A 56,968-nucleotide genomic window follows, 5' to 3' on the forward strand; every position below is an offset into this window, starting at 1 on the left:
GCCGAGGGTGTACATGCAGGTGTCCAGGTCCGGGCAGATCCGCAACCCGTGCATCCACACATCGTCACCGACATTGACCACCGCCGTGATCCGATGCGCAGAATCCGAACCCGAACCCGCGCCGTCCGGTGCATCAACGCCGAGAAGCCGCCGCACCCCTTGCAGGAACCGGGCCCCACCGACCCCGCCAACCAATACAGTCACGTTCACTCAGACCTCGGCTGGAGTGCTTGCCGTAACGGTGGTCTGGTCGTTTTCGGTCTTGCGCGCCGCCAACGCGACGCAGCAGAGCAGTGCGGCGAACACCCCGATCCCCGAGAGAACGGAGAAGATGACGATCGACGGTCGGCCCGCCAGAAGGCCGCCCAGGATCGGTCCACAGACACCACCGATCCGGCCCACTCCGCCAACGAATCCGAGCACGCTGGTGCGGATATCGACGGGGAAGTAGGTGGCCACGTAGCCGAAGACGATCGGTTGTGTTCCGCCCGTCCCCGCCCCGGCGAGGAACAGGAAGACGTAGAGAACGGGCGACGGCAGGTGTACCGCGAGGGTCATGACCGCGACCGCGCCGACCGTGAATGCGGCGAGAACTGCGCGACGTTCTCCGAACTTGTCCGCAATCCAAGAGCCTCCGGACGCACCGGTGGCGGCTCCGAGGCTGAAGATCACCAGAAAGACCAATGCGGATCCGAGGGAGTAACCGCTGGCTTTCATGATCTGCGGCAACCAGGTGAGCAGTCCGTACCACTGGATCTGGCCACAGAAGGTCAGCGCGGTGAACACTGCCAGCGCTCCCCATCCGGTGGGTCCGAGATTCTTGAAGGCGACGCGCAAGGTGGGGCGGGTGGCCTCGCCGTCCGAACGCAGAGCGTTCGGCGTGGGCACCCACCGCTTCAGCTTCACCGCGGCGATCGGGACCACGGTCAGCAGGGGGAAAGCGCCCCCAACGAAGAAGACGCCGCGCCAGCCCAGCACGTCGAGGAAGGCCAGGGCGGTGAGAGCGGCAAGGACGCCACCAATGGGTATGCCGGCCAGGATCACACCGTTGAGGAAGTTCTTCCGGTCTGCCGGTGCGACGCTCATCGTCACCGCGACCGCGGTGGGCACGACCCCGCCGAGGCCGAACCCTGCGAAGAACCGGGCGGCACCCAGCAGTTCGGCGGTGGGTGCCAGGGCGCACAGCATCATGCCGACGGAGAACCAGCTGACGCAGAGCAGGAACAACCGCCGCACACCGTATCGGTCGGCGAGCACTCCGGCGGCGATGGATCCGATGCCCATCCCCAGGATCGCCGCACTGGCGATCACTCCGACCTGCGCGGTCGTCAGACCCCAATCTGCGTAGTGGAGCAGGTTCGGCGTCGCGGCACCGAAGATGGCGAGGTCGTAGCCGTCAGCGGCTATCGCGAGAAATGCCAGGGCGGCGACGCCCACATATGCAGGAAAGCTGAGCCGATTGTTCATGTGTCTCCTCGAAGAAAGTAAGGGAGCCGCTCTGAATACTGTTGGAGAATCGACCATCGAGCACAATCCCACTCAGGCCGACCGAGAACACAGCGAGACACGCGATCGATGCTCGCGAGGCCTCGCTGGAGAAGAATGAAAATCAGTGCGCCGAAACGAAAGTCAGGACGCCACCGAGGACGAGTCGAATTGCTGCCGGGCCGACACCTGATCGAACGGCTGACCCAGACTGCGGAGCACGGAGCCCAGCGCAGCACCGGGATGTCCCAGAGCGGCGTCCAGTAGGTCGTCGAGATCGTCGACGTCCCGCCGCAGGGACTCGATGTTCGGGTCGAGCGTCTCCGCCGCCCCCGAGCCCAGGTGCGCCAGCCGCGAGCGCTCCCCGAATCTCGGATCGAGGTCGACACCCTCGGAGGCCGTCAGAAGACTTGTTCCCTCGCGTCTTCGGTCCGCCACGAATGTGCGCTCGTGCCGTCCGGCCACTTTCAGCGCGACGTCCAGGTCCTCGCTGCGCAGGCTCGGAAGGTCGGCAGGCAGCCCCGCCAGCCGGCAGCGCGGCCACCACTCGCGGGCTAGGCGCCCACCTTCGCGCAGGGCGGCGTTCATGCCCGGCGTGCCCGGCAGCACGAGTGGGATGACACCCGGTGACCGCACGTGGGCCGCGTCCTGAATCCGGTCGACGACAACGAGCACCGTGTCCACCTGCGAGGCAGCCCGAACCGCGGACACGGTGTCTCGGAACATTGCGCGCACCACCGCCTGCCGGGCCTCCGGCCGGAGCAGGAGCCGCGATTTCGCGGACGTGATGTTCCGCTGGGGAATCACGGCCACCCACGGCCCGCGCGGGCCTCGACTCCGCGTTCCACCGCTCACTGGCCGACCATCCCGACGGCGAGCGGCAGCACGGACCTCGCCTTGTCGTCGAACCGTTCGGCGGCCGCGGTTCGCTCGGCGTCGACGGCTTCGTATGTGGTGGTGCGTTGCCGGGCCGGCCTGCCTGCCGCCGCGGCCATGTTCGTGATGTCGGCGATGGTCTTCATCGATCCGTTCGTCGAACCGGCCATCCTGCTGATGGTTTCCTCCATCAGGGTGCCGCCGAGGTCGTTGACGCCACCGCGAAGCAGTTCCACGCATTCGTCCGGACCGAGCTTGACCCACGAACACTGGATGTTGTCGATCTGACCGTGCAACATCAACCGCGCCAATGCGTGTACCGCACGGTTGTCCCGGCGGGTCGGGCCCGGCCTCGCCAGACCGGCGAGGTAGATGGGCGAGCTCTGGTGCACGAACGGCAGCGGAACGAATTCCGTGAAGCCGCCCGTCTCCCGCTGGATGTCCAGCAGGACGCGGAGGTGGCCGACCCAGTGCCGGGGCTCGTCCACGTGACCGTACATCATCGTCGAGGTGGTGCGGATCCCCAATTCGTGTGCGGTCTTGACCACCCGAATCCACTCGGATGCCGGCAGTTTGCCCTTGGTGAGCACCCACCGGATCTCGTCGTCGAGGATCTCGGCGGCGGTGCCCGGCACGGAATCGAGCCCGGCGTTGCGCGCCTCGGTCAGCCACTCGGCCACCGAGATGCCCATGCGCGACGCCCCGCTCACGATCTCCATCGGCGAGAACGCATGGAGGTGGATCTCCGGGGCCCGGCGTTTCGTCTCGGCTGCCAGATCCAGATGGATGGTGCTGGGGAGACCGGGATCGATCCCGCCCTGCATGCAGATCTCGGTGGCGCCGACGTCCCAGGCCTGGGCGATCCGGTCCCCCACCTCGGAGACGGAGAGCCGGTACGAATCGGCGTCGCTCGCGCGCTGCGCGAACGCGCAGAAACGACAGCCCGTGTAGCAGACGTTGCTGAAGTTCACGTTCCGGTTGACGACATAGGTCACCGCGTCGCCCACCGTCGACTGCCGGACCTGATCCGCCAAGGCGCACAGGGCATCCAGATCGGCACCGTCGCAGTGGATGAGCGCCAGGGCCTCGTCGTCGCTGAGGCCCGCGGGGTCACGCTCGGCCGTGCGCAAGGCGGCGAGCACCTCACCGCCCAGGCGAGGATGCGCGCCGGCCGCCGCGCGTGCGTTCATCTCCTCACCGAGCACCGTCCAGTCACCGAACGCGTTTGCGAAGTCACTGCGGGTATCGGTACGACGCCCTTCCGCGTCGATCTCGAGGTGCAGATCGGTTCGGCCACTGGACTCTACGGGCGCAGCATCCTGCCACGGCCTGCCCTCCGGCAGCACGTCCGCGGCCAGACCGGTCTCCGGGTCGGCGAGCGCCAGCAGGTGCGGCCGGACCCGGGCGTCGATCCACGGATCTCCCGCGAGGACGTACTGCGGTTGGACGGCGAGGCGTTCCCGGAGTTCGAAACCGGCGGCAGCACTCAGTTCGCGGAGTCTGTCGATCTCCGGCCAGGGCCGTTCGGGGTTCACGTGGTCGGGGGTCAGCGGGGACACTCCGCCCCAGTCGTCGATGCCCGCGGCCAACAGCCGGCGCAGCTCGCCGGGCTCCGACAGGTTGGGTGGGGCCTGGAGACGCATCGAAGGCCCGAGCAGGATGCGGGCCACTGCGATCGTGGCCAGGTACTCCTCGTGGTCTGCATCGTCGGCGGACCGCATCGCGGTGTCGGGCTTGGCACGGAAGTTCTGGACGATCACTTCCTGGATCGAGCCGTACTGCTTTGCGATCCGGCGGATCTGGAGGATGGACTCCACCCGGTCGGCGTACGACTCGCCGATCCCCACGAGGATCCCGGTCGTGAAGGGGATGTTGGTGCGGGACGCGTCCTCGATGCAGGCCAGGCGAACGGCGGGATCCTTGTCCGGGGAGCCGTAGTGGCAGCCTCCGGGCTCGGCCCACAGCGAGCGGGCGGTGGTCTCGAGCATCAGTCCCATGGAGCCGGCGACCGGCTTGAGGCGCTGAAGTTCGGCCCAGCTCATGACTCCGGGGTTCAGATGGGGCACCAGGCCGGTCTCCTCGAGTACCAGCACGGCCATGGCCCGCACGTAGGACAGCGTGTCGGCGTAGCCCCGCGATTCGAGCCAGTCGCGGGCGGCGTCCCACCGATCCTCGGGCCGGTCACCCAGCGTGAAAAGCGCTTCCTTGCAGCCCATCCGGGCGCCCGCGCGCGCGATCTCGAGGACCTGGTCCGGAGAGAGGAAGGGGTCGTCGACCCGTCCGGGTGTCGTCGCGAAGGTGCAGTAGTGGCAGCGGTCCCGGCACAGGCGGGTCAGCGGTATGAACACTTTCCGGCTGTAGGTCACCACCCCCGGGCGGCCGGCGTCGAACAGGCCCGCCGACCGGACGGCCGCCGCGGCCTCGCACAGTCGGTCGAGGTCGGCACCGCGGGCGCCCAGGAGGGCCTCGGCTTCACCGGCGTCGATCGTCTTGGCGGAGCTCACCCGCGCGAGTGCGCGGCTCACACTCGTCATTTGTTCACTCCGATTCCTAAGCCCATGGAGCGGGCGATGAAGTCGAGCTGCACCGAGGGCGGCCCGGCGACGACACGGGCGATGATCCCGTCGGAGTGGTGCATCGGGAGGGCGTGGTCGCGCACGTAACCGTAGGCACCCTGGATCTGCATCGCCAGCGCGGAGGCCTCTGCGTAGAGCTGACCGGAGAGGAACTTCGCCATGGTGCTCTCCACCTCGCACGGGAGGCCCGCGTCGAAGAGGTCGGCCGAACGGCGCACGGCACACCGGGCCGCGTCGAGCCTGACGAACATCTCGGCGAGGGGCAGCGTCACGCCCTGGTAGCTCGACAGCGCCTTGCCGAACTGTTCGCGATCGTTGGCGTAGAGAACGGTCATGTCGAGCACCGCGGCCACACTGCCGAGGAAGCCGGAGCTGATCATGATCCGCTCGAGCACCAGGCGTTCCTTCAGGATCTGCCATCCCTCACCGGGCTCGCCGAGCACCGCCGTCGCCGGGAGCGCGACGTCGCGCAGGAAGACCTCGTAGATGCCGCTGATGTTGCGTCCCAGCGCGGGCATGCGGCGGACCTCGACACCCGGATGGTCGACCGGGACGAGAAATACGCCGAGCTGGTCGCGCTTACGGCCACCGCCGCCCACTCTGGCGACGAGTTCCATCACCGCGCCGGGCAGGCCCGCGCCTTCGCAGTAGGTCTTCTGGCCGTTGAGAACCCAACCGTCCCCGACCTTCTCGGCACGCGTGGCAACGCTCGCCGCGTCGGAGCCCACGTCGGGTTCGCTGACCGCGATCGACAGGCGCGCGTCGCCCGCCAGCACCGGCGCGCCGTACGTCTCCTGCTGTTCGGGAGTGCCCCAGCGGTGGATGTCGCGCAGCCCGCTGAGGTTCAGGTTGAACAGGGCCACGAGGTCGGAGCTGGCCCGGCCGATCTCCTCGCAGAGCGTGATCAGCAGACCGGCCGTCCCCTCGACGGCCTCGGAGCCGGCCACCACGTCGTACCAGCCGAGGCGGGCGATCTCGCGGTACAGCTGCTCGGGATACGAGCCCGCCTCGTCCCAGATTCGCACGTCGTGCGCGGGAGCGTGCCGGGCCAGGAATGCCCGGGCCGTGGTGCGCAGGTGCGCCTGCTCTTCGCTCTGAATGTGGATGCTGGTGGTCATGACTGCCTTTCGAGGGTGTTCGGTAGAGAGGTCCGCTTCCAGGCGGACAGGCCTGCTTTGAGATCGCGCAACAGCTCGGGCGGAAGTGCCGCGAGTCGGGCGGCCGTCTCGCGCGCCTTCTCGTCGAGCGAGGTCTCGGGAACGACGTCGACCAGACCGAGCCCGGCGAGGTCGTCGGCGGCGAAGCGCTCCCCCAGCGCCAGGAGCCGCAGCGCCCGCGCCGGACCGACCGCGGCCTCCAGCCTGCGCACCGTGCTGTCGGGTGGGGGGAAACCGAGTGGGAGCTCGGGGAATCGGAACGACGCGGCAGGCGAGGCCAGGACGATGTCCGCGGCCGCGGCGACGGCCCATCCGGCACCGACCGCGGCGCCCTGGACCGCGACCACCGCCGCCGGGTAGCCGCCCAGCAGGTCGAGACTTTCCTCGATCAGGCGACGCCGGAGACCCGGGTGGCCGCTCGCGGTGCCGTCGTCCGACCGCACGTCGGCTCCCGCGCAGAACGCGGACCCTTCGGCCCGCACGAGAACGACACCGGCACCCGCGCGTATCCCCGCGGCGAGTCCGGCGACGAACGCCTGCAGCAGCGGCACGTCGAGGGCGTTGCGTGCCTCGGGACGGTTGAGCGTCAGGACGACCAGACCGTCGAGGTGCTCGGCCGGGCACAGATCCCGCGTCTCTTCCACGTGCGCGCTCATCCGAGTTCCGGCAGGACCTGGGAGGTGAGCAGTTCGACTGCCTCGCGGGGGTCGGGGCCGACCGGGGCGCCGATGTAGGCCTCGGTGAATCCGGCGTCTTCCGCGTATTCGAGCAACTCGGCCAGCGCCTCGATGCAGTCGCCGGGCGTGCCCGAGACGACGAGCTGGTCCGCGACTTCCTGCGGGAGGAGGTCGGCGGCGGCGTCGACGCCGTCGCCGGCCTTGAGTGCCGCCCGGGTGGCGGCGTAGTCGGAGGGCTCGAAGCCCACCTGGTGGAGGTTCTCCGGGGGCTGCTGGCTGACGATCAGGGTGGCCTGTCGTCGTGCGGCCGCGCAGGCGCTGTCCCGGTCGGCGGACACGGACAGGTTCACGCCGTAGATCCGGGTGAATTCCCCCCGCAGGCTGCGCTTGCGGCCCCGGTCGATCGCGTCGAGGTTGCTCACCGCGTCGAACTGGCCGCTGCGGAAGGCCGCGAGGCTGTGGGCCGGGAAATTGCTGGCGCAGATGACGCCGTCGGCAAGCTCGCCTGCCATCTCCAGCACGCGGGGCCCGGCGCCGGCGACCAACACGCGCACGTCGGCTTTGCTCGTCCAGGAGACGACGCCCGGGCGTCCTCACGCAATCCGAGGGCTGCACAGGTCCGCGGGTAGTCCCCCATGCGGATCGCGTCGCCCTCCCAGAGAATCCGGCACATCGTGATGAACTCGGCCACGTATTCCGTCGGATTCTGCCGCGACATGAGCGCACTCACCAGCCCACCGCCGGTACCGATTCCCATGCTGACCCGACGTCCTTCGGGCATGAACTCCGCGAGGGTCGCCATGCTGGACGCCATCTCGAGGGGGTTGCGTCCGAAGGGGAACGTGACCGCCGTGCCGACGCCCGCGCCGGTGCGCGCAGCGATGGCGCCGAGGAGAACCGCAACGCCTCGCGACTGGAGTTGGTCGCTGAGCCAGACGGTCTCGAAACTCCGGGCAGCGATCTCTGCCACTTCCACCATCTGTGGCCCGTCAGCCCAGCCGTGAAGCTGGATTCCTTTGATCATGGTGCTTCTTTTCATGATATTGAACTCGAATCACTATATGGAACAGATTAGGGGCAGAGTGCGGCGACGGTCAAGAGTCGGGCCCAACCTCTTCGGGCGCCGCTCAGGGCCGGGCGTACGCCGGAGTGACCAGGAACGTGCTTCGAATCTCCGAGATGAGCGGCCCGTCGCTCTCCGTGCGCGCCTTCACCGCGAGCCACCGAGGATCGGTCTGGAACCGCGCCCAGTGCGCGTCCGCAGCCTCGGCGTCGGGGAAGGCCACCAGGTACACGATCCGGCCGCGGTTGCCCGCCTCGTGCCAGAAGCCGTCGACCTGCAGCCCGAATTCCGCGAACAGAGCCAGGGTCTCGTCGGCGAACCTGCGATGCAGGTCGTCGGCGCGGCCCGGTAGAGCGATGTACTCACGCAGCTCGTGGATCATGAACAACCCCGTTCACAGCGAGACCGGAGTGCGTCTTGTAGCGCTTGTTGACGTTGATGAGGACGGCGGTCAACGGTTCGAGCTGCCGCGCCACCCGCAGTACCCCACCGTCGATGCCGGGCCGACCGGTGATCGCGACTGCGAGCCGCGCCACCTCGTCCTTGGCGGTCCGATCGTCGCCGCACACGAGCACATCCTCTTGGACGAGGCCTTCGTGCTCCCAGAGCGTGACCGCCGACAGGTGGTGGAACGCAGCCACCACGGTGGCGTCGGGCACCAGGTCCCGCAACTGCTCGGCAGCACTGCCCTCCTCGACGTCCAGACCGTAGGCCCCAGCCTTGTCGAAGCCGAGCGGGTTCACACAGCTGACCAGGAGCTTGCCCGCGAAGAAGGGTGCCAATTCGGAGACCAGCTCACGATGGCCCTTGTACGGGACGGCCAGCAGGACGATGGGACAGTCGGCGGCGGCCGACGCGTTGTCGGCGGCGCTGACTCGGGCGCCGTCACCGGCGCGCCTGCGCACCTCGGCTGCCGCCTCCTCGGCGCGTTCGATCGAACGCGATCCGATCACGACGTGCCTGCCGGCCGCTGCGAAGCGGTACGCCAGCCCCTTTCCCTGGGGCCCGGTGCCGCCGACGACGGCGATCTTGTTGCTGGTCATCTATGTCTCCTACGAACAGTGGGACGGGGATACCTCGGGCGCGTGGCGCCGGAGGTGGGCAGCCGACCATCGAGGGTCGACTCGGAGCGGCAGGCCCCGGGTGGGGTCGCCGCATGAAGAAAAGTGCGGGTCGGTCAGCCGCGTCCGGCGTCGAGGTCGGGCGCCCCGGCGGGCGTCGGGTAGTCCTCGGGGATGTGTCCGCCGATGCGCGAGCTGATCTCCCGTGACGCCGTGACGAGGTAGTCGGCGATTCCGGCCACGCTTTCGGCCGTCAGGTCGTCACCAATGCCGAGCAGGGCGATGAACAGGCACGGCCCGCCGTCCCGGTCGAATACCGGGACCCCCAGGACATTGAGTTCGGGGCGATACTCGCCGTAGATCACGCCGTAGCCCTGCGCCCGGAGCTGCTTCAGTTCGGCGTCGGGATACTCGATCGGCTTCGGGCGTCCCCGCCCCGGCCATGCTGCCGCCAAGCGGCTGATCAACGGGGCAGTGCGGTCGAAGCGCGAACCGACCTCGATGGTGACCTTGACGGCTTTGCGGCTCTCGATCTTCGCGATCGCCGTGAAGTGACCGTCCGGCATCGGCTGGATGGCCAGGCAGGCCAGCTCGGTCCGCTCGGCCAACCACTCCATGTACGTCCGCGACGCGGCGACCGCCGACGTTCGCGCGATCGCCGCGACCCCGAATTCCACGAGCAACGGGCCGAGGTTGTACCGGCGCGTCTCCTGGTCGTACACGACGAGACCCTCGACCACCATGGTCCGGAGCAGGACCGACGCCGTGCTCTTCGCCAGGGCGCAGCGCTTGGCCAGCTCGGTGAGCGTGGCACCGGCAGACTGCTGGACCAGTGTCTCGAGCACGCGGGTGGCGCGCGAGACAGCGGGGACCAACTGTTCTCCGGTTTGCTCGCCCCGCTCGTCGGTCGTGCCGCTTCCCGGGACTTCTGCCTTGGTCAAGGTTCCTACCTTCGTCGTGCGAATGCTGTCAGCCGACCGTAGCGGCCTGCCCCAGCAGTTCGGCGAAATGGAACAGCGTGCCGTCGGGATCGCGGGCGAAAAGCAGCCGCCAGCCGTTGACTCCGTCCGGACCCATGATGGTCTGTGGCGAGTGCAGGAACTCGACACCGTCGTCCGTCAGCCGTGCGTATTCGGCGTCGATGTCGTCGGTGAGGATCGAGAATCGGCACAGGCCCGGGTGCACGAGGTCGCTCTGCGCCCGCCCCTCGGAGCGTGCATCCCGCCACTCGATGAGGTCGAGCATGGCCTCGTCCGGGGAGTCGTTCAGGCGCATGTGCGCGAAGCGGAGCTTGCTGGCCCCTTCGACCATGAATGCTCGCGCGAGGTTGCTGTCGTCGATCTCTTTGTCCTGCGCTACCTGGAAGCCGATTCGCTGATAGAAGTCGATCGATTTGTCCATGCCGGTCACGTTGATGCCGACGTGCCAGAATTTTCGCATTGCTTCGTCCTTCGTGTTCGTCTAGCTCGGTCGATGAATGGCGCTCCGCGGGTCCGCGGGTTTCGCCGGGTGCTCAGGCCGGGGGCCGCACCAACTCGCGGCGCCGGACCTTTCCGGTCTCGGTGCGCGGCAACGCTGCGACCGCCTCGATCTCACGGGGCCGGGCGTGCGGACCCACCGCCGCCGTGACGAGTTCGCGGAGCTGTGCCGCGATCTCCTCGGTGAGTTCTCCGCCGGCGAGGTGCACGAACGCCTTGACCTGTTGCCCCATCTCCCGGTCGGGCAGCCCCACCGCTGCCGCGTCCAGGACCTGCGGATGACGCTTCAGGGCCTCTTCGATCTCGGCCGGGCCGATGCGGTAGCCGCGACTCTTGATCACGTCGTCGGCGCGGCCGAGGTACTCCAGCCGGCGCCCGTGTGCGAGCCGCGCCAGATCGCCCGTCCGGTGCCAGCCCCCCGCAGGGGGGACCGCCCGAGCCGAAGTCGAGTCCCAATAGCCGAGGAGTGCAACCGGATCCGGCAGTTCGAGCGCGATCTCACCGACCTCACCGGGTGCGACGCGGGCGCCGTCGTCGTCCAGAATTGCGATGCGGTGCCCGGGATACGGGGCGCCCATGGTTGCGTCGTCGACCGATCCGAGGACCGCGGAGTCGCCGATGAGGGCGTTGGCCTCGGTCTGGCCGTAAGCCTTGTTGACGCAGTCGCTGAGGTGGCTGCGGGCCCAGCCGAGTTCCGCCGCACCGGCGGGCTCTCCCCCGGTCACGACCGCGCGGAGGCGTTGCCGGGCCGATTCCCCGTGCTCGGCGAACATTCGCAGCACCGACGCGGGCAGGAAGGCGGTCGTCACGCCGAAGCGGGCCATCATGTCCAGAGTGGCGGCGGCGTCGAAACGCTGTGGCCGATGAGCCACGACGGGGACGCCGAACGACCACGGGACCAGCAGCCCGAGCATCAGCCCGCCGATCCAGCCCCAGTCCGCGGTGCCGAAATACACGTCCCCGGGCCTGAACAGCTCGAAGGCGTAGTCGACCCCCGCGTGCCCGAGCAGGGCACGGTGGGCGTGGACGATGCCTTTCGGAGGACCGCTGGTGCCCGACGTGTACATCAGTAGCGCAGGGTCCGAGGCCCGTCCGGGCACCGGGGCCAGCGGGTCGACCCGGCCGGCGAGGTCCCCGAGCCGCGGACCACGCGCACCGTCCACCGTAAGTACGTCGACGTCGTGCAGCGAGCACCCCGTCGACTCGAGCCGGTCGACGCCAGGACCGTCCGTGACCAGCACAGTCGCACCCGAGTCGGCGAGCCGGTGCGCCACCGAGTTACCGGTGAGCAGTCGCGGGACGGGCACGAGGACGGCCCCGGCGACCAGCACCCCGAACACCACCTCGGCGGCCTCGACCGACGGGTCGAGGTACAGAACCACACGGTCACCGGGCTCGACCCCGCGGGAGCGGAGAACACCCGCGATGCGTCCGGCGGCGCGCTGCACCTGACCGAACGTCACCTCCTCGGGCGCGTGGGTCCCCTCGCGCAGCACGGCCACGGCGTCGGGATCGCGGGAGAAGAGGGCGTCCTCGGTGATCGTGTAGTCCGCCGCCGGCTCCCAGTCCTGAACATGGCGGGCGTCGATGAGCCGTCCCACGATCTGTGGCCGGGACGACCCGGAGGTCAATCCAGGCGTGCCCATATGCTCTTCTCCTTGGTGAAGCTCTCGATCGCGGCCTGGCCGAGGTCGCTGCCGTAGCCGCTCTGTCCGAAGCCGCGGTACGGCGACGCGGGGTTGAGCACTCCCCAGGTGTTGATCCACACGTTGCCGGCGTCGAGGGTCTGCGCGAACCTCAGTGCGCGGCCGACGTCACGGGTGAAGACGCCCGCGGCCAGCCCGTAGATGGTGTCGTTGGCGAGGGTGATCGCCTCGTCCTCGCCCTCGAACGGCAGCACCGACAGCACGGGTCCGAAAATCTCCTCCCGGGCGATGCGCATGTCCGCGGTGACGCCGGCGAACATCGTCGGACGGTAGTAGAAGCCCTGCTCCGCGGCTCCGTCCGGCGACTGGCCGCCGCCGCAGATCAGCTTGGCACCCTCCTCGGTTCCGGCGACGACGTACGAGTGGACCGATTCCCGTTGCGCGGCACTGACCAACGGGCCGATCTCGGTTTCGGGGTCGAGGGGGTCGCCCACCCGGGCGGCCTCGACCCGTTTCTGGACGAGTTCGATCACCTCGTCATAGATGGGCCGCTCGACGAGCAACCGGCTCGCAGCCGTGCACGTCTCGCCCTGGTTGCCGTACATCGCCTGGAAGACCACGCCGGCGACTGCCTTCGGGGACGAGTCGCCGAACGCCACGAGCGCCGACTTGCCGCCGAGCTCGAGCGACGTCGTGATGAGGCGGTCGGCCGCCATCCGGCCGATCTGCTGCCCGACCTCGGTCGAGCCCGTGAACGTCACCTTGCCGACCAGTGGGTGCTGCACCAATGCGTTACCCGCCACCGAGCCACGCCCGGGCAGGACGTTGACCAGCCCGGGCGGCAACCCGGCCTGCAGGGCCAGCTCGCCGAGTGCCACGGGGACGAGCGGGGCGAGCTGCGCAGGCTTCAGCACGATGGCGTTACCCATCGCGAGGGCCGGTGCGATCTTCCAGACCGCCTGCACCGCAGGGAAATTCCACGGTGTGATGGCACCCACCACGCCGATCGGCTCACGCAAGGTGTAGTTGAGGAACCGGCCGGGAGCCGGCGTCGTGCGACCCTCGATCTTCGTCACGAGGCCCGCGAAGTACTCGAGGGTCTCGATCATGATCGGAAGGTCGACGCCCAACGACTCTCGGATGGGCTTGCCCATGTCCCGGCTCTGCAGCTGGGCGAGCTCGATCTTGTGTTCCTCGATCAGCGCGGCGTAGCGGAACATGAGTCGGGTCCGCTGAGCGGGACGCATGCGCTGCCACGCCTTGGCCGCGACCTTCGCGGACTCGACGGCGCGAGCGACGTCCTGAACCGTCGCCTCGGCCACGGTGGCCAGGTGCGACCCGTCGGCCGGGTTGATCGAGTCGAAGGTCGCCCCGGTCGACGACGGGCTCAGTTGGTCGCCGATGACGAGGGGAACTGTCGAGGTGAGTGCCTGCACAATTCTCGTCCTTTCTTCCGCCGGGCCCTCAGGCCAGGTTGTGTGCGGTGGGGAGGACGGCGTCAGCGAGTTCCGCGAGCTCCTCCATGGTTGCTTCGAGCGTGTCGTGTTCGAACGACGTGTCGCAGATGAAATGGGTGACGCCGAGGTCGCCGTACGCTTCGATCGTCTCGGCGTTGTACGGCGCCGTCCGCAAAGGCCTTGCGGTGAGCGTGATTTCACTCATGTCGCGGCCAGCCTCCTCCACGTACTGCTGCAGGGTAGCCAGGTAGCCGGCGTACTCGTCCGGCGCGATCGCAAGGGGGTGCCAGCCGTCGCCGATGGCAGCGATGCGGCGCAGCGAGGCAGTGCTGTATCCCGCGAACCAGACGGGGATCGTGCCACGCACCGGCTTCGGGTACATCTTGAAGTCGTGGAGCTGATAGAAGTCGCCGTCGAAGTCGACCTCGTCTTCCTTCCACATGTGCCGCATCGCGTTGACCATCTCCGTGGTCCGCTTGCCGCGGTCCTTGAAGGGCGCTCCCAGCAGTTCGAACTGCTCCTTCATCCAGCCCACTCCGATGGCGACCGAAAGCCGGCCGCGCGACATCACGTCGATGCTCACCAGTGTCTTCGCCGTCTGGACGAGGGGACGCCACGGCAGGATCAGACAGGACGTGCCGAGCTCGATCCGCTCGGTGGCCGCCGCCGCCCACGTCAACGACGTGAGGCAGTCGAGGTACGGCGTGGCGGGATCCCACAGGAACTTGCCGTCCGCGGTGTACGGGTACGGCGTATCGACTCGGGTCGGCAGCGCGACGTGATCAGTCATCCAGAGGGAGTCGAAGCCGATCTTCTCCGCGTACCGCGACACCTCGGTGATCGCCTCGGGCCCTGCCCACGGTCCCGCTCCCGGGATCCTGATTCCGACCTTCATTGATGCTTCCTTTCGCCGTGTTCGGTGATCATCGGACGACCATGTCGGCCCGGAGGGCCGCGATCCGGTCGTCCTGGTAGCCGAGATCCCTGAGAATCTCGGTGGTGTGCTCGCCCAGCGATGTCGGTGGGCGACGCACGTGGCCCGGGGTGCCCGAGAGCTTGACCGGGAGGCCCGGGACCCGCATCGGTCCGAGTTCGTCGTGGTCGATGTCGACAACGAGGTCCAGGGCCTGGATCTGGGGATGGGTGACGGCCTCGTCGTACGCGAGGACCGGGGCGCAGATGATGTCGTGGGCGGAGAGCAACTCGACCACGTCGTCACGATCGCGGGCGGCGAACCAGGGCGCGAAGGCGGAGTCGAGAGCCTCGCGGTGCTCCAAGCGGGACGCGGCGTCCGCGAAGCGCGGATCGTCGACGAGGGCCTCGACACCCATCGCCCGGGTCAGCTTGACGAAGTGGCGGTCGTTGAAAGCGACCAGGTGAACGGCGCCACCGCCACGGGTCGCATAGGCGTTGTACGGCGCGTAGAAATTGCTGCCGTTGCCTACCTTGCCCTGAATGTAGTCGGCGAGGAGGTACTGCCCCAGCCACGGAGTCTGCAGATGGAACAACGCCCCGACCAGGGACACCGAGCCGGTCTGCCCCTCCCCCGTGCGCTGTTTCGCGAAGAGTGCGACGAGGGCGGCGATCGCGACCAGGTAGCCCGCGGCGCTGTCGGCGACGGGCGGACCGGCCTTGAGCGGCTTCCCGGAGCGTTCACCGGTGGCCTCCATGAGGCCGGTGAGCGCCTGTGCGACCGGGTCCATGGCGGGACGGCCCGCGAGGGGACCGCTGTCGCCGTACCCGCTGACATTGAGGCAGATCAGGTGCGGGTGCCGTTCGCGAAGCTCGTCGGCGGTCAGCCCGAATCGCTCACGCACCCCGGGCAGCATGTTCTCGATGAGAACGTCCGCCGTCGAGCAGAGTTCGTGGAACAGCTCGAGACCTGCGGCCGTACGAAGGTCGAGCGCGACAGCGCGCTTGTTCCGGTTGACGCCCGAGTAGACGCCGCTCATGCCGTCCCGTCCCGGTCCGAACGTCCGCGACTCGTCACCACCGATCGGCTCGACCTTGATGACGTCGGCGCCGAAGTCGGCGAGCAGCGACGCGCCCAACGGGCCGGCCACCATCGTCGCGGCGTCGATCACTTTGATGCCCGACAACGCTCCGCTATTTCCGGTGAACCCCATCATAAGCTCCGTTCATTATCCTGAACTCACATCATTATTTGGAACTCCACGGACGTTACGAGCACCGTCACCCGCTGTCAAGAGGGGATTTGCCGCCGATCGGCGGGCCGAGGGCGCGACTCGGCCCCACCACGGCACCACCACGGCACCACTGGAAGAACCCGGATGCCGCGAGAGGCGGCCGGTCAGTCGCCGGTCTGCTCCACGACCCAGGCCGCGACCTGTGCGCGCGAGGTGAAGCCCAGTTTCGCCAGGATGTGCTCTACGTGACCCTGCGCGGTGCGCGGCGAGATCACCAGGCGGTCGGCGATGGCCTGATTGGTCAGGCCTTCGGCGATGAGGTCGGCGACCTGGCGTTCCCGCTTGGTCAGACGCGTCGACGGGCCGGTGCCGTGCGCGGACGTGCCTGCCGGCTGTTCGCGGAGCGCGTAGGCGATCGCCGCGTCGAAGCCGAGTTGCTCACCTCTACGGTGGGCGGCACCGAATGCCTTGTCCCCGAGCTTTTTCCGGCCACTTTTCGTGCATTCTTCATGGTAGACAAGCAAATCGGAATAGATCACCACTGCGCTTCCCACCGATCGCGCCAGCCCCTCCGCGGCTCCGAGCAGCACGGCGGCCCTCGGTTCGTCGTGGAGTCCGCAGGCGATCCAGGCGAGGGCCTCGAGACCTGACGCGGCGACGCGTGGGCCGCGCACCTGCCGGGTCAGCTCCAGCGACTGCTCGAGCACTCGGACGGCGCGATCGTCATCGCCCTGTCGCCACACGGCAATCCCCAACGCCCACAGCGAATGTGATCGATACATCTTCTCGCCGTGGAGCTCCGTGATCGCAAGGACACGCTCGAGGTAGTCGATCGCCGGGTCCGTCAAGTCGCGGAGCCCGTACGCCAGCCCCAACGGGTACAGGACGGCGACTTCGAGCGTGCGATCGCCGCGTTCGGCGAACACCGCGAGAGCGGTTTCCAGGTGCGAGGACGCAGATTCCAGTTCGCCGCTGTAGAGGGCCAGCATGCCCTCGGCATAGGCAGCGAGAGAGCGCATCATGGGGTCGCTGGTGTGCGCGGTGAGAGTCCGCGCCTTCGCCACGAGTGCGGCGCCGGCCTGCAGGTCGCCCTGCACATTGGCCATCATGCCGGCGCGCTGGAGTGCCTTGACCCACTCGACCGTCGGCGGACCACTCTGCCGGGCGAGCAATTGCGCGAACCAGCGCCGCCCCTCGCCGTACAGACCCTGGGAGCCCCAGAACAAGAACACTGCCGATGCGGTGCGCAATGCTGCGACGGGATCGTCGTCGGCACCGAATTCGAGGGCCTCCCGCAGGTTCGGTTGCTCACGTTTCAACCTGCGGATCCACTCCAGCTGATGAGCACTGACCCACTCGGCCTCCGCCGCGAGCGCCAACGCCTCGTACCAATCCCGGTGACGGCGACGCAAAGTCACGGTCTCACCGGTCTGCTCGAGCTTCTCGCAACCGTATTCGCGGAGCGTCTCGAGCATCCGGAACCGCACCACCGACCCGTGCCCCTCCCGGATCAGAATCGACTTCTCCACCAGCGAGGTCAGCGTGTCCAGCAATTCGTCCGGGCCCAGTCCGTCGCCACACACCTGCTCCGCCGCATCGAGTTCGAAGCTCCCCGCGAAGACCGACAGCCGTCCCCACACCAATTGCTCACCGGCAGTGCATAGTTCGAAACTCCAGTCGATCGACAACCGCAGGGTCTGCTGCCGCGTCGGCGCACCCCGGCTGCCGCGCGACAGCAACGAATAGCGGTCGGTCAACCGCTGCAGGATCTGCTCGGGCGACATCGCCCGCAACCGGGCCGCGGCCAGNTCGATCGGCAACGGCAACCCGTCGAGNCGATTACAGATCCCCGCCACCGCCGCCGCGTTGTCCTCCGTCAGCTCGAACCCGGGAACCGCGGCCGCGCCGCGTTCGACGAACAACGACACCGCCTCGTATTTGCGCACACTCCGTAGGGACGGCTTCCGGTCGGGCTCCGGCACGGCCAGCGGCGGCACCCGCAACACCGCCTCCCCGCCGATGACCAGGGGTTCGCGGCTGGTGGCCAGAATTCGCAGCCCCGGGCACACTCGCAACAGCGTCTCGGTCAGCTCGGCCACGGCGTCCACCAGGTGCTCGCAGTTGTCGAGGACCAGCAGCAATTCTCTGGAGGCGAGGAACTCGATCAGCACCTCGCGGAGCGGCCGCGCCGAATGGTCCCGCACACCCACGGCCGCGGCCACCGCGTCGACCAGCGAAGACGCCTCACGCACCTCGCCCAACTCGACCAGCCGCACCCCGTCGCCGTACTCGCGTCGCACCGCCGCGGCGACCCGCATGGCCAGCCGGGTCTTGCCGACTCCGCCGATTCCGGTCAATGTCACCAGCCGCGACCCGGCGAGCAGATTCTTCGCCTCGGTGAGCTCATTCCGGCGGCCGACGAAACTGGTCAGTTCCAGGGGAAGATTNCGCCCGCCATTCCGCGCGGACGTCGCGGAAGTGCCCGTGGATCGAAACCGGCCGGACACCGGCTGTCCGTCGTTCCCCTGCGCATCGGATTCCATGCGGAGTGCCATGTCGTCGACCGGAAAACCGTGATCGGCTTGGATCTGGCGCAGTTCCTCCCCGAAGTCGGCGGCCGTCGCCGGACGCTCGCCGGGGCTTCGGGACATCGCCCGGGNGATCGCGTCGGACACGTCGTCGGGGATCCCGTGCTCACGAAGGTCGGGCACCGGCTGCGTGGTGATCCGCAGGAACTGCGCGACCACCTGCTCCCCACTGCCGCGTTCGAACGCTGCATGGCCGGTGAGGGCACTGAACAGGGTGGCCCCGAGACCGTAGACGTCGGCGGCCGGGCTCGGCGGATCGCCCTCGAGCACCTCCGGTGCCGTATAGGCCGGCGAGCCNGTGACGACACCCGTCGCGGTCTCGAAACCGCCGGAGATGTGCGCGATGCCGAAATCGGTCAANGCCGGCTCGCCGTAATCGGTGAGCAGAATGTTCGCGGGTTTGACGTCGCGGTGCAGGATCCCGAGCCGGTGCGCGGTCTCCACCGCACCGGCCATCTTCACCCCCAGCCGCAANACTCTGTCCAATTCGAGAGGGCCGTCCCGACGAACCCGGACCTCCAGCGAATCCTGCGGGTGATACGGCATCACGATGTACGGAAGGTCGCTGTCGGTGGCCCCGACCTGCAATACGCCCACGATGTTCGGGTGACCGGTCAGCCGGCCCATCGCCCGCTGCTCCCGGAAGAACCTGGCCCGGTTCTCCTCGTCGAGATCGACGGTCAGCACCTTCACCGCCACCGTGCGATCGAGGTCCGCCTGAATGCATCGGTACACCACGCCGAAGCCGCCGCGCCCGATCTCCCGGGCGTCGTCGAAACCCNCCGCACTCAGCTCCGACGCCACGACGGGAACGACCTGCCGCTGCGTGTCGAGCGGATCGGCTTCACCCATCGGACGGTCTACTCACCCCGTCGGCTGATGGTCCCGAACACTGGTCCCGACGGCACGACCAGCGCAAAAACGATCGTGGGCTCACCTCTCGATAGCGTGCACTCCAGGATATAGCCGCAGACCCTGCGCGCGGGAGCATGTGAACGCCCTCGGATGCGCCGGTCCTTCGCGGATCACAGTGCGCCCACACACCCCGCGACGACGGTCGCACACGACTCGGGTCGGCCACCTGATTTCACGAGCACGCTGAGTCCGATCACCGACGCGAGCAATTGACGAGCCGCAAGGTCAGCAGGCCGGTCCGCTCCGAACTCCCCGGACCGCTGTCCCTGCTCGATCGCGGCCCTGAAGATGCCTTCGATCCGGGTGAACAGCTCGTCCGCGATGCGGTTCACCTCGTCGTCGACGGTGCCGAGTTCGGCCGCGGCATTGACCATGACACACCCTCGCCGGTGCTCCCCGACCCCTGCGAGTACCGCCATCGCCGTCTCGAGGCGGGGCCCCACCGGGCCGGGCGCGGCGAACAGATCGTCGAGGTACGCGAGCCGCATCTCGGTGTAACGCCGAAGCGCTTGCAGGAACAAGTCGTGCTTACTTCCGAATGTGTTGTACAGGCTGCCTTTGCCGATCCCCATCTGACCGGCGAGCTCCTGGGGCGTCGTCGCGGCGTACCCCTGAAGCCAGAACAGGTCCATCGCCTTGTCGATCGCCGCATCCGCCTCGAAGAGCCTTGGTCTAGCCACCGAAGTAGGTTACTCGCGATTGCTATTTGACCTCAAGGTCAAATAGCAATACGGTAACTCTCGCCCATATTGGACCTATAGGTCAATAACGGGGTACGCCGTCTCAGGAAGGAAGGCATTTTCCTTGTCCAATCACCGCCCGAGCACTGCCCGTGAGTCCCGCGTCCGCGCCCACCGACCGTTGAACCTGTTCGCGATCCCCCCGGGTCTGGCCGGACTGGCCCAGGCCTGGTCGGTCGCCACGACCGCGCTCGGCACCCCGTTCGCGCTGACCCAGGCGTTCTGGCTGGTCGCAGCGTTCGCCTGGATCTGGACCGCCACCGCACACACGCATCGCGCCAGGCGCGCCGAGCACGGGATTTCACAACAGCTCACACACTTCATCCACGGCCCACTCGCGGCCCTACTTCCGATCTCGGCGATGCTGCTCGGAGCAAACCTGCACCGCACGTTCCCGATCGCCGGCACGGCCCTGACCCTGCTCGCCATCACGGCCGGCGCGGTGTTCGGGGCATGGATGCTGAGCTTCTGGATGAGCGGAGAGATGGCGCTCGAATCCGTACACGGCGGCTACTACCTCCCCCTCAGCGCGGCCGGCCTCGTCGGGGCGCTTGCCGCAGCCCAGATCGGTCTCGACTGGCTCGCCGTCGGAAGCTTCGCGGTCGGCCTGTTCTTCTGGGTGATCATTTCCGTGTTCCTGTTCCTCAGGCTCGCGCTGCGCCCCACCATGCCCGCGCCCCTGACCCCGACACTCGCGATCATGATCGCGCCGCCGGCAGTCGGCTCGGCAGCATGGCTGACCATCTCGCACGGGCGACCCGACGCCCTGTTCGTGGCGCTCACCGCCGTCACGGCGTTCATGGTCATGGTCCAGGCGCCGCTGCTGACGCGCTACCGCGCCCTGTCGTTCTCGCACGGCTTCTGGTCGTTCACCTTCCCGGCGGCGAGTGTCGTCGCCCTCACCATCACGTGGCTTCACCTCGTACGGCCCCTTGCCTGGCAGCCCCTCACGGCCGGACTGCTCGGCGCCGCGACGCTCCTCGTGGTGACGATCGCGACGAAATCGATCCTGTTGACCTACAAGAGTGCTCAGAAGATTCGATGAGGGGTGCTTGACAGCTTCCGCCCCGGATCACTATGTTCAGCTTGTTCCAAATATCGAATTGGCTTCAGCATAGTGAACACAATGGCTGACCGGACTCGCCGAGTAAGGAACGGGAATGATTCTGCTGGGGTATCGCGATCACAACGTCCACGAATTGGTGTGCCACGAGATCGCCGCACGAGCGGGCTACTACGACCGTCTGGGCATCGACGTGAAAGCGGTGTCCGGCGCGGACCATCCAGAAGCAGCACTGTCTGCGGGGCTCGGCGGCTCGCTGGTCGAAACCCTTCGGGGGCAACGCCGATGGAAAGTTGCGCTCGTCCACACCCTCCACCCGTTGTTCTGGATCTGGACACGAAAAGGGAGCACACGATCAACCGGGCCGTCCGTCGTGGCCGGCCACCCGGAGGGATCGATCGTGTGCGCTTTCACCCAGCGGATGCTGAGTTATCGCTGGGCGGGCCGCGACGCCCCGTCGATGCTGCGCTTCCCCGCCGGAAGCACGGGCGATCGGCAGCGACTGGAGGCACTGAGATCCGGGGAAGCCGACGCCGCCGTTCTGGGGTCCGCCTTCGCTCCCGGCACCCTGTCACGGCTCGGGCTCGCCGAATCATTGTTCTTCGGTGTCGCCCAGAGGTTCCCCACCGCAGGTGTCGCAGTCGACGTCGACAAGACCGAGATCGACCATCCGTCGGTACGAAAGGTCGTCGCCGCACAGACGGCAGCGATCGCCAAGGTCAGAAGCAGAGATCCCGTGGCGCTCGACGCCGTGGCGTCGCTGCTCCACGACAACGTCGGGACAGATGCGCAGCGCTTGCTGGCCGACTACCTGTCCCCTCAGTACGGCCCCGATCCACGGGACGTCCGCACCGCTGGCGCAGATGCGATCGAATGGCTTGCAGGCGTGTTGAATACAGGCGGCAACACCGCCGCGGACTTCTACGAGGCGGTTCAATGAGCACTTCCCGACGCGAGCAACTGGTCGTGCACGCGCTGTCCGGGCCCCACGGCACGTCGGTCACCGCGCGGACGCACGAGGTGACGATCGACGAAACCACGCGGTACGGCGGACACGATGCCGGCGCAAACCCGGTGGAGCACATGCTCGCCGGCATCGCAGCCGCCTCACTCGTGGTGCTTCGACTCCTCGGCGAGGTCGTGATAGCCGAGTCCGCCGCGCTCACCGTGTCCGCGACCTTGAACGTCGATCGCGTCATGGGAGCCGACGACGGCGCCGTCATCGAGCTGATCCGCCTGGACTGGGAAGTGGCGAACGCAGCACACGCCGAGCGCCTGTGCGCCGCGCTTCCCGACCTCGCGAGGCGCCGCCCCGGGCAAGCACTGATCGACGCCGCAGCCGCCGTCGCGGAAGAGGTGTCCGTCCGCGAATCGGCGACCGCGGGGGTGTGATCGTCCATCGGTTACAGGTGCTCGGTGGTGCGTTTACCGATGGTCGTGCTGAGCGCGTCGAGTTCGGCGAGCACGTTGGTGGCGGCCCATATCTGATTACGCCTGCTCTCGGACAGGACCTCGAGCACTCCCGCCGCGGTGAGCCGTCCCAGAGCGCGGTATGTGCTGGCGCCGGTGGTGCCGGTGATCTGCTGGGCGGTATCGGCATTCAGGATCGGGACGTCCAACAGCGCGTCGATGATCTTCTCGTCGGCGGAGTTGCTGCGCGGCTTGGCCACCTGCCGCCAGTGGTCCGGGAGTTCGGCCAGAGCGCGGGCGGAGTCCTGCGCGGCCTCGCTGGAAACGATCGCGGCACTCGCGACGTACGCGACGAACTCGTCGGCCTCACCCGCACGGTAGCGGGCCAGCTGGTCGAAGTAGCGGCGGGTGTCCGCGAGCATCACCGACGCCAACGGGACGGTGACGCGGCGCGTCAGGCCGCGGCGCCGAAGAATCGCGCTGATCAGGGCTCGGCCGATGCGGCCGTTGCCGTCGATGAACGGATGGATGGACTCGAACTGAGCGTGCGCGATCGCCGCTTGCGCGAGAATCGGCAGATCGGTGCGGTTCGCGAATTCCACTAGATCCGCCATCAGATCGTCAACCAGTTCCGGTGGCGGCGGCACGTACAGCGCGTCGATCGGGGTGTAATCGCTGCCACCGATCCAATTCTGCACATCGCGGACCTTGCCGGAGTCGCGAGCGGTGTAGTAGTCCGGTGCCATCAACAGCCGGTGCGCACTCAGCAGAGTCTCAAGCGTGATCGGGCCACCGCCGGCGGCGTCGACCATCGCAATCAATGCCTTGACCGCGGCGAGCTGAGACTTGGCCTCGTCATTCGCCTTACCACCGGCCAGCGCCTTGCCGAACGCCCGCCAGCCCGCGTCGATGTGCTCGATCTTCGACGACGCTACCGACTCGCTGCGCAGCAGAAAATCCGACAGCGGCACCAGGTGCTCGCCGAAACCCGCTTCGAGGCGGGCAACGGAGATGACCGCCTCCTCGTGCACGCGAGCGACAGCACCGACCAGGTCGCAGTGGAGGGAACCGATCATCGGCGGAATCGAAACGTCGACCGACTCCAGAGTGCGGTCGGCGCGCGAACCCTGCCGATGACGCGGGTTCCACTCTCGGGACTCTCTGCGATGCGGCGGCCAGATCACAACCATCTCCTCGCTCGAGGACAAAAGTAAGACAACGGCGACCTTAACTTACTTTTAGCATCTCAAACGTAGTTATAGGCGTCGTTAGTGTATCGAGCACCCTCAAAAGCCGGATGATGCCGCACCCAACAGCTCCGCCAGTTCGTCGAGCGACCACGGCGGCTCGGCCTCGTGGTCGCGGTAGGCCAGCAGTGCCGGAGTCGGGCGGTCGAATCTGCCGACGAAGCAACCTGATCCGGCGAAGATTCCCCCGGTGATGCCTGGGGCGAGGTCGCTGGCGAGGAAGACGTACAGCTGGGCGACGTAGTCGGCGGGTGCGGGATGCAGCGAGCCGTATCGCGTTGCGTACGCACGCCAGACCCCGGCACCGAAACGGGCCTTGCCCCACCCTCCGCGAATCGTTCACGCCTGGTCCGTGTCGATGGCGGTTGAGAGGGGACCAGCAGCCACCTTCGGCAGAGGAACCTACGGTGACCTCGCCTAGTCTGCCAGTACGCGAGCCTCGCAGGACAGTTCGGCTTGCGCGACTCGACACACCAAGCTCCTATATACCATTCTATATAGGTTGATCGATAACTAATATTGGACGTGATGTGAGGCTCAGGGTTACAAATGAGACGCACACCACCTAGCTGAACAGAACGGCTGTCTTCCACAGCTCCCCCTTGGCCCTGGCGGCACCCCTGTCCAGGATTTGCCTAAGGCAGTCAGCTTCAGTCATCAGAATGGAGAGATCGGCCTCATGACAACAGTCGACTCAACGAAACCACGTGGACCCGGCAGGACTCGAATGCTGGTTGGGGCGGGGTTCGGCAACTTCATCGAATGGTACGACTTTGCTGCATACGGATTCGTTGCGGTGTTCATCGGCAAGGCGTTCTTCCCCAACGCGAGTGAGGCTGCGCAGCTCCTCAGCAGTTTCGCCGTGTTCGGTGTGAGCTTCTTCGTTCGCCCCCTCGGCGGGGTCTTCTTCGGCCCCCTTTGCGACCGCGTCGGCCGTAAGCGCGTCCTTGTGCTGGTGCTCTCCATCATGGCCGTGACGACTTTCTGCATCGGCATCCTGCCCAGCTACGCTCGAATCGGCATCCTCGCGCCGATCCTGTTGGTACTACTCAGGTGCATCCAGGGCTTTTCTGCCGGCGGTGAGTTCGGGACCAACACCACATTCATCGCAGAGCATGCTTCGCCGAAGCGCCGAGGATTGAGCGCCAGCCTTGTGCCGGCGTCTGCAACACTCGGAGTGCTCGTGGGCGGTGTCGTCGTGTTCGCCTTGGAATCGTTCCTCGGGTCGACGGCTATGCAGGATTGGGGGTGGCGAATTCCCTTCCTCATCGCAGGGCCACTTGGCCTGATCGGTCTCTACATTCGGCTCGCGCTGGAGGACACCCCCGCCTTCAAGGCGCTCGAGGCCAGCAGTGAGGTCGAGAGCAAACCACTGGTAGCGGTCCTGGCTTACAAGCGAGGCCTGAGTATCACTGCCGCCGTGACCGTGCTGTACGGCGTCAGCTACTACTTCCTCATGACCTACATGGCCACCTTCCTGTCAAAGGTTGTGGGCTTCAGCTCCACCACCGCACTGCTCGCGGTCCTGTTGGGTGGAGCGGTCGCACTCGTCGTACTCCCGATTGCTGGAGCGCTTTCCGACCGCTACGGGCGAAAAGCCGTGCTCGTGACCTCGGCAGTGGCACACATCCTTCTCGCGGTCCCGATCTTCATGCTCCTCGGCACTGGAAGCCTTGCGGCCGCTATTCTCGGCACAGCCCTCATGGCGGTGATCATGGCTCCCTTCGTCGCCGTTTCAGTTGCTCTGATGGCCGAGCTTTTCCCGGACTCGGTGCGCGCCACCGGCGTTTCACTCGGATTCAACCTTCCCATCGCGATCTTCGGCGGGATGGCACCCTTCATTGCAACGTTCCTGATCAACCGCACCGGCATCAACTTCATGCCCTCGATCTATCTTGTTGCCGTGTCGGTTGTCGCACTGATCGGTGTGCTGTTCCTGCGTCCGGCCGACCTACACGGAGTAACCGCTCCCCCAAAAGCGCCTTCTGAGACGAAGCCCGAGCCATCGGCACCTGTTGGGTCTTAGCGCACCGCAATGCGCTCGTCCTGATCGAGTGCGCGGAGGGTGGATCGGAAGAGATATCGTGACCGAGAGTCACATCGTCTCCTCCGGTCCACCCTCGCTGCTTTCATTCTGGTTTCCGGTCGCCGGTGATACGCCCGATGCCAGCATGGCCTGCTCCAGGCGATCTATGAACCTCATCGCCACCGGTGAAAGGTGCCGAGTCGCCAACCGCGCCAGACACAGCTTCTGAAAGACGGTTGGTTCCGTGAGTCCGCGAGTTTCGACCCCGCTGAATTCGAGCATCGGGACAGCCTGTGACGGCAAAACCGATACACCGAGCCCCGCCGAGACCAGGCCCGCGATCGACTGGATGCTGCTTGCTTCGACGTAGGAGGTAACGTGGGCGTCGATGAGGGTGAAGGCTCGGTCCAACAACGGTTGCACCCCGCCGTGCCTGATGGTCACCAACGGCTCGGCGGCGAGCTGACGCCACGTCACTCGATCGAGTTTGGTCAACGCATGGTTGGGCGGCAGTACCGCGACCAACGGGTTGGATACCAATTCGCGGATCTGAACCTCACTTGGGATACCCCCGATCGAAGTGATCCCGAGGTCAGCCTCCCCTGAAAGCAGATCTGCAATCACATCGCTGGCGATCCGGTCCCGCAGCTGGATCTGGACGCCCCGGTTCTCGTCCAAGAACTCCGAGACAATCGGAGGGAGCGTCACGGCCGATACCGACGGAAGAGCCGAGATGATCAGCTCGCCGGTGTCCCCGGCGAGAAAACTGTCGAAGTCGCGTGCCGCACTGGCCTGCGCATCGAGAATCGACCGGGCCAGAGCCTGAAAGCGCGCGCCGGCCGGTGTCAACGCCACATTGCGTGTGTCTCGGTCGAGAAGGCCTACACCCAAACGCTTTTCGATGTCCCGGACGGTGACACTGACCGCTGACTGCGCAGTGTGGAGATCCGCGGCCGCCTTGGTGAAACTCAAATGCTCGGCGACCGCGACGTAGGTGGTCAGTTGGCGGTATGTCAAAGCTTCTATACCCATAACTATATTAGTTTATCGCAAATCAATATTGGACGCATTACAAATTTAGCGGGATGCTGAGAACAGCATCACAACGATCGAAGTAGAAGACGGCCCCGCAGCCGCCGATCGATCCTCGAACACACCGATCGGCCCGTTGGCCCAACTTCTCCCGTCAGACAGGAGTTTTCGCATGTCGACCGAGTCCACCGAACGCACCGGCCCGCTCACCGGGGTCAAGATCGTCGAGTTCGCACAGGTAATCGCGGGCCCGCTGGCCGGGACGCTGATGGCCGACCTCGGCGCCGACGTCGTCCATGTCGAATCACCGATCGGCGGTGACAGCGCTCGCTACATGGGACCGGAGAAGGACGGTCACCACCTCTGGTGGAAGGTGCTCGGCCGCAACAAGCGTTCTGTCACTTTGGATCTTCGGGTCGACGACGGTAAGGCGCTTGCTCATCGGCTGGTGCAATGGGCGGATGTCGTCATCGTGACCTTCCGGGCGGACACCGTGGTCAAGTACGGCCTCGACTGGGACAGCATCCAGAAGATCAACCCCTCGGCGACGCTCCTGCAGATCTCCGGTTACGGCGCGCGATCGAGCAAGAAGAACTCGCCCGGTTTCGGAAAGATGGGTGAAGCCCGCAGCGGTGTCGTCAACCTGACCGGATTCGAGGACGGCCCGCCGGTGCACACGGGATTCTCGCACGGCGACGCCATCTCGGGCCTCATGGGTGCATTCGCCGTCACCGCGGCCTTGAACAAGCGTGAGCGCGATCCTCAGCGCCGCGGCGAATGGATCGACCTCGCGCTCTCGGACACGTTGCTGCGCTTGATCGAGTGGCAGATCATCCTCCGGGACCAGCTCGACATCATTCCCGAGCGCGCAGGCAACCAACTCGCTGTGGCGCCGGCGGCCGTCGTCAACGTCTACCGTGCTGCCGACGGCGGCTGGATCACCGTCACGTCCGGCACTCCCCGCTCGGTGATGAACATCGCCACACTTCTCGGGTTCGACGCGCAGGAATTCGCCACCAATGCGGCTCAGATCGCCGGCAGGCAGAAGCTCGACGACGGCCTTCGCGAATGGATGTCCCGGCACGATACGGCAGAGTGCCTCGCGCAGATGGAGGCCACCGGCGTCGTGGGCTCGAAGGTCTTCAACGTCGACGACATCCTCGCCGACCCGATCTTCAAGGAACGTGAGCTGATCGCCACAGTTCCCGATGCCGACCTCGGTGAGGTGCGCATGCAGGGAGTCATTCCCCAGATCGTGACCAATCCGGGAACGGTGTGGCGGACCGGACCAGAGCTTGGTGCCGACAACGCACTGGTTTACGGACAGTGGCTCGGTCTCGACGAGGCCGCGCTTGCCGATCTCACCGAGGCGAAGGTGATCTGAGGTGACGACGACTGCGGTGCGAGGCGGCGAACTGGCCCAGATGGTCGAAGCCGCAATCGGCCCCTCGCCCTGGTTCACCGTGGAGCAGATCCGGGTCGACACATTCGCTGACGCCACCGACGACTGGCAGTGGATCCACACCGACTCCGCCCGCGCCGTGAACGGACCCTACGGGGCCACCATCGCTCACGGATACCTGACTATGGCGCTCGTCCCCCGGCTTCTCGCCCAGACCATGGCCATCACCGACGAGGCGCGGGGAACGAACTACGGCGTCGACCGAGCCCGGTTCACAAACCCGGTCCGGGTGGGCGACGAGATCCGCCTCCGCGGAACTCTGTCGAGCGTCTCCGTCCGTCCCGACGGCGGTGTCAAATACTCCGTGGACGCCACCATCGACATCCGCGGCTGCGACCGGCCGGCGCTGGTCGGAACCTTTACCTACCTGACTTACCCGGGAGACCGTGATGAGTGACGTCGACGGCGCAGTTGCCCACCGCTGGGACACGCCCGACGACCCCGCCCGCACGATGTTGGACGTGTGGCTCGCGACTGCACTGCGCTGCGCGGACCAGCCTGCGGTGATCTTCGGTGACCGGACGATCTCCTTCGCTGAGATCGACCGGCTCTCCGACGTCCTGGCCGTCGGGCTGCAGGCACAGGGTATGGCCGTCGGGGACTCGCTCGGTGTGTATTTGCAGAACGATCCCCAGTGGGTGGTAGCGCTCGTCGCCGCCTGGAAGATCGGTGCTGTCACGGTAGCGATCAACCCGATGTACCGCGAACGGGAACTCGAACACATCCTCGAGGATTCACGGGCGAAGGTACTGATCTGCCTGAACGAACTCGTCGATGTCGTCGAACAGGTCCGCGACCGGACGTGCCTCCGACGCGTCATCACGACCCATCCGGGCGACATTTCGCCGTCGCTCGGCGACGACGCGATATCAGATGACCGCGCCGAGAGGCGACGGCGAGCCGATCATTTGGCCTGGACCGACCTTCTCGCCTTGTACGAAGGACACACTCCCGCTCCGTTCGTGGCTTCGCCCGAGCACGTTGCGGTACTGACCTATACGTCCGGCACCACCGGTGCGTCCAAAGGCGCGATGAACCTGCACCGGAACATGGTGCACAGCGCGTGGGTCTACTCGTCCTGGTTCGATCTCGACGACTCGGACGTGGTGCTCGGGATGGCACCGCTGTTCCACATCACGGGCATGGTGGCCGGAGTCGCGGTCATGATGCACTCCGGAGTCCCGCTGGTTCTCCTGCACAGATTCTCGGCACTGGCGGCGCTGTCGGCGATCGCACGCACGAAGGCGACGTTCGCCGTCGGCACCAGCACCGCCTTCATCGCGATGATCGACGCCCATGACGGCCAAGGTGATCTCTCCAGCTTCCGGAAAGTGGCATCGGGTGGTGCGCCGCTGAGCCCGGCACTGGTGGCACGCGCCCAGGATGAGTTGGGACTGAACATATCCGGGGTATATGGGCTGACCGAGACCACCTCGCCCACGCACCTCACGCCACGGGAGGCGAATCCGCCGATCGACCCGACAAGCGGCGCACTCGCGGTCGGAGTCCCGGTGCCCGGCGCCGAAGTACGCATCGTCGGCGACAACGGAGCCGAAACACCGACCGGCGAACCGGGGGAAATCCTGCTCCGCGGGCCCATGGTCGTCCCCGGCTATTGGAACCTCCCCGACGAGACCGCTCGGACGATCGACGAGAACGGATGGTTCCGCAGCGGCGATATCGGATTCGTCGACGTCAGCGGCTGGCTGTTCGTGGTGGACCGGAAAAAGGACCTGATCAACGCCGGCGGATACAAGGTCTGGCCTCGCGAGGTCGAGGACACCCTGTATGAGCACCCGGCGGTATCCGAAGCCGCGGTGATCGGAATTCCGGATGAGTACCGCGGGGAAACGGTCAAGGCCTTCGTCTCCCTGCGGCCAGGGTCCGCAGTGGACGCCGCGGCTCTTGTGGACCACTGCCGATCGCGATTGGCGGCCTACAAATACCCCCGGCACATCGACATCCTCGACGAACTCCCGAAGAACGCTGCGGGGAAGATCCTGCGACGAGAGCTGCGCCATGCCGAACCGTGAAACCACCCTCGCCGGGCACCGCGCGCTGATCGTGGGTGTCGGCGGCGGCCTCGGGCGCATCATCGCTCACGCATTCGCGGTCCGCGGTGCCGAGGTCATCTTGTCGGCGCGGTCCCTCGACACGGCCGAGTCCGTGCGCGATGAACTGCGCGCACTCGGCTACGACGGTCATCCGATCGCCATCGACGCGCGCGACGAACAGTCCGTCGCCACCGGAGTACGCGACGCCGCCTCCCCCACCGGTACAGCACCGGACATCCTCGTGTGCTGCGCCGGCATCGCCGGGCCGACCGCCCGCTTGGTGGACACCTCCCACGAGGAGTGGTCCACGGCGATCGACGTCAACATCGGTGGAACCGTGCGAGTGATCCGTGCGGTCCTTCCGTCGATGATCGAGCGGCGACGCGGCAGCATCGTGGTGATCGGATCGATGACGGGTAAACGGGCGTTGGCCAATCGGACCGCGTACGCGACCAGCAAAATGGGACTGGTCGGACTCGTACGCTCACTCGCCGCCGAGGTGGGGCCGGACGGAGTGCGCGTCAATCTCGTCTCGCCAGGACCGGTCGCCGGGTCCCGGCTGCAGGAAGTGATCCAGGCGCAGGCGACTGCGCGGTCGACCTCGTACGAGCAAGCAGAGAAGGTCCTGCTCGCCGACTCCATGTTGGGCGGAGCGGTCCCGGCCGCGGATGTCGCCGACACCGTCGCCTTCCTCGCCTCTGATCACGCCGCGAGCATCACCGGTGAGGACATCAACGTCTCGCGCGGGCTCGTCTGTTATTGAACGGAGCATTCCATGAAAACACTTGCACTGAAAAGCTATTCGGGTCCGTCCGGACTGCAGCTTGACGACGCGGAGATCAGCGACCTCGCCGACGGCCACGTCCTCGTCCGAGTCCACAGCGTCGGCATCAACTATCCCGACCTGCTCCTGACCCAGGGCAACTACCAGCTGAAGCCACCGCTGCCCGTGGTTCCGGGATGCGAGATCGCCGGCACCGTCGAACAAACATACGAGGGCTCGGGCTTCTCGGTCGGAGATCGCGTCGCGGCCTTCGTGTGGCAGGGCGGATACGCCGAGTACACCGCGGTGCCGGCCAACCATCTGATGAGGGTTCCGGACTCGATGTCACTGATCGCGGCGGCCGCGACGGTGGTCAACTACCACACGGTGCTGTTCGCCCTGCAGCGAAGGGCCGTGATGAGGCCGGGGGAATCGGTGCTGGTTCTCGGAGCCGGTGGCGGCATCGGCACTGCCGCATTGCAGGTCGCCCAGGGGTTGGGCGCGAGCACGGTGATCGCCGGAGTCGCCTCGACCGACCAGGTGGACACCGCACTGGGTGCGCTGCCCAGCGCGAAGGCGCTGGTGCTGGAGGAGGGATTCGCAGCGGCGGTCCGTGAGCTCACCGACGGTCGAGGTGTAGATGTCGTACTCGATCCGGTCGGTGACTGGATCTTCGACGAAGCGATCCGGGCACTGGCACCGGAGGGCCGACTCGCCGTGATCGGATTCGCCGCAGGGTCGATCCCGAAGGTCGCCGTGAACCGGCTGCTACTGCGCAACATCGGCATCGTGGGTGCTGCGTTCGGCGCGTTCCTGGGCATCGACTCGTCCCTCATGAGCGCGCAGAGCCGGACTCTCGCCGACCTCATCGACGCCGGAGCCGTGAACCCGCACATCGGTGCCACTTTCGAGTTTGACGAGATTCCCCGTGCACTCGACGAACTCTCGCGCGGACGCATCCGCGGCAAGGCAGTGGCAACGGTCAACGTGCACGACACCCAGGAGGACCCGCAATGCGCGGCAACACGGTAATCGCAGGATTCGGGCAGACTTCCGCGGGACGGCTGCCGGGCCGCGGGACGGACTCGCTCACCGCCGAAGCGGCAAGAATGGCGATCGCCGACGCGGGGATCGCCAAGGAGGAGATCGACGGCCTGTTCGTCAAGTACCCGACATCCGGTCACCGACCGATGTACGGGCAGACGATCGCCGAAGTCCTTGGAATCCAGCCTCGTATCGGCGGCGTGTGGGACCAGGGCGGTGCCACGAACATCTCCATGATCTCCTTCGCCGCCATGGCCATCGAACACGGCCAATGCGAGATCGCCCTGGTCACCACCGCGGACAACCCTAAGTCCGGCAGCCGACAGGCCTATGAACGGGCCTGGGGCGAGGACGCCATTCACGGATGGTTCGGTACACCGGCCGGGTACGCGATGATCGCCCGTCGTCACATGGAGGAATTCGGGACCACCCATGAGCAGCTCGGGGCGGTGGCCAAGGCCTGCCGCAGGCATGGAGCCGACAACCCCGCCGCCCAACTGCAGGCCCCCCTCACCCTGGACGAGTACATGGACTCGCCGTGGGTGGTCGATCCGCTCAAGCGCGCCGATTGCTGCCTGATCTCGGACGGAGGTGCCGCCGTCATCGTCATGAGCCGTCGGCGCGCCGAGACGATCGGGGTATCGCACCCGGTCTCGATCCTCGGCTTTGGCCAAGGACAAACGTCGTGGGAAGTGGCTCAGCGACCCACCCTGACCGAGACCGCTGCGGCGGTGTCGGCGAAGACCGCCTTCGCCATGGCCGGTGTTCGGCCCGCCGATGTCGACACGGCGCAGGTCTACGACTGCTTCACGATCACCGCGCTCATGACGCTGGAGGACTACGGGTTCTGCGCCAAGGGTGAAGGTGGGAAGTTCGTCGAGGACGGCTGCATCGAGATCGGTGGGGAGCTGCCAGTGAACACCTCCGGTGGTCTGCTCTCCGAGACAGGCATGCCCGGGATGCAGCTGGTCATCGAGGGTGTTCGGCAGATCCGGGGAACCTCGACCAACCAAGTCCGCGATGCGCGGGTCTGCGCCGTGGCCAATCAAGGAGGAATTATGCACACGCACTCGACTCTGGTGCTGGGGCAGTCATGAGTGCACTCACACCCGAAGTCACCGATCTGAACCGGCCGTTCTGGGACGGCGTGGCGGACGCTCGACTGCGCTATCAGCACTGCACCGAGTGTGGGCACAATTGGTTACCTGCCCGTGAGGAGTGCCCGGCCTGTCTTCAGCGGGCCGGCGAGTGGGCCGACTCAGCGGGGAAGGGAGAGCTCGTCAGCTGGGTCGTCTACCACCGATCATTCCATCCCACCTTCGACGATCTGGTGCCGTACGCCGTCGCGGTCATCGAACTGGCGGAAGGCCCGAGGATGATCGCAGGGCTCAGGTCTGCACTCGACGAGTTGACCATCGACGCCGAGGTGGATGTGCACTTCGGAGAACACGACGGTGTCGCGATCCCGTACTTCACCCTTACCGCGAAATAGTTCAGCCTTCACCAATACCAATGCACATACCGATTGGAGAGTCACATGACAACCGTCGAAACCCTCGAGGGTCCCGTTCTCGTGGAAGATCTCGGCCCCACGCTGGTGCACGAGCACTTCTTCGTCAAGAATCCGGAACTCGAAGCGAATTACCCGAACCCGGACTGGGACGAAGAGGCCATGGTCGAGAAGGCGGTCAACACCCTCGCCGCCCTCTACGACCGTGGTATCCGGACGTTCGTCGACCTGACAGTGATGGGCCTCGGGCGTTACATCCCCCGAATTCAGCGGATCGCTGCGCAAACCGACGTCAACATCATCGCAGCAACCGGGTTCTACACAGCCAAGGACCTGCCGATGTTCTTTCACAACAATGGCCCGGGTCTGATGATCGACGGACCTGAACCCCTGGTGAAGATGTTCATCGACGACCTCACCGTCGGAATCGCCGACACCGGGGTCAAGGCTGCGGTGCTCAAGGTCGTCACGGACACACCGGGCATCACCCCCGATGTCGAACGCGTCATGAACGCCGCCGCGATCGCACACCAGGAGACCGGTGCGACGATCATGACCCACACCAACGCGGCACTGAAAACTGGCCTGCTCCAGCAGGAATTCTTCAAGAAGGCCGGCGTGCCGCTCGAGAACGTCGTCATCGGCCACTGCGGCGATTCGACCGATATCGGATACCTCCGTACCCTGATGGACAACGGGTCCACCATCGGGTTGGACAGGTTCGGTCTCGAGAACCTGCTCGTCGACACCAAGCGAACCGAGATCGTCGCGGAGCTCTGCAAGCTCGGTTACGCCGAAAAGCTGACCATCTCGCACGATGCGCCGCTGTTCACCGTGAACCGGTCGGCGGCGTGGCGGGCAAGCACCGTCCCGAACTGGAACAACACCAACATCTCGGACAACGTCATCCCTGCCCTGCGTGAACTCGGAGTCGACGACGACACCGTGCACCAGATCATGGTGACCAACCCCGCTCGTATCCTCGCCGGCACGAAGGCCGCTCAATAGAACAGACAGGACGGGCCGGTCGCCCCCGATAAGGCGGCCGACTCACCAGTGCGTCGGGGCGGTGCCCCGCACCGGCGAGACGGACACCGTCGTCGAGTTTTCCTGGGGCGCAGCCGAGGACCTCACCGCCGCAGAAACACTGTCACCTCATTGACGAAAGGAACGGCCTCATGTCCGCGAACCCGGCGGGAACGACCACCGACCTCAATCTCGGCGCTCTGACCGACTATCTCGGAAACGCACTTCCCGACGGACTAGCCGGGGATCTGGCTTCATCCCTGATCGGCGGTGGTCGCTCGAACCCCACCTATCACCTCTTCGATGGAGCACAGTCATGGGTAATCCGACGACCTCCGTACGGGCATGTGCTGCCGAGCGCGCACGACATGAAACGGGAATACACCGTGATCGATGCACTGGGCGCGACGGCGGTGCCCGTGCCGCGCGCCGTGCACCTGTGCGAGGACACGTCCGTTCTCGGAGCCCCGTTCTACCTGATGGAACTGGTCGAGGGCATTCCCGTCGGCACGTTGGAACAGGCGTCCGCGCTCGACGTGGACGAGCGCCGGCACCTCGGATTCGACCTGGCGGATACCCTTGCGGCACTACACGACATTGCCCCGTCGGCCATCGGTCTCGGCGGGTTCGGGCGGCCCGACGGCTATCTGGAACGGCAGCTGCTCCGATGGTCACAGCAGTGGGACGCCTCCCGCATCGTTGACCGCCCTGAAGTGACCATGCTGCTCGACAAGCTGCGCTGTGCGCTTCCGCGCAGCCGGTTCCCGGGGATCGTGCACGGCGACGTGAAGCTGGACAACGTGCTGGTCGCCCCGGATGACCGGGCGCGGATCGTGTCGGTCCTGGACTGGGAGATGGCCACCCTCGGCGACACGCTGGCCGATGTGGGCATCATGCTCGGGTTCTGGGACATGCCCGGGCAGACACCGAACCCGATCACACGTGGACTAGCGACCCTGGACGGGTTCCCCTCACGCAGTGAGATGCTCGAGCGGTACGCGTCGGCGCGGGGAATCGACCTGCCGAACATGGACTGGTATGTCGTGTTCGCCGACTTCAAGCTGGCCGTCATCATGGAGGGCATCGCGGCCCGGCACGCCAACGGGGACACCGTCGGAGACGGATTCGACGGAGTCGCAGACATGTCTGCCGTGCTGCTCGACCGTGCGCTCGATGTCGCAGCCGCATCTTCCCTGTCCGAACTTCGTCGCTGACATCCCAGCCTCCAACAGGAGTAGACCAGAATGGATTTCGAGTACAGTCCGAAGGTGCGGGAGCTGCAGTCACGGCTGACGGCGTTCATGCAGGAGCGGGTGCTACCCGCAGAGAAGATCGCGGCCGAGCAGTTGGCGAGCAAACCGAACTGGTGGGGTGCGCCGCCGATCATGGCCGACCTGAAGGCGTCCGCGAAGCGACAGGGCCTGTGGAATCTGTTCCTGCCGGCCCACACCGAAGCCGGTGCAGGGTTGGCCAATCTCGAGTACGCACCACTCGCCGAGCTGACTGGGTGGAGCCCTGCGCTGGCGCCGGAGGCGCTCAACTGCAACGCACCGGACACCGGCAACATGGAACTACTCGACCGGTTCGGCACGGAAGAACAGAAGCAGCAGTGGTTGCGTCCCTTGCTGGACGGCGAGATCCGGTCCTGCTTCTCGATGACCGAACCGGACGTGGCGAGTTCGGATGCGAACAACGTGCGACTCGAGATCGCCGAGGACGACGACCATTGGATACTGACCGGCCGCAAATGGTGGACCACCGCGGCGCTGCGGGACGACAACCGGGTCGCGATGGTGATGGGTGTGACCGATCCCGATGCCTCGGTCGGATCCCGACACTCCATTGTGCTGGTGCCGATGGACACGACCGGTGTCGCAGTCCAGCGGTCCACATCGGTGCTCGGATTCGACGACCGGCATGAGGGTGGCCACGGTGAGATCGTCTACGACGGAGTGCGGGTACCGAAGGCGAACCTCCTCGGCCCACGCGGCAGGGGGTTCGCGGTGGCACAGGCCCGGCTCGGCCCGGGTCGGATCCACCACTGCATGCGACTGATCGGGATGGCCGAACGCGCGATCGCACTGATGACCACGCGGGCACGCACCCGGATCGCGTTCGGTCGTCCACTCGCCGACGAGGGTGTCGTGCAGGCCACCGTGGCAGATGCGCGGATCGCGGTCGATGCGGCACGCCTGATCGTGCTGCGGGCTGCGTGGCGAATGGACACCGAGGGGGCGAAGGCCGCCCGCCACGACGTCGCCGCCGCAAAGGTGCTGGTCCCGCAGACCGTCAAAACGATCGTCGACAACGCCATCCAGATCTTCGGCGGCGCCGGCCTGTCCCAGGACACCCCGCTGGCGATGCTGTACTCCCAGGCCCGGTTCCTGCAGATCGCCGACGGTCCCGACCAGGTCCACCGCCGCTCCCTCGCACGCGCCGAGTTCGACACGACCCCCGCCCTGCGAGAAGTCCGCGGATGAAGGTCATCCGCCGTCTCTCACGAGCGACGAGCGGTTCACCGAACTCCTGTGCGAAGCACATATCGGACCACGGTTCGTCCACACATACTCGCCGAGCTCCTCGATGATCGGTCGCCGTCCCCCGCCACGTTGTCGCGGGCTTCGACCATGCGTCATCCGTAGCGGGTCGCCGCACCGCCGAATGCGGACACCGGGCGGGGCGGAGCCTCACCCACGAAACCGTCGAACCATGCCGACGTCACGGCCTTCCAGGCACATCAGGCCGACCATCGAAGACTGGGACTGGCAGACCAGTGGACTCTGCCGGTTCTTGGACCCCGATCTGTTCTTTCCTCGCGAAGGAGAGCGCCTCGCAGCGCGCATGCGAAGGGTGCGGGTCGCGAAAGAGATCTTCAAACGATGCGTCGTACAGACCCAATGCCTCGCGTCGGCGCTAAGCGCTGACGAAAGCGTCGAGGTCGGGGCGCACAAGCGACACCGAGCGGCGCCAATTGGTCGCCGAAGCGAACGTCCCACATTCGTCGATGCCCGGCGACGAGACCGCATTACCGTGGGGCACGAACACTCGGTCATGCAAGCTGCGATCGCGGCCACCCGGACGAACCCCGTGACAGCGCCGACGCTGTTCGTCCTCGTCCGCAACGGTTGTTGCGCCGCCCACGACCTGCATCCCCGGATGACGACGGGCGCGAAACGGTAGCCCTCGACAGACCACCTGAGACCAACGTCGAACTGTGAGATCTCCCCGACGGCCTCACCCTGCGCGTCGAAGGACCTTCCCGCGTGCAGACCCCCGTCACCACCAATCGGCCCGAGCAACGCGCCCCGCACCGCGCGGCGGGCAGAGCCCCGGCTGTCGGCTCGGGCGAAATCCCGGGAACTCGTCATTGCGGCATCCAGTTGTTCAAACTATAGTCCAGACACATGTCCAGTTTTCAGAGATCGCTGTGACACTCACCCGACTCGGAAGCGAAAATCCATGACTCTGCGCCCCACCGACAGCTCTGCTCTCCTGATCGACGGCAAACTGATTCCCGGTTCCGGCGGCACGTTCGAGGTGATCAACCCGGCCACCGAGGAAGTGCTGGGACGGGCCGCCGACGCGACCGAGTCCGACATGGACGCCGCGATCGCCGCGGCCCGGCGAGCATTCGACCACACCACGTGGTCCCGCGACCACGCCTTCCGCGCCCGCTGCCTGCGACAGCTGCGCGAAGTACTGGAGTCCCACATCGAGGAACTGCGCGAGCTCACCATCGCGGAGGTCGGCGCGCCCGCCTTCCTCACCAGCGGACCGCAACTCGAGGGCCCGGTGGCCGACCTCGGCTATTTCGCCGACCTCGCCGAAAGCTATGCCTGGGAACAGGATCTGGGCGTCGCCGAACCGATGGGCATCAAGACCCGCCGACGCGTCCTCAAGGAGGCCGTCGGGGTGATCGGGGCCATCACGCCGTGGAACTTCCCACACCAGATCAACTTCGCCAAGATCGGCCCCGCGCTGGCGGCCGGCAACACGGTAGTGCTCAAACCGGCCCCCGACACCCCCTGGTGCGCTGCCCTCGTCGGGCATCTCATCGCGGAGGAGACCGATCTCCCGGCGGGCGTCGTCAACATCGTCACGTCGAGCGACCATGCCCTCGGCGCGCAACTCGCAACCGACCCCCACGTCGACCTCGTGTCGTTCACCGGTTCGACCACGACGGGGAAGGCCGTCATGGCGGCGGCGTCCCAGTCGTTGAAGAAGGTCTTCCTCGAACTCGGCGGCAAATCCGCGTTCATCGTGCTCGACGACGCCGACCTCGCCGGGGCGTGCGGGATCGCCGCGTTCACCGTGTCCACCCATGCGGGGCAGGGTTGCGCCATCACCACCCGGTTGCTGGTGCCCCGTGAGAAGTACGACGAGGCAGTCGAGGCCACCGCCCGCACACTCGGCGGACTGAGCGCGGGCGATCCCACGAAACCCGGCACCATCTGCGGGCCACTCATTTCCGCCCGGCAACGCGCCCGGGTCGAGGAATACCTGCGACTCGCCCGGGAAGAGGGCGGCACGATCGTGGTCGGCGGCGGACGCCCCGCCGATCGGGAGCGCGGATTCTTCGTCGAACCCACCCTGATCAGCGGCCTCGACAACACCGCGAGGGTGGCACGGGAAGAAATCTTCGGACCGGTGCTGGTGATCATTCCGCACGACGGTGACGAGGACGCGATCAGCATCGCCAACGACTCGCCGTACGGGCTGTCCGGGTCGGTGTGGGGCACGGATCCCCCACGGGTGCAGCGCGTGGTCGAGGGCGTGCGCACCGGGACGCTCAGCGTCAACGGCGGCGTCTGGTATTCCGCCGACGCCCCGTTCGGCGGTTACAAGCAGTCCGGGATCGGCCGCGAGATGGGTGTGGCCGGTTTCGAGGAATACCTGGAAACCAAGCTGGTCGCGGAGCCGGCCCGATAATACGCCGGCGAGCCGGCCCGATAGTGCAGGGAGTCAATCGATATGGGACGTTTCGACGGTAAGACGGCCATCGTCACCGGCGCCGCACAGGGCATCGGCGAGGGGTACGCGCGCGCCCTCGCCCGCGAGGGCGCCAACGTGGTGGTGGCCGACCTCAACGCGGAACTCGGCGAGACCGTGGCCAAGCAGATCTGTACCGACGGCGGGATCGCGGTGTTCAAGGACGTCGACGTCGCCGACGAGGCCTCGGCACAGGAACTCGCGGCGTTCACCGTCGAGAAGTTCGGCGGCATCGATCATCTGGTGAACAACGCCGCGATCTACGGCGGCATGAAACTCGACCTGCTGATCACGGTGCCGTGGGACTACTACAAGAAGTTCATGGCCGTGAATTTCGACGGCGCCCTCAACGTGACGCGCGCCGTGTGGCCGGCGATGAACGAACGCGGGGGCGGCTCCATCGTTAATCAGTCGTCGACGGCGGCGTGGCTGTACTCCGGCTTCTACGGCCTCGCGAAAGTCGGGATCAACGGCCTCACCCAGCAACTGGCTCACGAGGTGGGCGGCATGAACATCCGGGTCAACGCCATCGCGCCCGGGCCGATCGACACCGAAGCCACCCGCACCGTGACGCCGGGAAATATGGTGGCAGACATGGTGAAGACGTTGCCGCTCAAACGAATGGGCACCCCCGACGACCTCGTCGGCGCCTGCCTGTTCCTCCTCTCCGACGAGGCCAGCTGGATCACCGGGCAGATTTTCAACGTCGACGGCGGACAGATCTTCCGATGACCACGACAGAACAGGTGTCCGTCGGCTACATCGGGCTCGGCAACATGGGTGCGCCGATGGCGAAGCGGCTGCTCGACCGGCCGGGCACACTCGTCGTGTGCGACACCCGGCCGGAGGCGCTGGAACCGTTCGGCAAGGCGGGCGCGAAGATCACGACGAATCCGCGGGAGGTCGCGTCGAACGCGGACGTCATCTCGGTGACCGTGCTGAACGACGAACAGGTCCGCGCGGTGGTCACCGAACTGCTCGACACCGCGCGACCGGGCACGGTCGTGGCGGTGCACTCCACCATCAGCGACGTCACCGCCGTCGAACTCGCCGACCGGTGCCGGGCGCACGGCGTCGACCTGATCGACGCACCCGTCAGCGGCGGCGCCCCTGGGGCGCACCAGGGGAAGCTGGCGGTGATGGTCGGGGCGAGCGACGACGCGTTCGAGAAGGTCCGGGAACCGTTCGGGCACTGGGCCGAACTGGTCGTGCACGCCGGCGACGTGGGCGCGGGCACCCGGATGAAGCTGGCCCGGAACCTGCTGCACTTCGTCTCGTTCACCGCCGCCGCCGAGGCGCAGCGACTCGCCGAGGCCGCTGGACTCGACATCACCGAACTCGGCAAGGTGGTCCGCCACACCGACGCGATCACCGGTGGCGCCGGCGCGATCATGCTCCGCGACACCACCGACGCGCTCGACGAGGACGACAACTGGTACCCGATCATGTCCCACGTCCGGGACCTCGGGGAGAAGGACCTGTCGCTGGCGATCGGGCTCGGCGCCCGACTCGACGTCGCGCTGCCACTCGCGCACCTCGCGCTGTCGGGTCTCGGTCCGGGACTCGGCGTCGACAGCACCGTGGACAAGAACGAGGAGGAGCAGCCATGACCGACGACACCCGCACCCGCGGCCTGGCCATGATGGAGAAGGTCTACGGATTCGAGATGCAGGACGGCCCCGGCGCGCATTTCGCCGTCACCGCCGACCACCTGTTCGCCGACATCTGGTCGCGGCCCGGGCTGAGCATCCGCGACCGCCGGCTTCTGCTGCTCGGGGCGCTCACCGCGCAGGGACTCGTCGACGTCGCCGAGATCCAGGTGGGCGCGGCCCTGCACAACGAGGAACTGGACGAGGACCAACTCCGCGAGATCGCCCTGTTCCTGTGCCACTACGTGGGCTGGCCGTTGGGGACGAAACTCGACGCGATGATCGGCGGAGTGCTACACAAGCGGAAGAAAGCGGCCAGAGCGGCCGCCCCGGACGCAGAGGCCACATGAGCACCGAACATCTGACACCAGAGCTACTTCGACTCGCCGACTCCGTCCCCGGCTTCATGCCGGAGGACGAGGGGACGGCCCTGCACGAGGCCGCGATGCAGTACCTGACTCCCGGCGGGGTGGGCGTCGAGATCGGCACGTACTGCGGCCGCTCGACGATCTATCTCGGGGCGGCGGCGAGGGCGCGCGGCGCCCGCGTCGTCACCGTCGACCACCATCACGGTTCCGAGGAGCACCAGCCGGGCTGGGAGTATCACGAACCGGCGTTCGTCGACCCGCACACCGGACTGCTCGACACGGTCGGGCGGTTCCGGCACACGATGGCCGATTCGGGGCTCGAGGAGTACGTGGTGGCGGTGCTGGGCCGGTCGTCGACGGTGGCGACGTTCTGGCGCACCCCCGTGAACTTCGTGTTCATCGACGGCGGGCACACGTCGGAAGCGGCGTCGGCGGATCTCGAGGGGTGGGCGCCGTGGGTGACCGTGGGCGGCGCCCTGGTGATCCACGATGTGTTCCCGAACCCCGCCGACGGTGGGCGACCGCCGTTCGAGATCTACGAACGAGCACTGGCGACAAGACAATTCAAGGAAACGTCCGTCACCGGGTCACTGCGCGTCCTCGAGCGGGTGGGCGGTCAGACCGGCGAACCGCTGGCCTGACAGTAGTCGCCGCACCGGTCGAGGCCGATCGGTAGTCCCACGGGCAGCGCCGCGTCCCGGAAGATTCCGTGTCCGGGAGTGGTGCGGGACAACGCGTCCGCGGCGAGGATCATCGCCCCGCCCGTCCACGTGGTCTGCTCGACCGGCCACCGCTTGCCGTCGCTGTAGACGAGACCGGTCCAATACGAGCCGTCCGGGTCCCGCAGATGCTGCATGGCGGTGAACTGCGCGAGCGCGCGGGTGTGCTCCCCCATCGCGTCGAGCGCCAGTACCAGCTCGCACGTTTCGGCGCCGGTCACCCACGGCCGGTGGTCCACGCAGCGGATGCCGAGTCCCTCGACCACGAAGTCGTCCCACCGCGAATCGATGCGGTCCGATGCGGTCTCACCGCGGACGGCGCCCCCGAGGATCGGGTAGTACCAGTCCATGGAGTATTCGTCCTTGATCGCGAACGACTCCGGGTGCTGCCTGATCGCGTGGCCGAGTGTGTATTTCGCGAACTCCCATTCCGGCTGCGGGTCGTCGACCAACCGGGCGAGCAGGAGACCGCAGTGCAGGCTGTGGTGAATGCTGGAGTTCCCGGTCAGCAGCGCCTCGGTGCAGTCCTGGCCGTTCTCGCCGCGGGCCCACCAGATTTCGCCGCTGAGCGCCTGCATGTCGACGACCAGGTCGAGGCCGCCCTGCACCGACGGCCATAGCCTGTCGACGAAGTTCCGGTCACCGGTGATCAGGTAGTGGTGCCACACCCCCACCGCGAGATACGCGCAGAAGTTGCTGTCGGAATCGTGATTTTCGACGGTTCCGTCGCGGAACTTCATCGGCCACGAACCGTCCGGTCGCTGCGTGCGCCGCGACCACTCGTACGCACCCTCCGCCTCGTCGAGCAGCCCGGCCGCCGAGAGGGCCATGGCGGATTCGACGTGATCCCACGGGTCGGTGTGCCCGCCGGCGAACCACGGCAGCGCCCCCGACGACTCCTGCGCTGCCGCGATCGACCGTGCCGTCTGCCTGACCTGGCTCTCCGACAGCACGTTCGGCACCGACGGGACGCCGACGGCTCTCACCGCGGCGCCTTCACCACGCTCGGTTCCCTCGGCTTCTCGAGGTAGAACACGACGCTCTTGCCGACCACCGGGTTGAGAACCTTCTCCGCGGTGCGTGTCAGCCAGGGCGCTTTCATCATGTCCCACACCAGAACCTGGTGGTAGGCCTTCGCGAGGGGATTGTCGTTGTTCTCCACCCCCACCGCACATTTGAGCCACCAGTACGGGGAATGCAGGGCGTGCGCGTGGTCCCGGCCCCGGACCTCCAGCCCGGCGGCGGTAAGCTTTTCCGCCAGTTCGTCGGCGCGGTAGATGCGGACGTGGCCGCCCTCCACCTCGTGGTACGCGTCGGACAGCGCCCAGCAGATCTTCTCCGGCAGCCACCGCGGAACCGTCACCGCTGCAACACCACCCGGCTTGAGGATGCGGGTCAGCTCGGCGATGGCGCGGCCGTCGCGGGGAACGTGTTCGAGCACCTCGGAGATGAGGACGACGTCGAACGTCGCATCCTCGTACGGCAGATTCAGCGCGTCGCCGACCTCCACCCGCGCAGAGGCGCCTGCGGGTACCTCACCGACCTCGGCCATCGCCACGAACATCTTCTCGACGTCCGCGAGTTCGTCGGCGTTCTGGTCGAAGGCGATGACGTCGGCGCCGCGTCGATACAGCTCGAACGAGTGCCGTCCGGCACCCGCCCCGATGTCGATCACCTTGTCGCTGGGCTTCACACCCAGCCGGTCGAAGTCCACTGTCAGCACGATCGGCCTCCTTGACGGGTCTGCGCTATCGCTTCGGCATAGGTCTGCGCGGTTGTCGCGGCCACTGCGGCCCAGCTGTAGCGCTCGAGCACGCGGCGGCGGCCACCGTCCCCCAGCCGGGCGCGGCGCTGCGGGTCGTCGAGCAACGCGCCCAGCACGTCCGCGAGTTCCTGCGGGTCGCCGGGCGTCACCAGCACCCCCGCCTCCTCGTCCGTTCCGATCACCTCGGGAATGGCACCTGCACGGCTCGCGACCAGTGGGGTACCGCACGCCATCGCCTCGACGGCGGGCAGCGAGAAACCTTCGTACAGCGACGGGACGCACGCGACGTCGGCCGACGCCAGCAGCGCCGCCAGTTCGCTGTCGTCGATGCCCGACACGGTGCGGACGACGTCGCCGATGGCCAGATCCTCGATGAGCTTCTCCGTGACGCCGCCGGGTGCCAGCTTGGTGACCAGCACCAGTTCGACGGCGCGCTCGGTGTGCGCCTTCGCGACCGCCTCGAGGAGCGTCGACACCCCCTTCAGCGGCATGTCGGCGCTGGCGATGCACACGATGCGGCCCGGCACCCGCGCGGCGGACGGGGGTCGGAAGACCTCGGTGTCCACACCCAGCGGGATGGTCCGCAGGTTCGCGGCGCGAACGTCGAACGCGGCACTGATGTCGTCGGCGGACGACTGCGACACCGTCAGCAGCGCGGGGATGGCGCGCGCCACCCGCTTCTGCATGCGCAGGAAGCCGTACCAGCGGCGGACCGTCACCTTGCGCCACCACTTCGCCGACGCGAGATCCAGTTCGCGGTCGCGGGTGATCGGGTGGTGGATGGTGGCGACGACGGGGAGCCCGGCCCTCTGGAGTTGCAGCAGCCCGTAGCCGAGGCACTGGTTGTCGTGCACCACGTCGAACTCGTCGGCGCGCTCCTTCAGCAGTCGGGCTGCCCGGAGGCTGAACGTGAGCGGCTCCGGGAAACCGGCCGTCCACATGGTCGCGACCTCGAGCACGTCGACGTCATCGCGGAACTCGCGCGGGTGCGGCGTTCTGAACGGATCCGGCTCGCGGTACAGGTCGAGGCTGGGGACCTTCGTCAGCGTCACCCGGGGGTCGACGTCCGGGTACGGCTGGCCCGAGAACACCTCCACCTGATGGCCGAGTTCGACAAGCTCACGGCTGAGATGGCGGACGTACACACCCTGCCCACCGCAGTGGGGCTTGCTTCGGTACGACAAGAGTGCGATGCGCACGGACTTCGGCCTCTCCTCGAGCAACTGGCAAGCAATACTAGAACACGTTCTTACCCGAGTGTGTCCTCGTTCCATCCAACCGCACTCACTCACCCCACCGCGGTCGACTCGCGCAATCCCTCGAGTTTTCCCGCCAGCCGTCCGAGGTAGGCGAGGACCTCCTCCTCGCTGCGGTCGGGCACTCCGTACACCACTTCGGTGACGCCGAGGTCCTTCCAGCGACGCAACTTGTCGACGTCCGGCTTGCCGTCGAGCACGACGATCCGCGGTTCGCCGTCCCTGCCGGCCTCGTGCCACATCCGTCGCAGCGCGGCGACGCGGTCGTCGATGTCCTGCTCGATCGGAGTGGTCATCCAGCCGTCGGCGGACTTCACGATCCATTTGAAGTTCTTGTCGTTGCCTGCGGCGCCGACGACCACCGGCGGCACCCGCACCGGCTTGGGCCACGCCCAGCTCGGACCGAAGCTCACGAACTCGCCGTCGTAGGACGCCTCGTCCTGTGTCCACAGCGCGCGCATCGCCGCGAGGTATTCCCGCAGCATCGTCCGGCGCCGCCCCGGCGGGACGTTGTGGTCGGTGAGCTCGTCCAGATTCCACCCGTACCCGACGCCGAGGATCACCCGCCCGCCGCTGAGGTGGTCGAGCGAGGCGATCGTCTTGGCCAGCGTGATCGGATCGTGCTCGACGGGCAGCGCCACCGACGTGCCCAGTTCGATCCGCTCCGTGACCGCCGCCGCCGTCGCGAGGGCCACCCACGGGTCGAGGGTGCGCATGTACCGGTCGTCGGGCAGCGACGCGTCGCCCGTCTGCGGATGCGCCGCATCGCGTTTCACCGGAATGTGCGTGTGCTCGGGCACGTAGAACGAGTCGAATCCATTGGCCTCTGCACCCCTCGCGGCCGAGGCCGGCTCGATCCCGCGGTCACTCGTAAACAACGTTATGCCGAATTTCACGAATTCTCCTTGGCCGAGAGCCATTTCCTTCATGCACACTAACTTCTGGACACCTGTTTATCAATGTGTCCAAACAACTCTCCAGTTCTCCGGGCGGCCGGACGAACGGGACGCTCGTTGGATCTGACGCAACGGGCGTCCCGTTCGTCCACGGGGCAGGTGGGCCAGGTGAGCGGCAATGCGTCCCCCAGCACACATCGCCACTCACCTGCTCAGGCGCCGTAGACCGGGACCGGGTCCTCCGCCTTCGCGAGCAGGTCGGCGACGACGGGCCCGATCTCCTTCGGCTCCCAGCGCGCGCCCTTGTCCTGGGTGGGACCGTGCCGCCAGCCCTCGGCGACAGTGATCTTGCCGCCCTCGACCTCGAATACCCGCCCGCTCACGTCCTTCGACTCCACACTGCCCAGCCACACGACGAGCGGGGAGATGTTCTCCGGCGCCATCGCGTCGAAGCCCTCCTCGGGGGCGGCCATCGCCTCGGCCATCGCGCCGCCGACGCCGACCGTCATCCGGGTGCGGGCGGCGGGTGCGATCGCGTTGACGGTGACGCCGTAGTTCCTCAACTCCGCGGCCGCCTGGATTGTCAGCTCGGCGATCCCCGCCTTCGCGGCGGCGTAGTTGCCCTGCCCGATCGAGCCCTGCAGTCCGGCACCGGAACTGGTGTTGACGATCCGGGCGTCCACCGGATTGCCCGCCTTCGCCTCGGCCCGCCAGTACGCGGCCGCGTGCCGCAGCGTCGCGAAATGTCCCTTGAGATGCACCCGCACGACGGCGTCCCACTCCTGCTCGCTCATTCCGACGAGCATGCGGTCGCGCAGGAACCCGGCGTTGTTCACCAGCACGTCGAGCCGGCCGTACGTGTCGATCGCCGTCCGGATCAGGTTCTCGGCCCCGGCCCAGTCCGCGACGTCGTCGCCGTTGACGACGGCCTCGCCGCCCGCGGCCACGATCTCCGCGACCACCTGCTCGGCGGGACTCTCCCCGGTCGCGGAACCGTCGAGCCCGGCCCCGATGTCGTTGACCACGACCTTCGCCCCCTCGGCGGCGAACGCCAGCGCGTGGGCGCGTCCGATTCCGCGCCCGGCGCCCGTCACGATGACGACGCGACCGTCGACCACTCCACTCATGCCTTCTCCTCTGTAGATACCGTTGCTGCCGCCAGGAAGGCGGGACGTTCCCCGCCGCCGTGGACGGTCAGTGTCGAACCGCTGACGTACGCCGCCAACGGTGAAGCCAGGAACACCGCGCAGTTGCCGACGTCCTCGGGGCAGGCCATCCGGCCCAGCGGGACCGTGTTCCCGACGGCCGCAATTCCCTCCTCGTCCCCGTAGTGCAGGTGCGCGAGTTCGGTGCGGACCAGGCCGACGACCACCGAGTTGACCCGCACCTTCGGCGCCCACTCGACCGCCAGGCTGGTGGTGAGGCTGTCGACCCCGGCCTTCGCCGCCCCGTACGCCGCGGTGCCGGGGGAGGGCCGCGATCCGCTGACGCTGGAGATGTTGACGATCGCGCCACCTGAATCCTGCGTCTGCATCTGAGCATTCGCCACCTGCGAGACGAGCAGCGGGGCAAGGAGGTTCAGCTCGACGATCTTCGAGTGGAACTTCGGGCTCGCGTCCGCCGCGAGGGCGAACGGCGCCCCGCCTGCGTTGTTGACCAGCACGTCGAGGCGGCCGTGGCGCTCGACGATCCGGTCGACGAGACCCTGCACCTGCTCCGGGTCGCGGATGTCGCACGGCAGGAATTCGGCGGCGCGTCCGTCCACCTCCACGGGGTCGTCGCCCGGCCGTCGAGCGCAGGCGACCACCGTCGCACCCGCCCGCAGGAAGGTGCGGCTGATTCCCGCGCCCACCCCGCGAACTCCGCCGGTCACGAGCACGACACTTCCGGTCATGTTGGAACCTGTTTCCATCGTGCTACCCTACCAAGCAATTGCTTGGTGCGTGAAGTGTGGATCTGACGAGGAGAAATGCAGTGGGAATTCGGAGCGAGACAGATCCGGGGGGCATCACCACGGTCACCGTCGACTACCCGCCCGTGAACGCCATCCCCTCCCGGGGCTGGTTCGAGCTGGCCGACGCCGTGCTCGACGCGGGCCGGAACCCGGACACCCATGTGGTGATCCTGCGAGCGGAGGGACGCGGGTTCAACGCCGGCGTCGACATCAAGGAAATGCAGGCCACCGACGGGTACGGCGCGCTGGTCGACGCCAACCGGGGCTGCGCGGCCGCGTTCGCCGCCGTCTACGACTGCGCCGTGCCCGTCGTCGTCGCGGTCAACGGGTTCTGCGTCGGCGGCGGCATCGGGCTGGTCGGCAACGCCGACGTGATCGTGGCATCGGACGACGCCGTCTTCGGACTGCCCGAGGTCGACCGCGGGGCACTCGGCGCCGCCACCCACCTCGCCCGGCTCGTCCCCCAGCACATGATGCGCACCCTGTACTACACGGCGCAGAACGTCACCGCCCAGCAACTCCAGCACTTCGGGTCGGTGTACGAGGTGGTGCCGCGCGAGAAACTCGACGACACCGCCCGCGACATCGCCGCCAAGATCGCGGCCAAGGACACCCGGGTCATCCGATGCGCCAAGGAGGCGATCAACGGCATCGACCCCGTCGACGTCAAGACCAGCTACCGCCTCGAGCAGGGCTACACCTTCGAACTCAACCTGGCGGGCGTCGCGGACGAGCACCGCGACGAGTTCGTCGAAACCGGCAAACCCCGCTCCAACTCGAACAACAGGAAAGGCTGACATCGATGGCGAGCAAGCGCGACAAGAGAATGTCGCTCGACGACGCGGTCGGGGAACTGCGCAGCGGAATGACCATCGGCCTCGGCGGCTGGGGTTCGCGCCGTAAGCCGATGGCGCTGGTCCGGGCGTTGCTGCGCTCGGACGTCACCGACCTCACCGTCGTCACCTACGGCGGTCCCGACCTGGGGCTGCTCTGCTCGGCGGGCAAGGTCAAGAAGGCCTACTACGGCTTCGTGTCCCTCGATTCGGCCCCGTTCTACGACCCGTGGTTCGCGAAGGCACGCACCGGCGGCGAGATCGAGGTTCGCGAGATGGACGAGGGCATGGTCAAGTGCGGACTCGAGGCCGCCGCCGCCCGGTTGCCGTTCCTGCCGATCCGCGCCGGACTCGGCTCCGACGTCCGGAACTTCTGGGGCGACGAACTACGCACCGTCACCTCCCCCTACCCCGACGCGTCCGGAAAATCGGAGACGCTGATCGCGATGCCGGCCCTGAATCTCGATGCGGCACTGGTGCATCTGAATCTGGGCGACAAGCACGGCAACGCCGCCTACACCGGAGTCGACCCGTACTTCGACGACCTGTACTGCGCGGCCGCCGAGAAGCGGTTCGTCTCCGTCGAACGCGTGGTGGAGACCGAGGAACTGGTGAAAACCGTTCCGCTGCAGAACCTGATCCTCAACCGCATGATGGTCGACGGCGTCGTCGAGGCACCGAACGGCGCCCACTTCACCCTCGCAGGCGACAGCTACGGCCGCGACGAGAAGTTCCAGCGCCACTACGCCGAATCCGCGAAGACCCCCGAGGGATGGCAGCAGTTCGTCGACACCTACCTGTCCGGCAGCGAGGACGACTACCAGGCGGCCGTGAAGCGATTTGCAGAGGAGTCCCAGGCATGACCGAAACGACCACCGACGTCACCCGCGCAGAGTACTGCGCGATCGCGTGCGCCGAGATCTTCTCCGGCGCAGGCGAGATCATGGCCAGCCCCATGGCGACGCTACCGTTGATCGGCGCCCGCCTCGCACGACTGACCACCGAACCCGACCTGCTCATCACCGACGGCGAAGCGCTGATCTTCGCCGACACGCCCGCCGTCGGCGCGAAGGCACCGATCGAGGGCTGGATGCCGTTCCGGAAGGTGTTCGACGTCGTCGCGTCCGGTCGCCGCCACGTGGTGATGGGCGCCAACCAGATCGACCGGCACGGTAACCAGAACCTCTCGGCGTTCGGCCCGCTGCAGCAACCGACCCGGCAGATGTTCGGCGTCCGCGGCGCGCCCGGCAACACGATCAACCACCCCACCAGCTACTGGGTGGGCAAGCACACGTCGCGGGTGTTCTGCGACAAGGTCGACATCGTCTCCGGCGTCGGCTACGACCAGATCGACCCCGGCAATCCGGCCTACCGGTTCCACCACCTGCACCGGGTGGTGAGCAACCTCGGGGTCTTCGACTTCGGCGGACCCGGACACACGTTCCGGGCGCTGTCGCTGCACCCCGGCGTCACCGCCGAACAGGTCGCCGAGAACACCTCGTTCGAGGTCGCCGGTCTCGACGACGCACCCGTCACCCGGGACCCGTCCGAGGAAGAACTGCGGCTGATCCGCGAGGTCCTCGACCCCCGCACCCTGCGCGACCGGGAGGTGTCGGTATGAGCACGCTCCGCACCGCACTGACCGAACTGGTCGGTGTCGAACACCCGGTCGTGCAGACCGGAATGGGCTGGGTCGCCGGACCACGACTCGTCGCGGGCACCGCCAACGCCGGCGGTCTCGGCATCCTCGCGTCGGCCACGATGACATACGAGGAACTCGCCGCCGCGATCACGAAGACGAAGACACTCACCGACAAGCCGTTCGGCGTGAACATCCGCGCCGACGCCACCGACGCCCGGCAACGCATCGACCTGCTCATCCGGGAGAACGTGCGCGTCGCGTCGTTCGCTCTCGCCCCCAAGCAGGAACTGATCGCGAAGCTGAAAGCCGCCGGGGTGGTGGTCATTCCGTCGATCGGTGCCGCGAAACACGCGAAGAAGGTGGCGTCCTGGGGCGCCGATGCCGTGATCGTGCAGGGCGGTGAGGGCGGCGGTCACACCGGTCCCGTCGCCACCACCCTGCTGCTGCCGTCGGTGCTCGACGCCGTCGACATTCCCGTCGTCGCCGCGGGCGGCTTTTACGACGGCCGTGGACTCGCCGCCGCCCTCGCGTACGGCGCCGCCGGCGTCGCGATGGGCACCCGCTTCCTGCTCACCCAGGAATCGACGGTCCCCGACTCCGTCAAACAGGAATACCTCGCCCGCGGACTGCAGGACACCACCGTCTCCCGCAAGGTCGACGGCATGCCCCACCGGGTCCTCAACACCGAACTCGTCGACAGCCTCGAACACTCCGGCAACGTCCGCGGACTCGTCGCCGCCGCCCGCAACGCGTCGAAATTCAAGGCCATGACCGGCATGAAATGGTCGACGCTCGTCAAGGACGGTCTCGCCATGAAGAAGTCCGGCGACCGCACCTGGCAGCAGATCATCATGGCCGCCAACACCCCGATGCTGCTCAAGGCCGGGCTCGTCGACGGCAACACCCACGCCGGCGTCCTCGCCTCCGGTCAGGTCGTCGGACTGCTCGACGACCTGCCCACGTGCAAGGACCTCATCGACGGCATCGTCGCCGACGCGATCAAACGCATCGACGCACTCGGCGGCCTGCGCGCCTGAGCCTGAACCCGAGCGCAACGAACGGGACGCTCGTTGGATCTGACGCAACGAGCGTCCCGTTCGTCCGGCTAGGAAGAAGCGGCCTTCGCCGCGCTCAGCTGGATGACGCGGCCTTCGCCGCGATGCGCGCCCGGACCTCCGGCCGTCGCAGCGGGGGCACGGTCTGCGGTGGCTGCTTGCGCGCCGGCAGTGCGGCGAGGAGTTTCGTGGTGGCCTCGGTGACGACTGCAACCGCTTCCTCGAACGGTTCACGGTTGGCGTCGGAGAGCTTCTGGATTCCGCTGACCTTCCGGACGTATTGACGCGCCGCCGCCTCGATCTCCTCCGCGGTGGCCGCCGGTTCGAGTCCGCGCAGCTCGGTGATGTTTCGGCACATGACTCGACGATAGCGCCGCCCGGTCCTCCGCGCGGCTCGTCGGCGCCGGGCGAATGTACCTCTCGGCGTTGCCGAGGCGCCCGAAGGTACATTCGCCCGGCGGGAAAGCGGGTGTCAGCCGCGGGCAGGCTGCAGGGCATCGGCGTCCGCGTCGGCGTCCGCAGGCACGGCGTCGGGCTCGACGTCCGGGAGCGGGGTGCGCGACCGCGCGGCCACGACGGCGGCGCCGAGCAGGACCAGGGCGACGAGGCACTGCGAGCTGCCGATCACCTCGCGGACGGCGGCCTCCACCCAGCCGGACGAGGACGACTGCAGCACGAAGTTGGGGCCGATCAGGAAGATCAGCGTCGCGGCGCCGATCAGCGGCCGCCAGCTGCGGTACTGCGGTGCGATCAAGATCGGAATCAGCAGGATGCTGTACGCCCAGTGGTGGGTGACGGCGAACGGCGCGGCGAGCAGCGACGCCAGGGCCACGACAGACAGTGCGATCAGGTGCTCACCCGACCGGGTGAACCGGTACGCCGACCACGCGGCGGCGGAGACGATGACGGCCGCGCTGAGCACCCAGAGCATGCTGGCCATCCTGCCCTCCGCCCCGAGCCGCGCGATGACGCCGGTGACGGCCTGGTTGCGGAAGAAGTCGGGCGCGCCCGCACGGCCGGTGGCGAAGAATTCGGTGGTCCAGAACCACACCGACGACCGCGGCAGGAGCCAGAAGCCGAGTCCGACGGTGACGAGGATCGTGGCGAGCGACCGTCCGATCGAGCGGAAGTCGCGGCGGACGAGCAGGACGAGCAGGAAGGCTGCCGGAGTAATCTTGATCGCCGCGGCGAGGCCGATCGCGATTCCGCGGAACCTCTTCGGGATCACCCCGGTGCAGTCGGCGACCACGAGCGCCATCAGGATGATGTTGATCTGACCGAAGTCGAAGTTCGAGCGCATCGGCTCGAGGAGCAGTACCGGCCCCATCCACAGAAGAGCGAGAAGTTCGGGGCGGCCGACGTCGAGTTTCGACAGCGCCACCTTGACCATCCACCACACAAGCCCGAGGTTGAGCGCGCACCACAGCGCCTGCAGGACCGCGGGGTCGATCTCCGCCATCGGCGCGAAGAGGATCGCGGCGAACGGTGCGTAGATGAACCTGAACCCGGAACTGCTCGGGAAGTCCGCGGAGTAGAGCGGCAGCCCGCTGACGAAGGCGTGGCCGGCGTCGCGGAACACGGAGAGGTCCATCAGGTAGCCCGTTGCCGCATCGAACTCTCGGTAGGCCACCACCCCCACGGAGAGGACGCCCACGAGGAACGCGACGGCATGGAGACGATAATCCCTGAACTTCGATTCACTCTGTAACAAGAATTTGTTCTTTCATGATCGGCGTCGTGGTCAACGATCCACCGTAGCGGGCCGTGACCCAATCGTGACAAAGGCGAGGTCGTGCCGTCCGAACCGCGTGCTTCGTCATAGTTTATTTAGACTGGTATATTTCGACCATGCCTGGACGCGTGCTCGACAACCCCCTCGTCCTGCCGGTGCTCGGCCTGCTCCTCGAATCGCCGATGCACCCCTACCAGGTGGAGGTCACGCTGCGCGAGCGCAGCGAGGCCGGGCAGTGGCCGCTCAACCGCGGCTCGCTGAACAATGTGGTCGCCGCCCTCGCGGCGGCAGGCTGGATCGAGGAACACGAACGCGCGCAACGCGAAGGGCGGCCCGCCCGCACCGTCTACGCCCTCACCGACGCCGGGCGCACGGAACTGGTCAGCCGACTGGACGTCCAGATCCGCAGCGCCGCACGGGAGTTCTCACCGTTCTTCGCCGCGATCAGCTATCTCGGCGCACTGGGACGCGAGGGCGCCGTCGATGCGCTCACCGAACGCGCCCAACGGCTCACCGCGAGAATCGAATCCGACCAGGACAAGCTCACCCGGGCACTCGGCGACGGAGCGCCTTCGCTGTTCGTCGTCGAGGCGGATTACGCACTCCATACGGCACGGGCCGAATTGGACTGGATCGCGTCAACGATCGCAAGTATCCGCGACGGTCGCCTCGCGTGGCCCGCACCGCCGATCCACGACGTGATCGCGTGAACCTCCCGTTCGGCATCTACCCCGGCAGCCTAACGGGCGACGTGACTGCAGAAATTGTGGAGTCGGTTGACCAGGGATTTTCCTGGAGCCGGACACGCGTCGGGTTTGTCGACGTCGGCGGAGGGGGTGCTTCGCGGGTCCGGCTCTCGGTGGTCGATGACTGGCCGGGGAAGTCGGGGGGCTCGGTAGGTGTCGAGCGGTATGTCCGCTGCGGCTCGGATCGGGTGTGGTCGTCGGGGAACGGTTCTTCGGGTGGCAGGATCAGTGGTATCGAGATCGGGGATTCGATGTGAGTGCCCGGATCGAGGTTGTAGGGAGTTTGCATGGCGCAGGGCATCGTGAAGTGGTTCAACGGCGAGAAGGGCTTCGGTTTCATCGCACCCGACGACGGGACTCCGGACGTCTTCGTGCACTACTCGGAGATTTCGGGCAGTGGCTTCAAGTCGCTCGATGAGAACCAGCGTCTGGAGTTCGAGGTGGGCCAGGGACAGAAGGGTCCGCAGGCCACGAATGTGCGGGCTGTCTAACTAGAGCGTGTCTGCTATTTGCGGACACGGTGATGAATAACAATCGCGCCGAGGAGTACGCCACCGAGGAAGGTGGTGGCGTACTTGTCGTAACGCGTGGCGATGCCACGCCATTGCTTGAGTCGCCCGAAACCACGCTCGACGGTGTTGCGTTCGCGGTAGAGGTCCTTGTCGAATGCCGGCGGTCGACCTCCATCCGGCCCCTTGGCCTTGCGGCGTCGGATCTGGTCACGGCGTTCGGGAATGGTGTGCGAGATTCGGCGTTCCCGCAGATGCTTTCGAGTCCTCGGATGCGAGTACGCCTTGTCGGCCAGCAGCCGGAACCTTTCGGTGTCGTGGGCGCGATGTGCGTCGAGCAGCGGCGCCAGGTACGGGTTGTCGCCCGCCTGCCCCGGCGAGAGCAGCAGCGTCAGCGGGCAGCAGAACGTGTCGGTGAGGGCGTGGATCTTGGTGCTCAGCCCACCCCGGGAGCGGCCGAGTGCGTGGTCGGCGGGTTCGTTGGCCAGATTCTTGTCATTCGACCGAGCCCCCTGTGTGCGCATCGGTCAGGGCACCGGCCGAATGCTGGTGGGCGCGGACAACGGTCGAATCGATCGACAGCAGCCGTTCGAGCTGTTCCTCTCGTTCGGGTGCTGCCGCCCGCACCGCGGCGAACATCCGCACGTAGGTGCCGTCGTCGGACCAGCGGCGATGCCGTTCCCAGATGGACTGCCACGGACCGAAACATTCGGGCAGATCGCGCCACGGTGACCCGGTACGGAACCGCCAGACGATTCCCTCCAGCGTCAACCGATGATCGTTCCACGGCCGCCCCCTCCGTCCCGCCAGAGAAGGAAGGACGGGTTCGATCACAGCCCACAGGGCATCGGAAATCTCGTTGGCACGCAACACGGGGACAGTCTCGAGCATCCAACCGCCAATATTTGGCAGACACGCTCTAGTCCGCGGGGCCGCACCCGGTGGGTGCGGCCCCATTCGTCAGCCGGATGAGGATCCGCTACCGGTCGGACGAATCCGACCCGCGAAGGGGCCAGGTGTCATCTCGAATCTCAAGGCTCCCAAGCTCGCTGCGTCGATGTACCGGTGGGCGATCATCCGCGAATGGATCGGTGCCCGCCGGCCAGACCAGGGTCGCCCGAAACTGGAACCCTCCTAACCGGATGTCTCCCAGTCAAAGTCAACCTCTTGACCGACGATCAACTCTCGCTTGCCGGTCTCGGGGTGACGTACCGCAACCGTGGACCAGATCACCCAGCAACCGCCCGGGGTCTCCGGCGAGTCAATTACGCCGAAGAGGTCGTGGTCATTCCATTCCCGGACCACGCCACGAGTGCTCATGGTTCCCACGGTCACAGACATCGCCACCGAATACGGATCACCTATCGGACACGAACCTCCCGCATCACACACCTAGTCCAAGGACCCACCTGGGCACTCCTCACTGCCCATGGCGGTATCCGGTGACTGCGACGGTCATTCCCTCTTCCCCTCTTCGGCGCGCGGGAGGTGGTGTTCCGTGACGACCAACGTGGGCGGCCTCGTTGCACTGTTCCGCACCACCCAGCGCGACGCCTCAGACTGACTCTCGTGACTACGGGCAGGGACCGGGTCACGCCGGGGGCCGCTACCGGCCATCTGGCGGTGGTGCCAGCCGGAGCGTTCACACTGGTCGAATGAGTATCACACGGTGCGACGATCTGTCGGCTGCGCACTGGCTTCAGCAACGAGTCGAAAATTGGGCGCGGCTGGCGGCCCGGGGGCCGGTCGCCTTCGACAAGTACGCACGCCTACGGTTCATCCCAGACCCGACCTATTCGGCGCAAACGGAAGGCGATGCCCAACGTGACCCGAATGGGCTGTCCGACAACGAACAACTCGGGGTAGTTCTGGCCGACCTTGCCCGTTATACCGGCACGCCTGATGACTGCTATTTCTGCATCTGGGACGGCTGGCCGAGCTTCACCGCCGACGATCCGACGCCGAAGATATCGATCCCGAACCGCGACTACTTCCTGTTCCACGGAACCCTGGCCGACTTCGCCGACTGGGACGCCCAGATCAAGGTGCTGCTGCACGACATCGAAGCTCCCACCCCGGCGTTCGTATGGCCGGTCGATCACGCATGGTGCGTGACCTGCGACATCGATCCTCACTTCGCGGCGATCGGCGGTGCCTCCGACGCGATCGATCGGATTGTGGCAGACCCGCGTGTCGACGTCGTCGTCGATGATCCCGGCACGGAACCCCCGTACTACTCCTCCTGAGTGGGAGCCACTTGCGGGTCTGCCGGGCGCAGATCGTGTGTGTCTCCGTGCTCCCAGGGTTGGGCGCTTTTCTCCCTGCGGCTCATGTTTCGGGTACGTGATCGTC

Annotated in this window: 54 protein-coding genes and 4 pseudogenes; 28 read left to right on the forward strand and 30 right to left on the reverse strand. The window is 66.9% G+C overall.

What is annotated here, in order from left to right:
* The 18 genes and pseudogenes from CA951_RS17755 to CA951_RS17835 all read right to left on the reverse strand — a co-directional run.
* On the reverse strand, positions 1–210 hold a 210-nt coding region (locus CA951_RS17755; protein WP_179220227.1), incomplete at its 3' end, for a 2-phospho-L-lactate transferase CofD family protein.
* Positions 211–1,467 (reverse strand): MFS transporter, encoded by a 1,257-nt coding sequence (locus CA951_RS17760; RefSeq protein ID WP_087558105.1) that lies wholly within the window; start codon positions 1,465–1,467, stop codon positions 211–213.
* 162 nt (positions 1,468–1,629) lie between these two features.
* Positions 1,630–2,340, reverse strand: coding sequence for a 2-phospho-L-lactate guanylyltransferase (cofC, locus tag CA951_RS17765; RefSeq protein ID WP_087558106.1), 711 nt, complete (start codon positions 2,338–2,340; stop codon positions 1,630–1,632).
* Positions 2,337–4,895: a bifunctional FO biosynthesis protein CofGH gene (locus CA951_RS17770; protein WP_087558107.1), complete on the reverse strand. Its 2,559-nt coding sequence runs from the start codon at positions 4,893–4,895 to the stop codon at positions 2,337–2,339. Before CA951_RS17770 ends, cofC begins: the two co-directional genes overlap by 4 nt.
* A complete protein-coding gene (locus tag CA951_RS17775) occupies positions 4,892–6,055 on the reverse strand; it encodes an acyl-CoA dehydrogenase family protein (RefSeq protein ID WP_087558108.1) in 1,164 nt (387 codons plus the stop codon). The genes CA951_RS17770 and CA951_RS17775 overlap by 4 nt, the downstream gene beginning before the upstream one ends.
* Positions 6,052–6,750, reverse strand: a complete 699-nt coding sequence (locus CA951_RS17780) for an enoyl-CoA hydratase/isomerase family protein (protein WP_087558109.1) — start codon at positions 6,748–6,750, stop codon at positions 6,052–6,054. Before CA951_RS17780 ends, CA951_RS17775 begins: the two co-directional genes overlap by 4 nt.
* A complete protein-coding gene (locus tag CA951_RS44305; RefSeq protein ID WP_256973911.1) occupies positions 6,747–7,325 on the reverse strand; it encodes an LLM class flavin-dependent oxidoreductase in 579 nt (192 codons plus the stop codon). The genes CA951_RS17780 and CA951_RS44305 overlap by 4 nt, the downstream gene beginning before the upstream one ends.
* Before the next feature lie 131 nt (positions 7,326–7,456).
* A pseudogene (locus CA951_RS44310) lies at positions 7,457–7,810 on the reverse strand (LLM class flavin-dependent oxidoreductase); the annotation flags it as partial.
* Between the two features lie 88 nt (positions 7,811–7,898).
* Entirely contained in the window at positions 7,899–8,216 is a 318-nt protein-coding gene (locus CA951_RS17790; RefSeq protein WP_072938775.1) for an NIPSNAP family protein, read from the reverse strand.
* On the reverse strand, positions 8,197–8,877 hold the full coding sequence (gene npdG, locus CA951_RS17795) for an NADPH-dependent F420 reductase (RefSeq protein WP_087558110.1): 681 nt from the start codon (positions 8,875–8,877) through the stop codon (positions 8,197–8,199). Before npdG ends, CA951_RS17790 begins: the two co-directional genes overlap by 20 nt.
* A 134-nt stretch (positions 8,878–9,011) precedes the next feature.
* Positions 9,012–9,836, reverse strand: a complete 825-nt coding sequence (locus CA951_RS17800; protein WP_087558111.1) for an IclR family transcriptional regulator — start codon at positions 9,834–9,836, stop codon at positions 9,012–9,014.
* Between the two features lie 28 nt (positions 9,837–9,864).
* Positions 9,865–10,335 carry a VOC family protein gene (locus CA951_RS17805; protein ID WP_087558112.1) on the reverse strand — a complete coding sequence of 157 codons (471 nt, stop codon included), beginning with the start codon at positions 10,333–10,335 and terminating at the stop codon, positions 9,865–9,867.
* Positions 10,336–10,408: 73 nt separating this feature from the next.
* Positions 10,409–12,019, reverse strand: coding sequence for an AMP-binding protein (locus CA951_RS17810; protein ID WP_087558113.1), 1,611 nt, complete (start codon positions 12,017–12,019; stop codon positions 10,409–10,411).
* Positions 12,001–13,455, reverse strand: a complete 1,455-nt coding sequence (locus CA951_RS17815) for an aldehyde dehydrogenase (RefSeq protein ID WP_087558114.1) — start codon at positions 13,453–13,455, stop codon at positions 12,001–12,003. Before CA951_RS17815 ends, CA951_RS17810 begins: the two co-directional genes overlap by 19 nt.
* A 28-nt stretch (positions 13,456–13,483) precedes the next feature.
* Positions 13,484–14,371, reverse strand: a complete 888-nt coding sequence (locus CA951_RS17820; RefSeq protein ID WP_087558115.1) for an LLM class F420-dependent oxidoreductase — start codon at positions 14,369–14,371, stop codon at positions 13,484–13,486.
* A 28-nt stretch (positions 14,372–14,399) separates the two neighbouring features.
* Positions 14,400–15,602, reverse strand: a complete 1,203-nt coding sequence (locus CA951_RS17825; RefSeq protein ID WP_087558334.1) for a CaiB/BaiF CoA-transferase family protein — start codon at positions 15,600–15,602, stop codon at positions 14,400–14,402.
* Positions 15,603–15,787: 185 nt separating this feature from the next.
* Positions 15,788–19,063, reverse strand: coding sequence for a protein kinase (locus CA951_RS17830; protein ID WP_087558116.1), 3,276 nt, complete (start codon positions 19,061–19,063; stop codon positions 15,788–15,790).
* 173 nt (positions 19,064–19,236) lie between these two features.
* Positions 19,237–19,806, reverse strand: a complete 570-nt coding sequence (locus CA951_RS17835) for a TetR/AcrR family transcriptional regulator (RefSeq protein WP_087558117.1) — start codon at positions 19,804–19,806, stop codon at positions 19,237–19,239.
* A 124-nt stretch (positions 19,807–19,930) separates the two neighbouring features.
* Here CA951_RS17835 and CA951_RS17840 point away from each other — a divergent pair, with 124 nt between their 5' ends.
* The 3 genes from CA951_RS17840 to CA951_RS17850 all read left to right on the forward strand — a co-directional run bounded on the left by CA951_RS17840 (position 19,931) and on the right by CA951_RS17850 (position 22,321).
* Positions 19,931–20,911, forward strand: a complete 981-nt coding sequence (locus CA951_RS17840) for a potassium-tellurite ethidium and proflavin transporter (protein ID WP_087558118.1) — start codon at positions 19,931–19,933, stop codon at positions 20,909–20,911.
* 115 nt (positions 20,912–21,026) lie between these two features.
* A complete protein-coding gene (locus CA951_RS17845; RefSeq protein ID WP_087558119.1) occupies positions 21,027–21,869 on the forward strand; it encodes a hypothetical protein in 843 nt (280 codons plus the stop codon).
* A complete protein-coding gene (locus tag CA951_RS17850; RefSeq protein ID WP_087558120.1) occupies positions 21,866–22,321 on the forward strand; it encodes an OsmC family protein in 456 nt (151 codons plus the stop codon). The genes CA951_RS17845 and CA951_RS17850 overlap by 4 nt, the downstream gene beginning before the upstream one ends.
* Before the next feature lie 11 nt (positions 22,322–22,332).
* Here the strand turns inward: CA951_RS17850 and CA951_RS17855 are convergent, their stop codons facing one another.
* Together CA951_RS17855 and CA951_RS45105 are read right to left on the reverse strand one after the other, a co-directional pair.
* The gene (locus CA951_RS17855; protein WP_087558121.1) at positions 22,333–23,523 is read right to left on the reverse strand and encodes a Fic family protein; all 1,191 of its coding nucleotides are present in this window, start codon (positions 23,521–23,523) and stop codon (positions 22,333–22,335) included.
* A gap of 102 nt (positions 23,524–23,625) precedes the next feature.
* Positions 23,626–23,868: pseudogene (locus CA951_RS45105) on the reverse strand (short-chain dehydrogenase); the annotation flags it as partial.
* A gap of 445 nt (positions 23,869–24,313) precedes the next feature.
* On the opposite strand from CA951_RS45105, the gene CA951_RS17865 reads away from it, so the two are divergent.
* Positions 24,314–25,612, forward strand: a complete 1,299-nt coding sequence (locus tag CA951_RS17865) for an MFS transporter (RefSeq protein ID WP_179220228.1) — start codon at positions 24,314–24,316, stop codon at positions 25,610–25,612.
* A 69-nt stretch (positions 25,613–25,681) separates the two neighbouring features.
* Here the strand turns inward: CA951_RS17865 and CA951_RS17870 are convergent, their stop codons facing one another.
* Positions 25,682–26,644: a LysR family transcriptional regulator gene (locus CA951_RS17870; protein ID WP_087558123.1), complete on the reverse strand. Its 963-nt coding sequence runs from the start codon at positions 26,642–26,644 to the stop codon at positions 25,682–25,684.
* A gap of 172 nt (positions 26,645–26,816) precedes the next feature.
* Between CA951_RS17870 and CA951_RS17875 the strand changes: the two genes are divergently transcribed.
* The 17 genes and pseudogenes from CA951_RS17875 (at position 26,817) to CA951_RS17950 (ending at position 42,150) form a co-directional block, all read left to right on the forward strand.
* Complete coding sequence (locus CA951_RS17875; RefSeq protein ID WP_087558124.1) at positions 26,817–28,028, forward strand: CaiB/BaiF CoA-transferase family protein; 1,212 nt, start codon at positions 26,817–26,819, stop codon at positions 28,026–28,028.
* A 1-nt stretch (position 28,029) separates the two neighbouring features.
* The gene (locus CA951_RS17880) at positions 28,030–28,503 is read left to right on the forward strand and encodes a MaoC family dehydratase (RefSeq protein WP_256973923.1); all 474 of its coding nucleotides are present in this window, start codon (positions 28,030–28,032) and stop codon (positions 28,501–28,503) included.
* Complete coding sequence (locus tag CA951_RS17885) at positions 28,496–30,139, forward strand: AMP-binding protein (RefSeq protein ID WP_087558125.1); 1,644 nt, start codon at positions 28,496–28,498, stop codon at positions 30,137–30,139. Before CA951_RS17880 ends, CA951_RS17885 begins: the two co-directional genes overlap by 8 nt.
* Complete coding sequence (locus CA951_RS17890; RefSeq protein ID WP_087558126.1) at positions 30,126–30,923, forward strand: SDR family NAD(P)-dependent oxidoreductase; 798 nt, start codon at positions 30,126–30,128, stop codon at positions 30,921–30,923. The genes CA951_RS17885 and CA951_RS17890 overlap by 14 nt, the downstream gene beginning before the upstream one ends.
* A gap of 12 nt (positions 30,924–30,935) precedes the next feature.
* Positions 30,936–31,955: an NADPH:quinone oxidoreductase family protein gene (locus CA951_RS17895; protein WP_087558127.1), complete on the forward strand. Its 1,020-nt coding sequence runs from the start codon at positions 30,936–30,938 to the stop codon at positions 31,953–31,955.
* On the forward strand, positions 31,937–33,064 hold the full coding sequence (locus CA951_RS17900) for a thiolase family protein (protein WP_087558128.1): 1,128 nt from the start codon (positions 31,937–31,939) through the stop codon (positions 33,062–33,064). Before CA951_RS17895 ends, CA951_RS17900 begins: the two co-directional genes overlap by 19 nt.
* Positions 33,061–33,459 (forward strand): Zn-ribbon domain-containing OB-fold protein, encoded by a 399-nt coding sequence (locus tag CA951_RS17905; RefSeq protein ID WP_087558129.1) that lies wholly within the window; start codon positions 33,061–33,063, stop codon positions 33,457–33,459. Before CA951_RS17900 ends, CA951_RS17905 begins: the two co-directional genes overlap by 4 nt.
* A gap of 45 nt (positions 33,460–33,504) precedes the next feature.
* Positions 33,505–34,485, forward strand: a complete 981-nt coding sequence (locus tag CA951_RS17910; RefSeq protein ID WP_087558130.1) for a phosphotriesterase — start codon at positions 33,505–33,507, stop codon at positions 34,483–34,485.
* Between the two features lie 170 nt (positions 34,486–34,655).
* Positions 34,656–35,717: a phosphotransferase family protein gene (locus CA951_RS17915; protein ID WP_087558131.1), complete on the forward strand. Its 1,062-nt coding sequence runs from the start codon at positions 34,656–34,658 to the stop codon at positions 35,715–35,717.
* Positions 35,718–35,747: 30 nt separating this feature from the next.
* Positions 35,748–36,983 (forward strand): acyl-CoA dehydrogenase family protein, encoded by a 1,236-nt coding sequence (locus CA951_RS17920; protein WP_087558132.1) that lies wholly within the window; start codon positions 35,748–35,750, stop codon positions 36,981–36,983.
* Positions 36,984–37,212: 229 nt separating this feature from the next.
* Positions 37,213–37,425 (forward strand): annotated as a pseudogene (locus CA951_RS45110) (WhiB family transcriptional regulator); the annotation flags it as partial.
* Between the two features lie 129 nt (positions 37,426–37,554).
* The gene (locus CA951_RS44315; RefSeq protein ID WP_256973932.1) at positions 37,555–37,683 is read left to right on the forward strand and encodes a hypothetical protein; all 129 of its coding nucleotides are present in this window, start codon (positions 37,555–37,557) and stop codon (positions 37,681–37,683) included.
* 279 nt (positions 37,684–37,962) lie between these two features.
* On the forward strand, positions 37,963–39,432 hold the full coding sequence (locus tag CA951_RS17930) for an aldehyde dehydrogenase (RefSeq protein ID WP_087558134.1): 1,470 nt from the start codon (positions 37,963–37,965) through the stop codon (positions 39,430–39,432).
* Between the two features lie 42 nt (positions 39,433–39,474).
* Entirely contained in the window at positions 39,475–40,224 is a 750-nt protein-coding gene (locus CA951_RS17935; RefSeq protein WP_087558135.1) for an SDR family oxidoreductase, read from the forward strand.
* Positions 40,221–41,102: an NAD(P)-dependent oxidoreductase gene (locus tag CA951_RS17940; RefSeq protein ID WP_087558136.1), complete on the forward strand. Its 882-nt coding sequence runs from the start codon at positions 40,221–40,223 to the stop codon at positions 41,100–41,102. Before CA951_RS17935 ends, CA951_RS17940 begins: the two co-directional genes overlap by 4 nt.
* Positions 41,099–41,491: a carboxymuconolactone decarboxylase family protein gene (locus CA951_RS17945; RefSeq protein WP_087558137.1), complete on the forward strand. Its 393-nt coding sequence runs from the start codon at positions 41,099–41,101 to the stop codon at positions 41,489–41,491. Before CA951_RS17940 ends, CA951_RS17945 begins: the two co-directional genes overlap by 4 nt.
* Positions 41,488–42,150, forward strand: coding sequence for a class I SAM-dependent methyltransferase (locus tag CA951_RS17950; protein ID WP_087558138.1), 663 nt, complete (start codon positions 41,488–41,490; stop codon positions 42,148–42,150). Before CA951_RS17945 ends, CA951_RS17950 begins: the two co-directional genes overlap by 4 nt.
* On the opposite strand, the gene CA951_RS17955 is transcribed toward CA951_RS17950, so the two are convergent.
* The 6 genes from CA951_RS17955 to CA951_RS17980 form a co-directional block, all read right to left on the reverse strand.
* Positions 42,126–43,214, reverse strand: coding sequence for a prenyltransferase (locus CA951_RS17955; protein WP_087558139.1), 1,089 nt, complete (start codon positions 43,212–43,214; stop codon positions 42,126–42,128). The genes CA951_RS17950 and CA951_RS17955 overlap by 25 nt on opposite strands.
* On the reverse strand, positions 43,211–43,951 hold the full coding sequence (locus tag CA951_RS17960; RefSeq protein WP_087558140.1) for a class I SAM-dependent methyltransferase: 741 nt from the start codon (positions 43,949–43,951) through the stop codon (positions 43,211–43,213). The genes CA951_RS17955 and CA951_RS17960 overlap by 4 nt, the downstream gene beginning before the upstream one ends.
* Positions 43,945–45,192 (reverse strand): glycosyltransferase family 4 protein, encoded by a 1,248-nt coding sequence (locus tag CA951_RS17965; RefSeq protein WP_087558141.1) that lies wholly within the window; start codon positions 45,190–45,192, stop codon positions 43,945–43,947. The genes CA951_RS17960 and CA951_RS17965 overlap by 7 nt, the downstream gene beginning before the upstream one ends.
* Before the next feature lie 89 nt (positions 45,193–45,281).
* The gene (locus CA951_RS17970) at positions 45,282–46,145 is read right to left on the reverse strand and encodes an LLM class F420-dependent oxidoreductase (RefSeq protein WP_087558336.1); all 864 of its coding nucleotides are present in this window, start codon (positions 46,143–46,145) and stop codon (positions 45,282–45,284) included.
* A gap of 212 nt (positions 46,146–46,357) precedes the next feature.
* Complete coding sequence (locus tag CA951_RS17975; RefSeq protein ID WP_087558142.1) at positions 46,358–47,272, reverse strand: SDR family oxidoreductase; 915 nt, start codon at positions 47,270–47,272, stop codon at positions 46,358–46,360.
* Positions 47,269–48,039 carry an SDR family oxidoreductase gene (locus tag CA951_RS17980; protein ID WP_373413930.1) on the reverse strand — a complete coding sequence of 257 codons (771 nt, stop codon included), beginning with the start codon at positions 48,037–48,039 and terminating at the stop codon, positions 47,269–47,271. Before CA951_RS17980 ends, CA951_RS17975 begins: the two co-directional genes overlap by 4 nt.
* A gap of 80 nt (positions 48,040–48,119) precedes the next feature.
* Here CA951_RS17980 and echA20 point away from each other — a divergent pair, with 80 nt between their 5' ends.
* The 4 genes from echA20 to ipdC are packed head-to-tail and all read left to right on the forward strand — an operon-like array spanning position 48,120 to position 51,611.
* The gene (echA20, locus tag CA951_RS17985) at positions 48,120–48,896 is read left to right on the forward strand and encodes a (7aS)-7a-methyl-1,5-dioxo-2,3,5,6,7,7a-hexahydro-1H-indene-carboxyl-CoA hydrolase (protein WP_087558144.1); all 777 of its coding nucleotides are present in this window, start codon (positions 48,120–48,122) and stop codon (positions 48,894–48,896) included.
* Between the two features lie 5 nt (positions 48,897–48,901).
* Positions 48,902–49,795: a cholesterol ring-cleaving hydrolase subunit IpdA gene (gene ipdA, locus CA951_RS17990; RefSeq protein ID WP_087558145.1), complete on the forward strand. Its 894-nt coding sequence runs from the start codon at positions 48,902–48,904 to the stop codon at positions 49,793–49,795.
* Positions 49,792–50,553, forward strand: a complete 762-nt coding sequence (gene ipdB / locus CA951_RS17995) for a cholesterol ring-cleaving hydrolase subunit IpdB (RefSeq protein ID WP_087558146.1) — start codon at positions 49,792–49,794, stop codon at positions 50,551–50,553. The genes ipdA and ipdB overlap by 4 nt, the downstream gene beginning before the upstream one ends.
* A complete protein-coding gene (gene ipdC / locus CA951_RS18000) occupies positions 50,550–51,611 on the forward strand; it encodes a (3aS,4S,5R,7aS)-5-hydroxy-7a-methyl-1-oxo-octahydro-1H-indene-4-carboxyl-CoA dehydrogenase (protein ID WP_087558147.1) in 1,062 nt (353 codons plus the stop codon). Before ipdB ends, ipdC begins: the two co-directional genes overlap by 4 nt.
* A 94-nt stretch (positions 51,612–51,705) precedes the next feature.
* Here ipdC and CA951_RS18005 read toward each other — a convergent pair whose 3' ends face one another.
* Positions 51,706–51,987 carry a DUF2277 domain-containing protein gene (locus CA951_RS18005; protein WP_072938852.1) on the reverse strand — a complete coding sequence of 94 codons (282 nt, stop codon included), beginning with the start codon at positions 51,985–51,987 and terminating at the stop codon, positions 51,706–51,708.
* Between the two features lie 114 nt (positions 51,988–52,101).
* Entirely contained in the window at positions 52,102–53,340 is a 1,239-nt protein-coding gene (locus CA951_RS18010; RefSeq protein WP_087558148.1) for a glycosyltransferase family 87 protein, read from the reverse strand.
* A 137-nt stretch (positions 53,341–53,477) separates the two neighbouring features.
* Here CA951_RS18010 and CA951_RS18015 point away from each other — a divergent pair, with 137 nt between their 5' ends.
* Positions 53,478–54,071 (forward strand): PadR family transcriptional regulator, encoded by a 594-nt coding sequence (locus tag CA951_RS18015; RefSeq protein WP_087558149.1) that lies wholly within the window; start codon positions 53,478–53,480, stop codon positions 54,069–54,071.
* Positions 54,072–54,394: 323 nt separating this feature from the next.
* Positions 54,395–54,598: a cold-shock protein gene (locus tag CA951_RS18025; RefSeq protein ID WP_087558151.1), complete on the forward strand. Its 204-nt coding sequence runs from the start codon at positions 54,395–54,397 to the stop codon at positions 54,596–54,598.
* A gap of 14 nt (positions 54,599–54,612) precedes the next feature.
* Here CA951_RS18025 and CA951_RS18030 read toward each other — a convergent pair.
* Positions 54,613–55,489, reverse strand: a pseudogene (locus tag CA951_RS18030) (IS5 family transposase).
* Between the two features lie 782 nt (positions 55,490–56,271).
* Between CA951_RS18030 and CA951_RS18040 the strand changes: the two are divergent.
* Complete coding sequence (locus CA951_RS18040; RefSeq protein WP_087558152.1) at positions 56,272–56,862, forward strand: hypothetical protein; 591 nt, start codon at positions 56,272–56,274, stop codon at positions 56,860–56,862.
* The last annotated feature ends 106 nt before the right edge of the window (positions 56,863–56,968 follow it).

Source organism: Rhodococcus sp. NCIMB 12038, from assembly GCF_002165735.1.
GTDB lineage: Bacteria > Actinomycetota > Actinomycetes > Mycobacteriales > Mycobacteriaceae > Rhodococcus_F.

What these genes read in the sequence shown, in the direction of transcription:
- CA951_RS17895 (WP_087558127.1), top strand. Translation starts at nt 30,936, where the DNA reads ATGAAAACACTTGCACTGAAAAGCTATTCGGGTCCGTCCGGACTGCAG.
- CA951_RS17930 (WP_087558134.1), top strand. Translation starts at nt 37,963, where the DNA reads ATGACTCTGCGCCCCACCGACAGCTCTGCTCTCCTGATCGACGGCAAA.
- CA951_RS17950 (WP_087558138.1), top strand. Translation starts at nt 41,488, where the DNA reads ATGAGCACCGAACATCTGACACCAGAGCTACTTCGACTCGCCGACTCC.
- CA951_RS17920 (WP_087558132.1), top strand. Translation starts at nt 35,748, where the DNA reads ATGGATTTCGAGTACAGTCCGAAGGTGCGGGAGCTGCAGTCACGGCTG.
- CA951_RS17760 (WP_087558105.1), bottom strand. Translation starts at nt 1,467, where the DNA reads ATGAACAATCGGCTCAGCTTTCCTGCATATGTGGGCGTCGCCGCCCTG.
- CA951_RS17805 (WP_087558112.1), bottom strand. Translation starts at nt 10,335, where the DNA reads ATGCGAAAATTCTGGCACGTCGGCATCAACGTGACCGGCATGGACAAA.
- CA951_RS18015 (WP_087558149.1), top strand. Translation starts at nt 53,478, where the DNA reads ATGCCTGGACGCGTGCTCGACAACCCCCTCGTCCTGCCGGTGCTCGGC.
- CA951_RS17865 (WP_179220228.1), top strand. Translation starts at nt 24,314, where the DNA reads ATGCTGGTTGGGGCGGGGTTCGGCAACTTCATCGAATGGTACGACTTT.
- CA951_RS17820 (WP_087558115.1), bottom strand. Translation starts at nt 14,371, where the DNA reads ATGAAGGTCGGAATCAGGATCCCGGGAGCGGGACCGTGGGCAGGGCCC.
- CA951_RS17980 (WP_373413930.1), bottom strand. Translation starts at nt 48,039, where the DNA reads ATGACCGGAAGTGTCGTGCTCGTGACCGGCGGAGTTCGCGGGGTGGGC.
- npdG (WP_087558110.1), bottom strand. Translation starts at nt 8,877, where the DNA reads ATGACCAGCAACAAGATCGCCGTCGTCGGCGGCACCGGGCCCCAGGGA.
- CA951_RS17870 (WP_087558123.1), bottom strand. Translation starts at nt 26,644, where the DNA reads ATGGGTATAGAAGCTTTGACATACCGCCAACTGACCACCTACGTCGCG.
- CA951_RS17905 (WP_087558129.1), top strand. Translation starts at nt 33,061, where the DNA reads ATGAGTGCACTCACACCCGAAGTCACCGATCTGAACCGGCCGTTCTGG.
- CA951_RS17845 (WP_087558119.1), top strand. Translation starts at nt 21,027, where the DNA reads ATGATTCTGCTGGGGTATCGCGATCACAACGTCCACGAATTGGTGTGC.
- CA951_RS17780 (WP_087558109.1), bottom strand. Translation starts at nt 6,750, where the DNA reads ATGAGCGCGCACGTGGAAGAGACGCGGGATCTGTGCCCGGCCGAGCAC.
- ipdB (WP_087558146.1), top strand. Translation starts at nt 49,792, where the DNA reads ATGACCGAAACGACCACCGACGTCACCCGCGCAGAGTACTGCGCGATC.
- CA951_RS17875 (WP_087558124.1), top strand. Translation starts at nt 26,817, where the DNA reads ATGTCGACCGAGTCCACCGAACGCACCGGCCCGCTCACCGGGGTCAAG.
- CA951_RS17775 (WP_087558108.1), bottom strand. Translation starts at nt 6,055, where the DNA reads ATGACCACCAGCATCCACATTCAGAGCGAAGAGCAGGCGCACCTGCGC.
- CA951_RS17910 (WP_087558130.1), top strand. Translation starts at nt 33,505, where the DNA reads ATGACAACCGTCGAAACCCTCGAGGGTCCCGTTCTCGTGGAAGATCTC.
- CA951_RS17935 (WP_087558135.1), top strand. Translation starts at nt 39,475, where the DNA reads ATGGGACGTTTCGACGGTAAGACGGCCATCGTCACCGGCGCCGCACAG.
- CA951_RS18025 (WP_087558151.1), top strand. Translation starts at nt 54,395, where the DNA reads ATGGCGCAGGGCATCGTGAAGTGGTTCAACGGCGAGAAGGGCTTCGGT.
- CA951_RS17900 (WP_087558128.1), top strand. Translation starts at nt 31,937, where the DNA reads ATGCGCGGCAACACGGTAATCGCAGGATTCGGGCAGACTTCCGCGGGA.
- CA951_RS17810 (WP_087558113.1), bottom strand. Translation starts at nt 12,019, where the DNA reads ATGGGCACGCCTGGATTGACCTCCGGGTCGTCCCGGCCACAGATCGTG.
- ipdA (WP_087558145.1), top strand. Translation starts at nt 48,902, where the DNA reads ATGGCGAGCAAGCGCGACAAGAGAATGTCGCTCGACGACGCGGTCGGG.
- CA951_RS17915 (WP_087558131.1), top strand. Translation starts at nt 34,656, where the DNA reads ATGTCCGCGAACCCGGCGGGAACGACCACCGACCTCAATCTCGGCGCT.
- CA951_RS17770 (WP_087558107.1), bottom strand. Translation starts at nt 4,895, where the DNA reads ATGACGAGTGTGAGCCGCGCACTCGCGCGGGTGAGCTCCGCCAAGACG.
- CA951_RS44315 (WP_256973932.1), top strand. Translation starts at nt 37,555, where the DNA reads ATGCAAGCTGCGATCGCGGCCACCCGGACGAACCCCGTGACAGCGCCG.
- CA951_RS18040 (WP_087558152.1), top strand. Translation starts at nt 56,272, where the DNA reads ATGAGTATCACACGGTGCGACGATCTGTCGGCTGCGCACTGGCTTCAG.
- ipdC (WP_087558147.1), top strand. Translation starts at nt 50,550, where the DNA reads ATGAGCACGCTCCGCACCGCACTGACCGAACTGGTCGGTGTCGAACAC.
- CA951_RS17975 (WP_087558142.1), bottom strand. Translation starts at nt 47,272, where the DNA reads ATGAGTGGAGTGGTCGACGGTCGCGTCGTCATCGTGACGGGCGCCGGG.
- CA951_RS17945 (WP_087558137.1), top strand. Translation starts at nt 41,099, where the DNA reads ATGACCGACGACACCCGCACCCGCGGCCTGGCCATGATGGAGAAGGTC.
- CA951_RS17940 (WP_087558136.1), top strand. Translation starts at nt 40,221, where the DNA reads ATGACCACGACAGAACAGGTGTCCGTCGGCTACATCGGGCTCGGCAAC.
- CA951_RS18005 (WP_072938852.1), bottom strand. Translation starts at nt 51,987, where the DNA reads ATGTGCCGAAACATCACCGAGCTGCGCGGACTCGAACCGGCGGCCACC.
- CA951_RS17790 (WP_072938775.1), bottom strand. Translation starts at nt 8,216, where the DNA reads ATGATCCACGAGCTGCGTGAGTACATCGCTCTACCGGGCCGCGCCGAC.
- CA951_RS17850 (WP_087558120.1), top strand. Translation starts at nt 21,866, where the DNA reads ATGAGCACTTCCCGACGCGAGCAACTGGTCGTGCACGCGCTGTCCGGG.
- CA951_RS17825 (WP_087558334.1), bottom strand. Translation starts at nt 15,602, where the DNA reads ATGGGGTTCACCGGAAATAGCGGAGCGTTGTCGGGCATCAAAGTGATC.
- CA951_RS17885 (WP_087558125.1), top strand. Translation starts at nt 28,496, where the DNA reads ATGAGTGACGTCGACGGCGCAGTTGCCCACCGCTGGGACACGCCCGAC.
- CA951_RS17890 (WP_087558126.1), top strand. Translation starts at nt 30,126, where the DNA reads ATGCCGAACCGTGAAACCACCCTCGCCGGGCACCGCGCGCTGATCGTG.